A 57,671-nucleotide genomic window follows, 5' to 3' on the forward strand; every position below is an offset into this window, starting at 1 on the left:
AACTTAGACCACATTATTGATAATGGCATGCAAATCTATGACCTGGAATCACTAAGAAGACACTACCAGAAGACTACGGAAACATGGGACAAAAACTTCAATGCGCACCGAAAAGAAATTGAAAATATGTTTGACGAACGTTTCTGCCGCATGTGGGACTTGTACCTTCAAGCCTGTGCCGCTTCATTTAAGGTTGGAAATATCGATGTCATGCAGTACCTCATTTCAAAGGGACCGGCTGGTGCATCACTTCCAATGACTCGTGACTACATGTACAAATAACTTAATATAATAGATAGTAAAAGACGTAACTTCATCAATTAAAGTTACGTCTTTTTGTTATCAAATATTCATTAAAGGACAAACGTTAACAGAAACACCGCCGCTAGTCCTGCCATCACTGAAACTAGCATAGACCGGGTCCAGTAGGCAATCCCAATTACTAACACAGCAGCGATTAACTCTGGTCCCTGACCACTAATCGAAAAGGCATATGACTGATTAATAAAAATATCCTTTACTACCAGTGAAGTAAACAGACAAATTGGTACAAATTCCATCCATTCGGTAAACCACTTTGGAATTTTGCGCTTTCTAAAAAATGCTAATGGTATAAATCTTGGAGCTAAAGCAACCAAAAAACACAGCAATATTAACAGAAAGTGTTGCATCGCATCCCATTTCATAACAATTCTCCCAACTTATTCCTTCGGTGTCCCCGCAGGGTTTTTAAACGTCTTAAGAAAAATACTTTTCTTGTTGGTCTTCCGTTTTCGACTCCGAAAGTATTTATCAAGCAAGAAACCGATGAACGATGCAACTAACGTCGCCGCAACTAATCCAAGTGTTGATTTAGTTAACACTAAGAAGAAGATCGCAAGTCCAGCAGCAAAAAGTGCAATAAACACTTTTAGCAAATCCTTTAACTGCATCACAATCATATACAAGAAGAGCGCTGTGAGTGCGAAATGCACCACGGTTAGATCAATTGTAAGAGCTGACCCAATTAAACTCCCAACTAAGTTACTAATGGTCCAGAAAAATAACGTAAAATGTTCTACTTGCAACGCATCCTTCGGGGTCCATTTCTTGTCAGTTGAAAACTTTAAATAGTTCACAGCGTAATTTTCGTCATTTAAAGAACAGGCAAAAAAGAACGTAAAGAGCGTGTTCTGCCCGTGAAGATACTTAGAAAGACTCGATCCTAATAATGCGTATCTCAGCTCTAGGAAAAACAGCATCAACACAATCGTTAGAAGTGGTGAATTAATGGTTAACATGGATGCGATCAAAAATTGGGCACCACCGGAAAAAACCAGTAGTGATACCAAAATCGTGTTAAACGTGTTAAATCCCGCGGCGTGTAGCAAAATCCCACACGCCAAACCAATTGGAATGTAACTCAAGTCTAAGGGAAACGAGACCTTGAAATTGGCTTTCCAAGTAGGTTCATTAGGATTCGGTACTAATTTTGTCAATTGAAATCCTCCACTTGATTTCTTGAATAAATAACCTAAAAAAATTAATTAACTTTTTGCGTACATTGTTCATTATAAGAAAAAATGGCAAAATAACAAACCATAATTTTGTTCTAATGGTAATTATCAGAAAAATTCCACAATTTCACGGAACAATTTCGAAAAGAAGCCAACCTTATCAACGCTTTGGCAGGTAACGATTGGTGCTTTTCCACCATCATGATTTAAAAATTCCACCTTCTGATTTTTAAATCCAACCTGATTCGTTCCAACTTCCTGATTTTTAAGCACAGGAGCTGATACCGCGTTATCTTTAGCATGCTTTGAATCAAGTATAATTTGGTCGCTAAATTCATTTGGTTGAGAAACCTTGCCCCACAGGGTAACTGGTTTGCTCATCTTGACTTTAACCGTCCGTTTTTTCCCGTTAATCACCCTTAGATGATTCTCGGTAAATTGATCGTTATCATACTCCATGGGGCGATAATTCTTGATTACGTGTTCCATTAAGTTCTTGGTAACGAGAAACCGTTGATTAGGCTTAGCACCCATAACTACCGTGATAATGCGGTGACCATGGTGATTATCTAAAGTCCCCGCAAAGTTTTCGCCAGCTTTCTTAGAAGTTCCCGTTTTTAGACCATCAACGTTTAAGGCTGGATCGTAATATCGTTGTCCCTTCAACATTTCGTTAGAGGTCTTGACAACTTCTTTCGGTTTTTGGTCGGTATCACCAAAGGTATACTGCGTTTTCTTAGTGGTTTTTAAAACATCAGGATACTGCGAAATAATTTTGGAAGAGATGATTGCCGTGTCTTTTGCTGACATCTCATTTTCAGAATCACCAGTCACCCTTGGCAAATTCATCGGTGCAACCTGTTTGTTAGTCAGACCACAGGCATTATAGAATTTGGCGTCTTTAATTCCCAATTCTTTGGCAGTTATTCGCATGGTTTTGGCAAAATTCTCACTGTTACCAGAGATTTTATCACCAAGCGCCATCGCACTCGCGTTAGCTGAACCAATCAGGGCCGTTGAATAGAGCGCCCTTACCGTGTATTTCTTATGGGCCTCTAATTTAACGTTGGTAAACCCTTTTTTGGTACTTAATTTGGCAACTGCAGGTGAAATATCCACCTTAGTGTCCCATTTCAATTGATGATCATGAACTCGTTTTTGAACTATGTATGCGGTGAGTAACTTACTCATCGAGGCTGCCGGTAGGTTTCTAGCAGCGTTTTTTTGATAAATAATCTGTCCTGATTTAGCGTCCACTGCAATGGCAGCTTTACTATCGATTTCGTTCGAGTTAGCCTTTGCCAAGGTCTCTGGAATCATTAAAACGAGCGCTAACGTCATGATTAAAAATGAAACGAGAAATTGATGACCACTATGATTACTTTTCTTGGTTTGCATTTTTCTCTCCTATCACATGTTTATCTTTCCGTAATGGATGCTTAACATCTAACGGAAGGTAAATCTTAAACGCGGTTAATTTTTTCGTTGAAGAAACGTTAATATAACCTCCCTGATTGGTGACAATCTCACGAACAATGGCAAGTCCTAGGCCAGTTCCGCCAGTTTTGGTATTTCGTGACTCCTCAACCCGGTAAAAACGATCAAAGATGTGATCTAGTGACCCCTTAGGGATCTGTTCGCCATCGTTTGAAACGATAATTTCAACTCCTTCACTACTAAATGGCTTAGCAGAAAGATAGATGTGACGTCCACCCTTTCCATACTTAAAAGCATTCGAAATCAGATTATTAAATACCCGACCTAACGACTCCGCATTGGCTTTGATCGAAATATCGTGCTTGAGTGGCTTCATTTCAATCGTCATCTTGTGCTTAGATGCATCAAGTTTAAATGAGGTCTGAAGCTGCTCTAATAGCGCATTCACATCAATGTTATCAATTTTTTGCGAAGGCTTAGACTTGTCGCCCGCCTTAGCATACTCAAAAAGCCGATCCACTAATTGTTTCATTTGTTGCGCCTTTAAATAAGCAATATGTGAATACTTTAAAATGTCGTCTTCATTTTGATACTGACCGTCTTCAATGAGACCAAGGTATCCCAGAATTGAAGTTAGTGGCGTTCTTAAATCATGGCTAACGCTAGTGACCAATTTGTCCTTTGAAGCTTCCACCTCTCGCTCATCATTCATGGATTCAATGACACTATCAACAAGCGCGTTGATACTTTGAATGACTCGCTCGGTATCTCCCTTTAATTCAAAGGGAATTCGATGGTCAAAATGCCCGTTCGCAATGTAATGCAATTCCGAAATAATGTGACGGAGTTGCATTTGATGATAGCGCCGAATCAACCGCCAGTAAATAATAATGACATCGATTACGCCCATAGCAATGATGAAGAGATTCTCCCAGCTAAGTAGTCGAAAATGCATCGGGCCAAAGGTCACCGACTGCTTAATGATGAAGATTCCGTCCCTTAGACCCGGGTTACTCTCGATTGATTCAGTGATAATCACGGTAATCGCCAAGTTTAAAAGGAGTAATAATATTAAAGTAACTACTCCTTCAACAAATAATTCAGTTTTTTCTTTCGTCGTTAATTTCAAACTCAAGATTCCTCTTATTATTTATGCTTCCACTTTGTAGCCGACGCCCCAAACGGTTTGAATCACTTTTTCACCGCCAGTGGCTTCTTCAATCTTGTCACGTAAATGACTGACGTGGACCATGACGGTTTTAGCTGAAATGATACTTTCTTGTTTCCAAACGCGCTCAAAAATCTCATCAGCGGAAAAGACCCGGTTAGGATGGCTAGCAAGAAGGTACAAAATACCAAACTCCAGAGCGGTTAACTGGATTTCTTTGCCGTCTTCCGTCTTAACTTCGTGTGAATCCTTATTGATAGTCAGTGGACCCACGTTTAAAATGTCAGGCTTGTCCTTAGTGACATCGTTTTGACTTCTTCTAAGCAGGGAACGAACCCGTGCCATGATTTCCAATGGGTTAAATGGCTTGGTGACGTAATCATCAGCTCCAGAAACCAATCCCTGAATTTTATCCATATCAGCCGTTTTAGCGGACAACACAATGATCGGAATCTGGGAGTCTTTTCGGATTTCTTTAATAACATCAATCCCACTCATTTCCGGCATCATGATGTCTAAAATTACCAAGCCGATGTCTGGTTCAGTACGTAAAAGTGAGAGGGCATCACTACCATTATAGGCTGAGATTGGTTCGTATCCTTCGTTTTTAATGTAGATTTCTAATAATTGTGCGATTTCTTTATCGTCATCAACAACTAAAATTTTCATTTTAATTACCTCGAATTCACTGTTTTCTTTCAGTTTATCAGATTGAAAACAGAGATTAACCAAAATTGTTTTAATATTATAAACATTTAAACTTTCACATCAAAAAAATCGTAGACCAGTTGATCCACGATTCATTAATTAATTTCGGTTCCCGGTAAATAGTCCATTGGTAATTGGGAAACGATGACGCATGTACAAAATTCCCGCAATTCCAATTACACCAATCACTGCATCAACAATCGGACTGGTAATCGGGTTAATCACTCTCGGAATATACGTTCCACCAAAGAAGACTAGCATCCAAATTGCGAACAATAGAACCATCATCAAAGCTCGAATGATGCCATTATATTTATGTTTTACTCCCGGAGCAAACAAGTTAGTCATAAGTGGCATCCCTGCACCAGCAACAATCGAGGAAACGAAGATGCCAGTGATCCCCATTACACCACCCTTTGATGCTTGCGAGGAATTAATGAAGAACATGGCTGCGTACAAGAAACAGAACAGGACCAAAAACCACAAAAAGTTGTACGTGGCATCAATCACGTAGGTGATGGGTGTCATTTTTTGGGGTTTCTTTGGTGGATGAACCGTGACTTGCACTTTTTGAGCAACCGTTCCATACAGATTCTTTGCAGTCACCCCACTCTTTTGGGCCTTTTTTAGTTCGTTCACCATCGTACTGATTTGAGCAGCTTGCTTTTCTGGTTCCAATTTGGTTTCCGAAAGTTCCTGCTTAAATTTATACATGTATTCAGCATTTCTCTTGGTCAAACCAACGTGATCAAATTGTTCTCGTTCAGCAATCTTAGTGTTTGAGTGATGTTGATGCTGTTTTGCTTTAGCATTTCGTTTTCGATTATCTTCCTCGCTCATAATTTCCTCCTAGACGTTGAACCTAAATTCTGCAATGTCTCCATCATGCATGACGTAATCCTTACCTTCAACCCGCAATTTCCCGGCCTCTTTAACGGCATTTTCACTTCCGTATTTATCTAGGTCTTCAAAGGACATAATCTCAGCTCGAATAAAGCCCCGTTCAAAATCAGAATGGATAATTCCAGCGGCTTGAGGTGCCTTAGTGCCCTTCTTGAAGGTCCAGGCTTTGGTCTCTTTGCCACCTGCAGTAAAGAAGGTTTCCAGTCCAAGCAATTTGTATGAAGCACGAATCAACTTATTTAGACCAGGCTCACTAACCCCCTCAGCCTCAAGAAAGTCAGCTTTATCATCATCACCTAGTTCAGCGATTTCCTGCTCGGTTTCGGCAGCAATTCCAATTGCCTGCGCACCGTGTTTTTGAGCATAGTCTTTAACCATTTTAAAGTACTTGTCACTTTCTGGATCCGCCATCGATTCTTCGCTGATGTTAGCGACATACAAGACGGGTTTAGAAGTCAAAAGAAACAATCCCTTAACGATCTTCTGCTCATCTTCATCAAAATCAATATCGCGGACAGCTCCGCCATCTTCAAGTACTGGTTTAATCTTGTTTAAAACATCTAGTTCTTCCTTGGCTTCATCTGAACCCTTTGCTGCTCTTTGAACTTTTCCAATTCGTTTATCAACGGCATCTAAATCAGCAATTCCAAGTTCGACGTTGATCGTTTCAATATCGCCAATGGGGTCAACGGTTCCCGTAACTGAAGTAATATTGTCATCATCAAAAGCCCGAACAACGTGGACAATGGCGTCCACTTGACGAATGTTTTCAAGAAACTTGTTTCCAAGCCCTTCACCTTTACTAGCACCCTTTACAATCCCCGCAATATCGGTAAATTCAAAAGTAGTTGGTACCACCTTTTTAGCCGGGATTAACTCCTGAATCCGGTCCAGCCGTTTATCTGGCACTTCTACCATTCCTACGTTTGGATCAATCGTTGCGAAAGGATAGTTAGCCATTTCAGCACCAGCTTTTGTAATGGCATTAAAAAGTGTTGACTTACCAACGTTCGGCAACCCAACGATTCCCGCTGTTAAAGACATCCTGCTTACCTCTTTTAATTAATTTCTTCGTGTTTTTCTAGTATTTTCTTCAAACGTTTCTCAAATTGTCGTCGACTGATCATCACAATGTGACCACATCCCATGCACTGAACCTTAATGTCAGCTCCCATTCGAATGATTTCCCATCGATTGGTGCCACAGGGATGCTGTTTCTTCATTTCAACGATATCATGCATTCCATACATAAAAATATCCTCCCTAGTCGAGATGAATATCCAATAGGTCTAAAATTCGGTTCAAATCTTCATTTGACATATAATCAATCTGGATTTGTCCCTTACCAAGCTTAGAATTGGTCTCATTAATCAAAACTTTAGTTCCAAATTTATCTTGAAGCTGGCCCTCGCTCTCTTTAATGTAGGGAGACTTGGACTTTTTCACTGGTCGTTTACTCTTGGTTGAGTGAGCCTTATTAGCCTTGGCAATTAACTTTTCTAACTGTCTAACCGTGAGGGTTTCATCCTTAGCCTTAGCAGCTAAATTCAAAAGTTGTGATTTTTCTTTGACTGATAAAAGGGCCCGGGCCTGCCCCATTGAAAGTTGCTTTTTTTGCAGCATATCCTTAACGGATTGTGGCAACCCCAACAAACGAAGATAATTGGCAATGTAAGGGCGGCTCTTACCTAAACGCTCTGAAACTTGTGCTTGCGTTAAATTCAGTTTCGTCATTAAAGTATCGTACGCTTGAGCTTCTTCTAGCGGATTAAGGTCCTCACGCTGTAAGTTTTCCATTACAGCGATTTCCATCATCTGCTCTTCGGTGGCATCACGAATGATTGCTGGAATTTTAGTTTTCCCAGCAGCTTTAGATGCCCGAAATCGACGTTCACCAGCAATAATCTGGTAATTATGATTATCGACATCGTGGCGCACAATAATTGGCTGAAAAACTCCTGATTCTTTAATGGACTGGGTTAAATCGTCAAGAGCCTTCTGATCAAATTTCTTTCTTGGTTGATAAGGATTAGGCGAAATTTCGGTTAGGTCAAGATCAACAACTGCTTCGTCATTACTATTAACGTCATTGTCCTTAAACAATGCTTCAATTCCACGTCCTAATCCCTTACTATTTTTGTTGGTCATGGGCAGCTAACACTTCCTTTGTCAATTCCATGTATACTTTGGCGCCTTTTGATTTGGCATCATAGTCAATGATCGGCAGTCCATGACTGGGAGCTTCCGATAAACGAACGTTTCTGGGGATGACGGTGGTGTACACCTTATCCTTAAAAAACTTTCTAACCTCACCATTGACTTGTGCTCCAAGATTAGTACGGGAATCAAACATAGTCAATAACACTCCCTCAATCTTGAGGTTGGGATTAAAGTGTTTCTGTACCAAACCAATGGTATTAAGTAATTGGCTCAGTCCCTCTAAGGCGTAATACTCAGACTGAACCGGGATCAAAATCGAATCACTGGCAGTAAAAGCGTTAATCGTGATTAATCCTAAAGAAGGTGGGCAATCAATTAAAATGTAATCGTACTTGTCAGAGACACTCTCAAGTGCCGTTTTCAATCGAGTCTCACGCGCCATCATGGGGGTCAACTCAATCTCTGCTCCAGATAATTGAATGGTAGCAGGGACAATATCGAGATTTTGATGAGCTGAATGTAGAATAACGTCTTCGATCGGCTCTTCATTAACTAAAACATCATAAATATCTTTATTAATTTTTTGCTTACTAAGACCAACGCCACTAGTGGCATTTCCCTGGGCATCGGCATCAACCAGCAGGACTTTCTTGCCCTTTGTGGCTAGGTCAGCCCCCAGATTAACAGCAGTCGTGGTCTTACCAACGCCACCCTTTTGATTTGCAAGCGATATAACGGTTCCCATGTTGTTCCCTCCTTCTTACTTGATCGGATCCTTATTTGGAGTTCCAGCTTTTCTTGGATACTTCTTTGGTGTCTTGGTGATTTTATCAATGACAATTATATTTCTTACTTCATCGTTTTCCGGTAATTTAAACTCAAAGTCACTTTCGACTTTACCACCTAAAGTTGTAATTGCCTTCTGAGCTACCTTTAACTCTTCTGGGGCTTTAGCAGCCTTTAGGGCAATTAATTTGCCACCAATCTTAACTAATGGAAGGCATAATTCAGACATCACACTCAACCGCGCTAGTGCTCGTGCCGTTGCAAAATCAAACTGTTCGCGATCCTTCGACCGCTTTCCACCAAATTCCTCGGCACGAGCATGAACAAGGCGCACGTCAGTCAATCCCAGTTCACTAACTAGTTGTTTCAAAAAAACAATCCGCTTATTAAGTGAGTCCACGATGGTGACCTCTAAATCGGGATTAATAATCTTAAGTGGGATTGACGGAAACCCTGCCCCCGCACCAACGTCTACAATTGACCTTGGCTTTTTAAGCTCTGGTATGTAAAAAACGGGAGTAAGTGAATCGTAAAAGTGCTTTAAATACACGTCGTCACGTTCAACGATGGTCGTCAAATTCACCTTTTGATTATAGGACACTAAGAGTTCGTAGTACTTTTTAAACTGTTCTACTTGAAAGTCCGATAGTGAGACATTGTGTTTTAACAATGCCGCTTTAAATTGTTCTGGATTCATTTACTTCTCCTATGTAAAACAAACAATTGGAAACTAATTAAAGTTAAACCAATTTAAATTAGACCCTTTATTCATTATAACGAAAATTTAAAGATTTCGTTACCAAAAAAAGGAAAAAAGTCACCGAGAAATTTACCCCGTTCCGTTTAATCTGGCATCTTTTGAACTTCAGACTTAAACCAGTCATTAAACGCTTGGGCGTCAATGTCAACGGCAACCTTAGCATTGGTTTGACCATGATGATAAGCACCACGAATATCACCAACGGTGGCGCCATTGGCGGGTCCACTAGTTTGAATATCAATCCACATCTCTTCAGTAGTAAGTAATTCTGGGTGTAACAGGTAGAAAATCGTATTAACATCGTGCATGGCCACGCCTGCATTACTTTGATCCCCATCACTAGTGATAATGGCAGAGAGCATCTCTCCCGCTCGATTCATTTCCTTAATTTCAGCTAAAGTTTCGTTAGTAAGAAGAGCCTTCTTGGTCACATCAAGTCCAATCATCACAATTGAAACACCACTTTGATACATTATTTTGGCCGCATCAGGGTCAGTAAAGACATTAAATTCAGCGGCACTGGTCATGTTACCACATCCAAGTGCTCCGCCCATGGCAACAATCCGCACTAACTTGGCTTTTACTTCTGGATATTCAGACAGTAGGAGGGCAACGTTGGTATAAGATCCCGTTGCGACCAACGTAACTGGTTCTTCACTGTTCATAATGTGATCATGAAGGGCTTTCACCGCGGTCATTTTCAATGGTTTTGGCAGTTTACCCGTAAAATCATAACCGCGCATCCCAGATTCACCATGAATCCGAGCTGCATCTTCAAACGGCTTTATTAAGGGATTTACGGCCCCACTAGCGACTTTGACCCGCTCACCATCATGAAAAAAATTAATAATTTTAAGGGCATTAATCGTCGTTTTATCAACCGTTACGTTTCCAGCGACGGTGGTCACCAAGTCCACATCCAGTTTTGGCTCATTGAGTGCCACTGACAAAGCTGCTGCATCATCAATTCCTGGGTCCATGTCCATAATAATTTTTTGCATAATATCCCTCCGTTTTAAATCCGTCGTTATTAGTCAAGTTTACCACACGCATAATTGAATTAGCTGCTTCAGCTTAAAAGCAATCAAAAAAGAGACGGCCTAAGCTGTCTCTTTTTTTAAGTATGGAAGTAAACTTATTGATGGTCGTTTTACTCGATCAAGGATTCCTAATCCATCTAGAACCGTTCCGCCAATCACACTTACTTTATTAACATCTTCAATGTGGCGATCAGTTGATTGGTTATCATACAACATTACTGGTAAAATCTTGTAAGTCGATAATCCATCCTGGGTTTGTGAATCACCAACTCGACTTGAGGTAACAATCAACAAGTCATCATCCTCTAAAGAATCCATCAACTCTGATAACATGACATCAACTTTCTTCAGTTCCGATGAGAATTGATCCAAATCACCCTCCATAGCGGAGGTCTGAAGATCTGGAACTTGAACGTAAATAAAACCGCTCCGAACCTTTTCCAGCTGATGATTTAATTCAACAAAAGCAGAGGTATTATCGGGTACCTGAATCCGTCTGGAAAAGTCCTGAACCTGAAGATATTCCACAAACCGGGAAATGATCACGGAACTCTTTTCCGCTTTATAAACCTCTTCAAAGACGCTTGACACACGTGAATTAACGGCACAATCAAACATTTCTCGCAGTCCGGATGCGGGTCGATTAACAACGGAATTAGTTCGAACTAATCCGTAAGCGCCCTCGGGATTGACTTCATCTGATGAAGAACGCTCCCCATCAAAAAAGATGTTAAAAAGGCCCAAACGCCGAAGCGATGGTAAATCTGACTTTGAGGATTGATTCAAAACGTGTGAAAGGATGTTATCGCTTGAAGCGTTAAGTTGTTCTGCTTCATTGTCCGAGCGTAATCCGAGTGATGCTAAATCCACAACAATTACCCTTTTATAACTCACGTTTTCATCTCCCATGCGACTTAATAAAATTTAATTATATTCTATAATGCAATAATAAAATGCCCATGTCAATTGACTTAGCAGTAAAATGATAGTATCACAATTCACAACCGAGGTTTAAAAAATGAAATCAATTAATGAAGACAACATCATATTATTAGGTGACTCGTTAACTCGTGGTTTTGACGGAGAAAAAGATTTAGTGCACAATTGGCCCTATTATTTAGGTCAAATTTTACCATTTAACTTCATCAAAAACGCGGGCCAAAATGCCGGGACCATTACCGGAAATTGTGAGCTGGACTTAACCTATCAGGTTAACCACAACAATTTTGGTGACTACGACATCGCCACGATCTTTTATGGTACCAACGATTTTGCCCACCGCTACGATACTTTAGAAGTCGTTAAAAGGATGTTAAATGAAAACATCCAGCAAATCAAGATCGAAAATCCGTCCATTCAAATTCTGGGAATCCTTCCATTGAACCGCTTCGATGGTGGCACCGATAACTACAACATTGAGGGACTTGCCCACTACACGTTTGGGCAGCTCCTTTGCGGCTTAACCACCGTCTACCGCCAAAATAACATTCCGTATCTGAACTGGCGTAAGGTGGCACCGACCATTGTCGACGACGATAATTATAGAACAAGACTACATGACCATCGTCTTCACCCTAATTCGACTACTTACAAAATGATGGCCGAAATCATTGCCAAATTTATTAAAGCAAACGTCAACTAAAAGGAGCCATAATTGGTTTCCTTTTTTATTTAACCTCATCCAGACCCTTAAGTTTGAGTTGATTATTAACATCTTGCTTAACATCAGCCCGATAATTGGTCGTTTTTGACGCTTTTTGGCCCTGATCGTTAGTTGAATCAGTTTGAACCGCAAAGTCAACGGTGGCTTTCCCCTCACCAGTACTTGTAACCTTTTTAACGTTTACCTTAATTTGAAGATCTTTAACATCTGGTTCATGATCCTTTTTCGCAATCGTAATCATCTGATTATAGGCTGGGTTACTTTTTCCTCCAACAAAGTTTTGGTCGTAGTGAACTTGATCAGCTGACTTTTCGTCAAAAACGTCATGGTTCAGTGGCTCCCACACGGCTTTAAGCAGACCAGTTGCTGCCTTTTTATCAACGAGCTTTTTAAACGGGAGTTTGATCTCAGAGTGATTATTCTTCATCCCGAGGTACTGAACATCACTTTTCATTGGTTTGCCGTCAACACTCAGAGTGGCCCAGATTGATGAATCATCACCAATGGGTAAATTATTGACCTTCGCCTTGCCGTTTTCACCAATTTGAGCAACCGGATGATTGTCAACGTAGACGATGGCGTTTGGGACACTTTGAAGCCCAAACGAAACCACGTTAAACGTCAGGTGCGCCGTATCAGATGACTTCATCAGACTAAACTGACCGGAAGTCTTAAGCTGTTTACCACCAGCCGTGGCAGTCGCCTCAATCTGATGAACTCCCGGGATGAGTGACTTCACGTTCAGTTCTCCATTACCATCCGTTTTACCTGCCTTGTTTCCATCAATTGTCACGTTGGCTTCTGAAAGATTGGTCTTAATTTTAGGATCAATTGGTTTAACTACCAGTTGATAACGTGGAAATACCAGGAAATTCTTCCCCGTTTGTTTATAAACCAAGTTGTTTTCAGCCACTTTCTTACCGTTAATCTGCATCTTGAGCCGATTAACTGCTTCGGAATTTTGATCGAAATCGTTAACAAGGGGTTGAAGGGCATCTTCACTTGGAGTACCCGTTTGCCCGTCAATTTTGATTCCAGCAATCACCTGCTTTTGTTCGTGATTACGCAGAGCATTCACCAAGCGGTCACCACTGGCTTTTTTTGAGTAATACTTTGTCCCGGAAACTCCGATCACAATCACGATGATAATTTCCAACACGAGTAAAAAGGCCAGGAATTTATGTGATTTACGTTTTTCTGCCAATCTAATTTCCATCCTTTTATAATATTGAGGAAATCATAACATACACCAAACAAAAAGAAACGTAGCACAGAATGCTCGTTTCTTTTCTAAATTACTATTAATCGTTATCGGTACTATCCGATACTTTCTTAACTGACTGGTTACTCTTGATGATAAACGGAAGATCATCAGAATCATCACTGCCAGGATTTTTGACCAAGATGGCATTGTATTCAAACGTCTGGTGACGAACCGAACTATTGCCATCATCGTCATTGTTATCGAAAGTATAATCAACCTGATAGGTGACTTGCGTCTCCCCACTATCATAAGGTGCGACCGATTCGGTCCTTTCACTAGTTTCAAATGACTCAATTTTATCGTTGTCATTATAACTTTTGACCATCTTAAGCATATCCTGACAAGCAGGACTACCATTTCCACCGTCAAAGAAATGGGAAATATCAACGTCGTTACCGGCACCACTCACCTGAGTCCAGAGCGGATTCAAGACCTGATCAGCCTGATCTTTCGTGGCAATCCCATCAAACTTCGGTTCAATCGTGTTGTTATTATCACTGTCTTTTAAATTATAGGGTTTACTCTGAATTAATTTACCGGACTTGCCCTTCATCTGAACTTGAACGTTCATGTTCGTACTAAATGGGTAGTCAGAAAGCTTAAAGCTCCCATTGTCACCAATCGTTCCAACCTTCTTGTTTTGAATCAACACGTCTGATCCTGGTTGCCCCTTCACTGTAAAGGTGATAATTCGAAGTGGTAAGGACGCTGAACTGGCACCATCAATCCAGTCGAATTGACCATTATTGTGCAATTCACGGCCATTGACTTTTCCGGCAGTGGTAATGTTATAAAGGCCTGGTGCAAGTGGCCCAATCTTCTTAGCCTTTTGACTGCCCATGTTGCTGGTAATTTGCTTGCCGTTCACACTCAACGAGACGCCATTCAGGTTAGTGGAAATACTAGAATAAACGGGTTTGACCATCAGTTTATACTTAGGGAAAACTAACCAGGTGTTACCCTCCTGCTTAAATTGCAGGTTGTCGGTCACCGGATTATCGTTATCGCGCATGAACTGACTCCTAAGCTTTGATAACTGGTCCTTATTACTAGCATAATAATTAATGGTTGGCTTCATCGCTTTCCCACTAATCTTAAAGTTCGGGTCGTTTGTTTCCGACACATTGGCTAAATTCTTTTCCTGATCATTCTTAATTGCTGAGATGACTCGGTCGACTTGATTAGCTTTTGAATAGTAATTCTTTCCAAAGAAGTAACCACCGATAAGTACCACTACCAAGACCACCACAATTACCCAAATCACTTTAGTAAGTGGTTTCATCTTCTTTTGCTTTCGCGGACGATTAACGTTACTTGTCTGACGCAGGGGTCGACTCCCTGATGTCTTGCGACTTGGTCCTGCTTGACCTTTTGGTGATCCATTAGGAGTTAGTTTATACCCACAATTGGGGCAGAACTCATCATTTGCATTAATTCGGTGTCCACAATTGGGACAAAAAGACGCTTCTTCACTCATTTTGACTCCTCCTAGTATCCCTGCCCAAAGTTAGCAGCAAAGTTGTTAATGATCTCTTGAGTCAGCGTTTGAAGTTGAGAGCCCAGGCTATTACCCAAAATAGCTACTAGGACAGCGGAAATGATTGCCACGATAACCGTTACAATCAATAAAACATAGAAACTATCAATCGACCCAAAATTCTTAGAAAAGAGCATTTCATAAATTAACGCCCAACCCGAAATGGTGATGGCCAAGTCGACCACGTAGAGACCAATTAAAAATAAAATCCCAGCGGGCATCACTGCGGATAGGAGCAGGCCCACTAACAGTAAAATAATTCCAACGTTTAAAAATTTACCGTACTCATTCGTATAATCACTGAGGCTCATATTGTTGTTCATAATGAAGTGAACACCGACATAGCCTAAAATCCAAGCTAACAGACCGATTACGGCAATAATCAGTCCTAGTCCCATAACGCTCGTGTTAATGACGCCATCCATCTTATGAATAAGTGAGTATGGAACTGATTCAGAGGCCAGTCCGCTCTTCATTCTCATTGCTAAAATAAACGAAACTAACCAGGTCAAAACGGCGAAGATTCCAAGTGAGATATATCCCAGATACTTCTCACTAGCAGCCTCATATTTGACTGGATGTTTAATCGATTCAATGAAATAATTAAACACGCTGGTTAACCCGTTAGAAACGTCAGCCTGTGAATTACGGGGCTGTTGCTGCTTTTTTGTTTCATTATGTACCTTATTACTGCTTGTTTGACTGTTGCCAGTCAACTTAGTTCCACACTTGACACAAAACTTTGCGCCTGGCTTGTTATTAAAATGACAATTAGGACATTCATTCATATTAGTTCCTCCAATTAAATAAATATTAAGATTTTCTTACGTTTACATTATCACATACTGATTAGCTCAATCAAAGGGCTAAGGCACATAAATAAAAAAATCAATTAATTAAGGCATCGGATATTGGTCATTCAGGCATTCTCGTTTATCAAGTTCCCTCAGTGTTTGTGAATCTTGATAAACTACAATCCCACCATTTGATTATTTAACTTATTTAATTATAATTATTATAAGATAATAAAGGAGGCGTGCTTATGATTCATTGTACTGGAAACGATGTTTTTATAAATGACCAAAAATTATACAATACCGTGCAAATGGAGATGCAGGATTCCCATAACTTTTACGAATTTGCCGTCCACATTGCTTATGCCCTAGAAGGTAAAATGGCTGTTAATGACATTGCCAAAATCGTGGAGGCCGCTAGTAACAACCACTTAAAGGTCACCGAAACCATTAACGTTTGTCCTAAAGCTCTTCAAGAAGCACTCAAAAAATCACAGTACCTATAAGAAATTCCTTAGCTTGGATGGGCTAAGGAATTTTTTTGGTTTCAGGTGATGTTATCTAAAACTCATTTGAAGTAATATGATTAGTATCACTGATTAAACTTCAAACTACTATTAATGGAGAAAAAATGAAAAACAAACGCAACGTTCTACGAAACATTAACGATCTCATCTGTGGCATTGCCCTGGTCATTGCCATCATGTTCGCCCACTTCAATATTTTACTAATCACGGTCTTAATCGTTTTTATTGATGAACTCTTATGGGGCATGTTCGGCAAAAACAAGAAGACTACGTGGTATTTAATTGCCGCGATTATTGGTTTAATTGGTGCCATCGGTTACAACTTCATCTAAAATAAAAAAATACTAGGACAATGTCCTAGTATTTTTGAACTAATTTAAATTAGCATTTTTTCATTTCAGTTTGGCTGACCCACTGATGGTTAACGTATTCTTTGCCACCATTAGTTGGTTTGAAGGTTACAGCATAGGCAGGACCGTCACAAACTTTAACAATCTTCCCCTTAGCGCCCTTCATGCCGGGCATGTGATCAGCTTCAACGGTGACTTTTTCGCCCTTTTTCAAGGTAGCACCTTGTTTATCAGCCTTAAGTTGGTCTTTAGTAACAAACTCATGATTTTTAACTTCAGCCTTACCATCGGTTGGCTTGTAATCGATGACATAAAGTGGTGAATCATATGCTCCGGTAACTTTAGCCTTAGCACCTTTCATTCCTTTCATGTGGTTAGCTGATAGTTTAACTTCAGAACCAACCTTAAACTTAGGATTTTTAGCGGCAGCTAAGTCAGTTGGTAGGTTCATCTTATGCTTCATTTGCATATTCATGTCCATTGACTTATCGCCCTTGGTTTCCTTCATGTCTTTTTTACTCATTGTTTTTTCGCTACTGCTACTCGACATATTTGATGACGAACTGGACTTAGAACTACTCTTGCTTTCTCCACAACCAGTAAGTACCAATCCCACACTAGCTACGGCAGCTAACGTAAATAATGTTTTCTTCATTTTCATCTTTGAAGAGCTCCCTTGATATTTTTATGATGTTTCAACTGCTAAGATAGCACCGTCGACACCAAAAAGTTACTAAAATGACTTACCGTAAGTATATTTTAAGATTCTTATAGATTCCTTCAAAATTAAGTAATATGTTTGCACATTTAACCCTAAAAGTTCATGCTAAATATATATAATCTTATGTTTGTGAGGTGAAAATTAATGGGTACAGAAAGTTTAATCATTTCAATTGTTGCATTAGTTGTGATTTTGATCATTCTAATCGCTCTAGCATGGTTGTTCTACAAGTTCCTCGGTGGTAGAGACAAGGCAGCCTGGAAATCATCAATGCAAATGGCATTCACAATTGCCTTTGGAATCATCGTTGCATTCATCGTAATGGGATTGTTCAAGATGATCGTCGCAGCCATTGCGGCCATGATCGGTATGCAAGGCGGAATGATGTAATTTACTAAAATAATGCCAAATGGCATTATTTTTTTATTATCACGGTCAATTCAAGAGGAACAACAATAATGAGAGTAAGCATTTTGCAACACACTTCTGATGAGGGACCCGGAGCAATCTCCGACTGGATTCATCACAACCATTACCAGATGTTCGTTTATTATCCTTCTCAGTTTAAGGTGCTACCAGACGCTGGTACAACCGACATGTTAGTAATCTTAGGCGGCCCAATGAGCGTCAATGATGACACAAACTGGATCAAGTCCGAACGAGAACTAATCAAACGGATGATTAGCCAAAGAAAACCAGTCTTTGGCGCCTGCTTTGGTGCCCAACAAATGGCCAAAGTTCTAGGAGCTTCCGTCTTTGACTCGCACACTAAGGAAGTTGGGTTTGCTCCCGTCTACTTAAAAACAAAACTCATCTCCGGATTATCCAACCAACTAGAAGTGCTCCACTGGCATGAGGAAACGTTTCAGATTCCAGATGGTGCCTCGTTATTGTACTCAAGTGATCAACTCGTTAATCAGGGATTTGTAAAGGATAACCTCGTTGGCCTCCAGTTTCACCTTGAACCCAACCACGATAACGTCACCGAAATGGCAATTAACGACTACCCTTACCTTACCGGGTCCGTTTTAAGTCAGTCTAAAAACACCATCATTAACCACCCAATTTCAAAACAGAACCATCTCGATTTATTCAAGATTTTGGATTACATTGCAAACAAATAGCACCCACCTAGAAAAAGTGGATGCTTTTTTGATTTTATTTAAAAGCAAAGTACTTAGAAACAAAGTAATTAATCACAATGGCCATGATTTGTGTTCCAACCACACAGATAAAACTGTTAAACAACGTGGGACTCCCAATCAACCCGTGAACAACGGGAAGTTGGAATAGCCAAGCCGAATAGTTTAAGTGATCTAAAAATAAAATCTTAATGAAAAATTGCGGAAACTTATCGATCATTACGTAAGTCATCAAAAAGTCAAGGACTAAAACAAACAATCGTCCCGAAACAAAGTTAACGATCTGAGCCTGAAGTGTCTTGGACTGCGTTCCACTGTTAAAAACAAAGTATTTGTTCACCACAAAAGCAAACGCAATCGACAGAACTTGGGCAATTAAGACGGGAGTAAAATCACTGGTAAAAATCTTCATCGAAACGAATCGACTGACAAAGTAAACCAGGGTGGTCATGGCTCCCCAAAACAAGTATTCAATTTTTTCATCAAAAACTAATCTTTTTACGATATCTAAGTAGTTAGTAGTATTAGCGTCGTTTGTATCATTCATGATATGCATCAAACCCCTTCTTAGTCATTTTATCACAATCAATTAAGTTATAAATTTGTGATTTCCTTAAAACTTAATCTTTTCGGTCGTGTTAAAATAAAACCAATCATTAACGAAGGGAATGGACGTCATGGATTTAAGCACGTTTATCTGGCTCGTCATAATGATGGTGGTCGTTTTCGTAGTAGTAACCATCATTACCGTCTTAGTGAGTCTTCATCGCGCCAAAAAACGACAGGAAAAAGAGAACCGACATTCTGATTCCAAGTAGCTTAGTTACGTGAAAACGTTAAAGTTACGATTATCAGCCATAAAACTGTATAATGAGTGAAGAAAGAGAAGCGTGATTTTTAATCGGGATGGTGCCATGAATCACATTGTTTTAGTGACTGAAAAATTATCATTAGCACTTAGTTTCAACCAAACCTTTAATGACAATGGGTACTTTGTCGACGATTTATACGATGTTTCAAGCCTACTATCATCCATTCAAAAGTACGAAGAACAGGCCATTATTTGGGACCTAAGTACCGTTGCAGCTCAAAAGTTGATCGAGCTTATCCCTAAAATCCGCCAAAAGGCCTCACTTCCAATTCTCGCTCTGGGAGAAAAAAAGGACGAGGGCATCGTTGATCAATTATTTAAAGTTGGCATCGACGACTACATCATCCAACCATACAACGCTGACGAAGTCATGCTCCGGATGAAGCATCGTGCGCGCTTCTACCAAGACGAAAATAATAGTCTAAAGCAGGAAAAAAATAAGAAGGTCAAACCACGATTTCACTTTTCTGACATCGACGTTGATTTAGATCAGAAGGTTGCCACCAAAAACGGTACTTCGCTCCGACTAACGCCTAAAGAATTCAAGCTTTTAGAGTACTTTCTGACTCACCCTAAACGGATCCTGAGTCGTGAACAAATCCTAAACGGCGTTTGGAACGATCTTTACATTGACCAGTCCTCGCGGATGCTTGAAATGCACATCAGTCATCTAAGGGACAAGATTGAACCTAATCCCAAAGAGCCCGTCTTAATCAAAACGATCCGTGGCTTTGGTTATGAATTTGAAGCGAAATTAAATAAACAATAATAAATGACATCTAAACCATTAACGGGCTTGGATGTCATTTTATTTGTTTTTCATTTCATTATTTTGAATTTTGACCACCTGCTGATAGGCATTATCCATCCACTCCAAGTAGTTTTTATCTTCAGGAATCGTTTCGGTCAATTTTACAACCGGCACATCATGATCCTTAGCTAACTTGACGAGGTTCTTGACCATTTTACTGTCAGCCTGCGTGTTATCAACAAAGAAAGCAATCCGATGGTGAGTGATATCATCCCTGATGTTTTGAATACTCTTAGGTGACGGGTCAATCTCCTTCTCGGTCGCATTGGCAAAATCAGGGTCATTTGCCTTGTATCCCATGTACTGGAGGGCATCATCGAAAACCGGTTCACTGACGTCGACCTTGCGATTTAACTGGTAATCGTTCAGATTATCTCGTGCCTTTTCCGCCTGCTGCTTAACTGGTTCATATTCTTTTAAATACCGCTTGGCATTATCATGAAAATAACGTTTGTGATTCGGTTGTTTTTCACTATAGACGTCTGCCAGTCGGTAGACGAGCTTACTAACGGTGTCAGGATCATACCAAATGTGCTCGTTATCTCCATCTTTTCGGTTCATCACCTTTGAAACGTTGACAACCGACGTCTGATCACTTCCATTCTTTACCAGCTTTTTCATCCAATCGTCGTATCCAATGCCATTTTCAACAACCACGTCTGCTCTTGCAACTTGATTCGCATCACTCGTTGAAGGATCAAAATCGTGTGGGTCACCGCTTCCCTTAATAATCGGCTGAACGCTCCCCTGATTTCCCAAAACATTTTTCGCAATTTGACCATAAAAATTAGTTGAGGTAACCACTCTCAGCTTATGGTTGGCCCGTTCATCTCCTGATTTTTTGCCACAACCAACTAGCACGATGACACAAAATAAGATTAAAATTGCTGTTATACTTAACTTAAACTTTTTTATCATTGTTTTTCTCCTTTGAAACATCATCCGAAGTTAAGTTGACCATCATTAAACAAATAATACTCACTTAATATAACACTGTTATCTTAAATTGAGCAATCAATCCACTGGAGGAATTTTCATGGCAAACGTTCGTAACCAGGATAAAACCCATTCCCTATTACTAGAGGCCGGGTTTAAGGCCTTTCTAAAAAACGGGTTTGATAAGACAAAGATTCGTGAAATTTGCCGAAACGCTAACCGGACAACCGGTTCCTTTTACAAACACTTTGAATCAAAGGATGCGATTCTAGATGAAATTCTTAATCCCTTTATCAAGCAATTAAAAGACGAATATGAGAATCAGTTTAATCAGGGAATGGCTAAAATCAGTCCAGCCAGCGTTCAAACGGTGTGGAAACAAAACATTTTGAATATGAATCCAATCATCCACACCCTTTACGCTAATCCGAAGTATAAGGAATTAATTCTTTTTAAATCAGAGGGGTCGAAGTACGACAATCTAGCCGAAATGCTAACGAAATACTTTACCCAAAAAATTGCTAACGCCATTGGGATCATGCAAGAACGTAACATCATCACTGTTAGCTTTAAGTTTAACTACCAGGAACTGCATTTTCACGTGTTCTCGTTTTATGCTACTTTTTGTGACATTTTGAAACATCGGTATAACGAACAAGAGGCCATCATGCTGTGTAACAACCTCTACGACTTCTTCTATCCGGGATGGATGGCATGGCTGTCCATTTAGTTTGTTTTTAATAACACCGTTATTTAAGACCCCCCTTCAAGTACTATTGAAGGGGATCTTTTTGGCTTTACCAAACATTTACATAAAAAGACCGTAAAATTTACTTAACATTTACATTCACCTTATATACTTGGTTCGTAAACAAAATAATGTCCATTTAAACCAAAGGAGATTTCGTCCATGTCATTAGGCAAAAAGAAAAAGGTTGCATTGATATTAACGTGTGGACTGCTGGCGCTGGGACTCGCCGCGTGCAGATCATCATCTTCTTCCACCAAGGCCAAAAACGGTAATAAGATTACCGCCGTTGGCTCCACGGCACTTCAACCACTGGTCGAGCAAGCGAGTCGGGAGTATCAGGTTAGTAACCCGAAAGTTAACATTAACGTCCAGGGTGGTGGATCTGGAACTGGTCTAAGCCAAATCCAACAGGGAGCCGTTAATGTTGGTAATTCAGATGTCTTTGCTTCCCAACAACCAGGTGTTACTGCTAAAGATTTAGTTGATCATAAGGTTGCCGTTGTTGGAATTGCCCCGGTTGCCAATAAAAAAGTGGGAGTGAAAAATCTCTCAATGAAACAACTTGAACAAATCTTCACTGGTAAAGTTACCAACTGGAAACAGGTTGGCGGAAATAACGTCAAAATCGTGGTGATTAACCGAGTCGAAGGAAGTGGGACAAGGATGACCTTTGAACAATCCGTTTTAAAGGGCAAAAAAGCCGTCAACGCTCAGCAACAAGACTCAAACGGAACGGTGCAACAGATTGTCTCATCGACTCCCGGTGCGGTTAGTTACCTCTCGTTTCCATATTTAAACAATAAAACGCAAAGTATTTCCATCGATAAGGTGCAACCAACTGACCCCAACGTGGAACATAACAATTGGAAAATCTGGTCGTATGAACACATGTATACCAAGGGCAAGCCCACTGGAACCACCAAAAAATTTATTGATTACATGCTTTCAGATCATGTTCAACAGAAATTAGTCAAGCAGATCGGATACATTCAAGTTAAAAACATGAAATTTGAAAAGAATGCTGAAGGTCAAGTTCAAGCGGTTAAATAATTATGAAAGTGGTTTTTATATGAATGACATTAAAGAAAAATTACTGAAACCATCAAAAGAAACTCATCAAGATAAGGTTGGTCATTTTATTAGTCTCATATGTATTGGCCTGATCGGCATCCTCGTCATTACCATCCTCTTCTTCATCACCACCAAGGGACTGGCGACCTTTACTTCCGATCACGTCAGTATCATCGATTTCTTCACTAAGGGGGACTGGAATCCCAGTCAAACGGGACCAAATGGAAAACCAGAAGTTGGAGCACTTCCAATGATCGTCACCTCATTTGCGGTCACCCTACTATCTGCCATTCTTGCCACCCCATTTGCGATTGCCATGGCTCTTTTCATGACCGAAATTGCTCCCAAACGAGGGCAAAAGATTCTGCAACCAGTAATCGAATTACTCGTTGGAATTCCATCCGTTGTCTATGGGTTTATCGGCCTAATGGTCTTGATTCCCATCGTTAGAACGATGTTTGGAGGGACCGGTTCTGGGATTTTACCAGCTACCATCGTTTTGTTCGTCATGGTTCTTCCGACCATCACCTCAATGTCAGTCGATGCTTTAAAGGCCGTCCCACGAGACTACCGGAGTGCTGCTCTTTCACTCGGAGCCACTAAATGGCAAATGATGTACAAAGTGGTCTTACGGGCTGCCACTCCGGGAATCCTTACCGCGATGATCTTCGGAATGGCGCGCACCTTTGGTGAAGCACTAGCCGTTCAGATGGTCATCGGAAATGCAGTCCTCATGCCAACCAGCTTGACAAGTCCAACTGCAACTTTAACCAGTCAACTGACGACCCAAATGGGTAATACCATCATGGGAACGTTGCCTAACAACGCCTTATGGACATTGGCCTTAGTTTTACTAGTAATGTCACTAGTATTCAACGTCATCGTAAAACTAATTGGAAAGAGGAGTGCATTTAAAAAATGAAAATAAATGCCAAAAAAATTAATAAGTTCGCCATTGGGACCATCTGGGCTTTAGTCGTAGTCGTAGTTCTGATCTTAATCTTCCTACTCGGTTACATCCTCATCACCGGTCTACCCGATATCTCGTGGAAGTTTTTAACCACCACGTCCAGTTCGATCAGTGCCGGCGGTGGAATTAGAGATCAGCTCTTTAATTCCGTCTACCTGCTAATACTGACGATCATCATCTCGCTGCCAATTAGTCTTGGGGCCGGAATTTACCTGGCAGAGTACGCCAAGGACAACTGGCTCACAACGCTCGTTAAAACGGCCATTGAGGTTCTAAGTTCATTGCCTTCCATTGTCGTTGGTCTGTTTGGATACTTGGTGCTAGTAATCAAGTTTCAACTTGATTACTCCATTCTGTCAGGAGCGATTGCTTTAACCATCTTCAACCTGCCACTCCTTACCAGAAGTGTCGAAGATTCCATCGAAGAGGTGCCAAAGTTACAAAGAGAAGCCGGGTTATCGCTTGGACTCTCCAAGTTTAAAACCATTACTGGAGTTGTACTACCTCTCGCGATCCCGGGTATCATTACCGGTGTCATCCTTAGTTCTGGTCGAATCTTTGGAGAAGCCGCCGCCTTGATTTATACTGCTGGTCAAAGTGCGCCAATCGTAAGTTACACCAACTGGAATCCTTTCAGTCCCAGCAGTTTCCTAAATCCCATGCGTCCAGCTGAGACCCTTGCAGTTCATATCTGGAAACTAAATACCGAGGGAATTGTTCCAGACGCACACGTTGTTTCAAGTGGCGCTTCAGCGGTTCTTATCATTGTTATTTTAGTCTTTAACCTGTCGTCTCGGTTCTTAGGTAACTGGGCTTACCGCAAGATGACTGGGACTTCTAGAAAAAAGCGAGGTTAAAACATGGCTCAACAAAATTACGATTTAGACCACCATCAAATTATTACACCACCAGGAGAAATGGCCCTTGAGACCAAGGACATTAACGTTTTCTACGGTAAAAAGCAAGCTACCTTTGATGCTTCACTGGCGTTTTCAAGGTTCAAAATCACGGCTCTCATTGGAGCCTCTGGATCTGGCAAATCAACCTTTCTTCGCTGTCTTAATCGAATGAACGATGGTGTGGCGAACGTTACCGGTAAAATCATGTACAGAGACGTAGACATTAACCAAAAAAAATTAAACGTCTACGTCCTTCGAAAAAACATTGGCATGGTCTTCCAACACCCCAACCCCTTTGCCAAAACCATTCGTGAGAACATTAAATTTGCGCTTAGAAAACATGGCGTAAAAGATCCACAGGAACTTGATCAACGAGTAGAACAAAGTCTAAAAGCCGCTGCACTATGGGACGAAGTCAAAGACAAGCTGGATACAAGCGCCCTTGAATTATCTGGTGGACAGGCTCAAAGGCTCTGTATGGCTCGTTCAATCGCCATGCAACCTGACATCTTGTTGTTAGACGAACCAGCGAGTGCTCTTGATCCCATTTCAACCTCTAAGATTGAAGAAACGCTTCTAGAGTTAAAGAAAAAATATACGATTATCATCGTGACCCATAACATGCAACAAGCCGCCAGAGTCAGTGACTATACCGCCTTCTTCCATCTTGGACACGTCATGGAGTACGCTAAAACAGCTGACATTTTCACCAGACCACAGGTCAAAGCCACTGAGGATTACATTTCCGGCAACTTCGGTTAAGGAGAAGTAAATGACAACTAAAACGGAACCAAAAGAGATTATCAAAACTGAAAACGTCAATTTGTACTATGGAAAGCGAAAAGCGTTGCACGACATTAATTTAAACTTCAAACAAAATGAGATTACCGCCCTAATTGGACCATCTGGATGCGGAAAGTCGACATACCTCCGTTGTTTAAACCGAATGAATGATCTTATTCCAAACATTACCATCACGGGAAGCTTCACGCTCAATGGTCACAATATTTATGGTCCAAAAGAAGACATCGTGGAACTCCGAAAAGAAGTCGGAATGGTTTTCCAGCAACCCAATCCCTTCCCCTTTTCCGTGTACGATAATGTCACCTTTGGCTTAAAATTAGCTGGCGTTAAGGATAAGCAATTATTGGACGAACGCGTTGAAGAATCTCTAAAGCAGGCGGCTATCTGGGATGAAGTTAAGGACAAACTTCATAAAAGTGCGCTTTCATTTTCTGGAGGACAACAACAACGAATCTGCATTGCTAGACTCTTGGCCATTCAACCAGACGTGATTTTACTGGATGAACCAACGAGCGCGCTCGACCCTATTTCGAGTCAGATGATTGAGGACACCCTCCTAAACATCAAGGACAAGTATACGATCATCATCGTGACTCATAACATGTCGCAAGCTTCTCGAATCTCAGACAAAACGGCGTTCATGCTGAACGGTCGACTAGTGGAAGTAGGCAAAACCAAAAAAATGTTTATGAATCCTGATAAGCAAGAAACAAGTGACTATCTCAACGGAAAATTTGGATAAGGAGAATGACTATGGGAGCATTATTTGATGATGAATTAAAGAAACTTAAAGGACACTTCATGGAAATGGGATTTGACAGTAGTGAACAAATCTATCAAGCCACCAAATCTTTCATTGATCATGATAAGGACCTCGCACGCAAAATCATTGCGGAAGACCCCAAGATTAACAACGAAGAAATGGATTTAGAGAAACAGTCCTTACAACTGATCGCACTCCAGCAACCCGTTGCCAGTGATTTTCGTCAAATTATCAGCATCCTAAAGGCCAGTACCGACATTGAACGAATCGGCGATCACGCCAATACGATTGCCAGAGAAACCATTAACGCCAAGGGCCATGAACGAATCCCGGCGGTCGAAAAAGTCATCAGTGAAATGACTGAACAAGTCCGTTCAATGTTAGAACAGGTACTAGAGGCCTTCTTTGAGGGCAATGCCTCGGAAGCAAAGGAAATTGCTGACCAAGATGAATCAATTGACAAGTATTATCATTCCACCAGAAAGTTAGTAACTGAATCCCTGAAAAAGAACAGTAAGACTGCACAAGCTGCCCTAAGTTACCTAATGGTCATCCGATTGCTAGAGCGGATCGGTGACCACGTCGTGAACCTCGCCGAATGGTTAGTTTACAATCAAACCGGCAAGATGGTCGAACTAAGTCACAGCACCAATCACGATGAAGAATACTTTGAAAACAACAAGTAACAAAGAAACCACCCTGATATTTCTATCAAGGTGGTTTTCGCTATTTATTGATTACTGGTTCGCTCAAAGAAGTCCAAAAACAACTGTTCCTCTTTTGGATCGTTTTGCCACAATAATTCTGGGTGCCACTGGATTCCCATGATACTAGCATCATCATTTTCAACCGCTTCGATGACACCGTCAGGAGATTTGGCCGTGACGGTCAAACTATTTCCGACCTTTTTTAGGCCCTGATGATGAATTGAGTTCACCACCGGATGGTTTCCAACGGAATGGACCAACTGGCTTTTGGCTTTCACTTGCACCTCATGAAAATTATGCTTTGGATCGTCGTGTTTCACGTGTTGCACGTTAGACTTGGGTAAATCAGTGGCAATGTCTTGATAAAGACTACCACCAAAAGCTACGTTTAATACTTGAAGCCCCCGACAGATCCCTAAAAGTGGTTTTCTCCGGTGCACCATTTCTTTAATCAGTCCCATTTCCCACTCATCATGGGGTCGATAGTGCGCATCGTCTGGTTCGACTGATTTTTCGTGGAATAATTCCGGTTGAACATCTTGACCACCAGGAATAATTAGGCCGTCAACTAAGTCAACGTATTCGGAAATCATATCAAGCTCAGCCATGGGAATAATAACAGGCAGAATGCCGTGTTTTTGCAGTAAATCAATAAAAACTTGAGCAGTATAATTGGCGTAATCAAGGTTATAGTTAGGCGTCTTAATCCGGTTAACGTTTGCCGCAATTCCAATTCTCAAAATGAACCCCTCCATTACAATTTAGTAATTCCTAATGAATAAGAGCCATCCCGAATTAACGGGATAGCTCTTATTTGGTTTAGAAGTTAGTTTGGTCCAACTTTCCTATAATTGCAATAGCTTAATTAATTTTTTAATCTTTATTCGGAACTCAGACTCACAATTGGATCTAATTTAGCGGCCTTGGCTGCTGGAGCAAGTGCTGCTAGTAAACAAATAATAACAAAGACTAGTGCCCCAATAATGGAATTGGCCGGTGAAATTTGAACAATTGCGTACTTAATCGCTCCATTAGAAATCGTATCCGCTCCCCATTCGGCCAGGTAGGCGATGATAACCGCAAAGATGGACGAGAAGACTCCCAGAATAAAGGCTTCGGAGAAGAATAGGTTTCGAATGTTGCCCTTGGTAAAACCAAGTGCCCTTAGAATCCCAATCTCCTTGGTTCGTTCGGCAACACTAATGTAGAGCACCACGATAATCATAATTGCTGACACAAGGAGCGAAATTGCCGCAATTCCTGCTAGAACCCAAACAGCGACGTTAATGTAAGTGTTCAGTGTTGATACAATCGCACCCGCACCAGTAATTTGGTACTTGGCTTGTTGATTGGGTCCCTTCAACGACTTAATCTTATCTTGAACGGGTTGAACGTTGGGAACTCCACCAGCGATGTTCACCGCGGCAAAGTTCGGTTCGTACTTCATTTTAGCCTCACTAAACATTGACTTCATCGTGTTGGAACTAACAAGTGCCATTGGGTTCACGTCACTAGTCACCCCACTCACAGTAACCTCTTTTGATAGGACGTGGGGCTGCCCGTTATCATCGGGAGCATTCGCAAACAACTTAATTTTTTGGCCCGTCATGTCGTACGGCTTCTTCTTATTAAAGCTTTGGGCCGTCTTCTTATTAATCAACACCTGATTATCTTTAGTGGGGACTGCTCCGGATTTAATGTTCTTCTTTAAGACCGCTCCTTGATAGTATGTTTGAATGTACTGAACGGAAGCGGTTTTATCGGCCGCCTTAAACTGACCGCCAGCTAAAAACTTACCTAACGTTGAACTTTTGACATTCTTTAGGTCCTGCAACTGTTGGTTATCCTGGTTGGTCAGAAGTTCATTTTTAGGGTTTTGTTCCTCTCCCTGTTTCTGTTTTCGACTAACCTGAATGGTAGTGGGATTAACCTCTGAATAAATTTCATGATTAATGTATCCCTTGACCCCATTGCCGAGACCTAACATGAAAATGACCGAAAAGATGCCGATGGCCGCCCCAAAAATAATTAACAGGTTGCGCTTCAGGTTATAACGAAAGTGTTCGAAGGCCATCGTAAAGATGGAAGCAAGTTTGGCCGGACGCGCCTGAAAGTCCGCCTGCGTTTTATTAACCGGGTAAGCAGGTTTTAAAATCCTATCTTCATCAATCTTCCCGTTGGCTAAATGAACGATCCTCGTTCCATAATTGGCAACCACCTGAGAGTGGGTGACGGCAATTACCAGTTTTCCGTCTTCTGCAATTTCGTTCATTAGTTCCAAGATGTCATCAGTATTTTGAGCGTCCAAGGCACCAGTTGGCTCATCAGCAATGATGATATCTGGGTCAGAAGCAAGTGCTCGAGCAATTGAAACCCGCTGCATTTGTCCACCTGAGAGTTGATTGGGGTACTTGTTACGGTGGTCATACAAACCAACCTTTTTTAAAAGTTCAGTGGCCCGTGCTTCTTGTTTTTTATGCGTTAAAGTTGTCATTTCTAAAGAGACCATCACGTTCTCTTTAATTGTCAGATGATTCACAAGGTTAAAGTTTTGAAAGATAAAACCAATTGTGTTGCGCCGATACTCATCAAGTTGTTTACTGATATCTTTTTTTAACGATTTCCCGTCAATTAAAACGTCACCGGAATAATCACTGTCTAGTCCAGCGATAATATTCATAAGGGTCGTCTTTCCACCACCAGATTCTCCCAGGATGGAAACAAATTCCCCACGATCGAAGTTGAGACTGATCCCGTTTAAAACATGAAAATCCTGATTATCCACATAATAGGACTTTTTGATGTTTCTTAGTTCTAAATAAGCCATTTGGTTCTCTCCTTCTTTTTTAGTAGTGTCCATTTTAAACTAATTTAACCAAAAGTAAATTTTAACCTGAAAGTAAGAACGGCCTTAACGGAAAATTAAAAAAATAATTTTGTGAAATATTTTCGTAATTTTTTCATAACAATAATTAAAATTAATTGCTTAATTCCCACTCTAATGCCGTTATCTATTTCACTTATCAAATTTCTTCTTTGTTCAATTTTTATTGGATCTATTTCAGAAGCTGGAATGCCCTTGCAAACAGTTTTCAAACGGTTTACATTATTACTTGGAAACAAATCTGATATTCCTGAAAGAAATCTTTCCATTTTTTTCGATCAGTTATGTTCAGATTGTAACGATATTAATTCATCAACTTTTCGAAAGGAAGTTATCTTATGTCAAAAATGAAAGCTTTAGTTATGACAGCTAAGCAACACATGGAGATTGAAGACAGAGATGTCCCAACCCCTAAGGACGACGAAGTCTTAGTTGAAACTGCCTACGCTGGTATCTGTGGTACCGACCACGCCTTATACAATGGTCTCCCAGGTTCAGCTGATGCTACTCCTCCAATCGTGTTAGGTCACGAAAACTCTGGAGTTGTTTCCGCAGTTGGAAAGAACGTTAAGGACTTCAAGAAGGGTGACCGTGTTGTTGTTGACCCTAACATTTACTGTGACAAATGTTTCTACTGTCACACTGGCCGCTACGAATTGTGTGAAAACCTATCGGCCGTTGGTGTAACTAGAGATGGTGGTCTTGAAGACTACTTCACTGCCCCAGAAAGGGTTGTTTACCACATTCCTGATGAACTATCACTTCAAACTGCATGCTCAATGGAACCACTTTCATGTGCCGTTCACACGATGAAGATCACCGAAAACATTACCCCTTACCAACACGCTTTAATCATTGGTGATGGATACATGGCTAAGTTGTTTGCTCAACTACTTAGAATCTACGGAATCCAGAACATTGACATGACTGGTAGACATGATGAAAACCTTGCTTGGGAAAAGAAAGAACTTAACTTAAACAAGGTTATCAACACGACTAAGGAAAAAATCACTGACAAGTACGACATGGTAATCGAATGTGTTGGAAAGCCTGAAACCCAAGAACAAGCTGTTGAAGCAACTAATCCTGGCGCTCAAGTTATGATGTTTGGTGTTGGTGCACCAGGTCAAACATTTAACATGAACACTTACGAAATCTTCAAGAAGCAATTAACCATCAAGGGTTCAATGATTAACCCCCACAGTTTCGAAGATTCAATTGCTTTACTTTCAGATGGTTCCGTTAAGGTTACACCTTTCCAACACAACATCCTTACTTTAGAACAAGTACCTGGTGTATTAGCTGGTACTGACAAGGTTCAAGGCAAGTCAATTGTTAAAGTTAATGGTAATCTTAAATAATTGAACCAAAATCTGATCGTGGAGGGAAACTATGGCGAAGAAAACCGCTAATAGAAAAGCCAAACGTACCATTTCCATGACAGCTTCAATTATGTTCTTTATCCTTTCATTAATAATTAACTCTGCTGGAAATGTTTTGACTCTAGTAACAACTGCTAAGATTCATCCATCTTTTCTAGGTTCAGCTTACTGGACCGCAGCCGAAACCAACCTTGGAAATGCATTTCACTGGAACTTATTCTGGGCATTTCTAATCTTGGGAGTTGCCATTACCATTTTGAACGCCTTTTTAGTGGGTCACTGGGATTGGGGACGTGCCATTGGAAACGTCATCTTCATGGTTCCGTTCTCAGCACTCATCCAGGTCTTTGATGACTTCTTCATGGATGGTTCACTGCCAGTAATTGGAAAAGTATCATTTTTTGCTGGATTCCCTGAAGCCAAGGGTTGGATGATGGTCGCTTTCTATGTCCTCTTAAATTTCTTCGGGGTAGCATTGATTGCAACCGCCATCTCAATCTACCAACGAGTCAACTTAGTCTTGCATCCCGCTGATGATTTGATGCAGATCCTGCGATTTAAGTACTTCAATGGTGCTGCTGGGAAAGCCATGTGGGCTTCCTACATCCCACCGACTGTCATGGCAGTGGTTGCCTTTGCAATTACTCGTCAATTTACTAACTTAGGAGTTGGAACGATCTTTGCGTTCCTATTCCAAGGTGGAATCACTGGACTTGCTGATAAATACATCTTCCCTCACCTAAAGCATCAAGCGTTAGATGTTGGTGATGAATCAACGGTTGCCGTTGATATTGACGAAGACGAAAAGACAAAGAAAAAATAAGCAAAAGAAATAACCGATCTCAACCGAGATCGGTTATTTTTATTTAAACCACTATTTCAAACTTTTTAAAATCTCGCTCAATGCTGGTTGACCATAAACGTTATAACGTTTCTTGTACGCATCAATCGTTTTTTGGTCAAAGTTTTCTGGGTCAAGTGGGACAAAACTAGTATCAATTGGATCAAACGCCTTAATCTTAGCGTCAATCACAATCGGTTTCGTGTTACCTTCAGCCTGCATTCGGTCAATCTCAACCATGACACTATCAAGTTCATCTTGACCCAAAACCTTAAAACCATGAGCACCCATGCCTTCAGCAACCTGGGCAAAATCCGCTTGATAGAGGTCAACACCATAATCACTAATGCCAGATTGAACGTCTTCGTGTTCAATGTAACCAAAGCGTTCGTTTGACAAAACGACATTGATAATCGGCAAGTTGTACTTGGCCTGCGTAATCACATCCTGCATGACCATTGCGAATCCCCCATCACCTGAAATCGACCAAACTTGACGATCAGGATATGAGAGTTTAGCAGCAATGGAAGCTGGTAGACCAAAGCCCATTGTTCCAAACCACGGTGACATGGCAAACTGCTGCTGCTGATTAAACGGAAGTTGACGAATGGAATGCATGGTATTGTTTCCAACGTCAAGTCCATAAACCGCATTCGATTTAGAATGGTCAGCGATTGCTTTCAAAACAGTCTCAGCTCTAAGACCCTCGTCATAGTCAGTCGCAATGCTATCAAGCCACTTCAACCAATTCTCGCGATCAATTCGAGCGGCTTTTAAGAAATCACTTTGAGGGAGATTAACTCCTGAATTAATTAACATTTCCAAGAATTCCTTGGCATCACCGTGAATCGTGAGGTTGGCCTGATACTGACGACCCAAATCAGCTAGATTGTTATTAACCTGAATGATTTTCTTATCTTTAGGCATGAAGCGAGCAAACGGAAAGTCGTTTCCAAGCATAATAATCAGATCGGCAGCCTGCGAAACTTCAAATCCGGGTTTCGTTCCCAGTCTACCACGAGCACCCATGTAGCTCAGATTGTCGTTTGGCATAATCCCAGTTGCAGGAGCCGTGGACAAAACCGGCATGCTAAACTGATCGGAAACTTTCACGATCTCATCTCGGGCACCCTTAGCACCTCTTCCGTACCAAAGAACCGGATGTTTGGCTTTCTTAATCATCTCAATGGCTTCATCAACGTCAGCTTGTTTAGGGTGAACCGTTTTAATGCTACTTGAAACGTTGGCTGTCTTAGTTGGTTCATAGTCAATCTCAGTTCCAAGTAAATCATTCGGTAAGATGACGACTGCTGGACCTTTCTTTTGATAGGCCGTCCTGATGGCTTCATCAATAATCTTCGGTATCTGATCGGCAGTTGACGCCTGGCGGTTGTAAACCGAAACGTCAGCAAACATTGGCAGTTCATCCATTTCCTGAAAGAACCGGGTGTTCATCATTGGTTGGGGAACTTGTCCAACGAGGGCTAACATTGGCGTATTGTCTTCCTTCGCGTCGTATAAACCATTAAACATGTGAGTCGCACCAGGACCAGCCGAACCAAAGGCGACCCCAATCTTACCAGTATACTTATGGTCAGCGGAAGCGGCCAAAGAACCGACCTCTTCATGTCTAACCTGAATATATTTAATGTTCTTTTTTTCCTCATCTAGCGCATTCAATAAGTTATTCAAAGAGCCAGCTGTGATGCCATACAAATGGTCGACATCCCAACTCTCAAGCACTTTCACCAGTGCTCTACTTGCTGTCATTTTACTCATAGAATCCCTCTTTTCGTTTTTCCAATTTAACTGTTGACCCAATTGAATTATAAACCACTCCATCAATTTATCCTATCAGAAGCAATAAAAAAGACTCCTAATCAGAGCCTTTACTTATTAATTCATATTTCTAAGCTGGTCATTTTTAGTGTAAAAACTATGATAACCCATGTAACATGCGATGATTGAACTAACGGCCGTAATCCCAAGCAACATGAAAGTTACCATGATCTGGTACTTAATGGCCTTAACCGGATCAACACCAGCAAAGATTAAACCAGCCATCATCCCGGGTAAACTAACCAGTCCAACGGTCATCGCAGTATCAATCGTGGGCTGCATCCCGGTCTTAATGCTGTCACGCACAATGTCAGAACAGGATGTCTTCACGTCGGCTCCCAGAGCTAATTTTTCAATAATCTGCTGTCTCCGGTCTTTAAACATGGAATTCATACTTCGATAACAAAGTCCCAAGGCAACCATTGAGTTACTGGCAACCATTCCGGTAATTGGTACCACTTGAGACGGGATAAACTTAATTGCTCCCGCAAAGACTAATACCGCAAGTACGACAATCGTGCTACTTCCTAACGCAATGATGGAAATGGGCAATGCGTGTTCCATACCGTCACTACGTCCTTTGGCGTTATAAGCGGCGTTAAACAAAATAATTAAGATTAAAATCAGGGTTAAAAAAACGTTATTGATCCGAAAAACGAATCGTAAAACGTACCCAACTATAAATAACTGAACCACACAACGGATGGTGGCAATGATAATTGACTTATCAATGCCCAACTTTTCTTTCCATCCGACAAATAACGCGATTAAGACCAGGAGTCCAGTTAATGCGAGCGCTTGATTTGAAACAATTAAATTAGGCATCTTTATCTCCTTTAACTAGTCGTCCGTTAACAATTGTGACTAACTCGGTGGCATGGTCAATCTCACCTTGATCATGAGTAATCATGATGACCGTGGTGTGATATTTTTGATTAATGTAGTTAATCATCTTGTGTACACTTTCCTTGGTGTTCTCATCAAGGCCAGTGGTAACCTCATCTAAAATAAGCACATCGGGCACAAACATGATGTTGCGAATTAATGCGACCCGTTGGCGTTCCCCACCAGAAAGATTATCGACCGTCCGATCCAAATCACCATCACCTAGATCGACGGTTTGAAGTGCTTTTAACGCATGTTCTTTATCAAACGGTTTATTTCGAATCTGATATGGGAACTCAAGATTATCCTTGACCGTATTGCCAAACAAGGTGGGTTGCTGAACGGCGTATGATACTTTTCTCCGATACTCAATTGGATTTAAATCAGCGACGTTTTGGCCTTCAAAAATTACTTCACCAGAACTGGGAGTCAAAAGATCCGCTAAAAGTCTCACAAAAGTCGTCTTCCCACTCCCTGATGGACCAGTGATCGTAACGATCTCTCCGGCATCAACGCTCCAGCTGATATCCTTGATAATTTCACGTCCATCAGCGTCGTAGCATAGGTTTTTAGTTTCTAGTACTGCCATTTTGATACCTCTCTTTTCTTTTTAACAAATTAACAGTATGATTATACAACACTTTTGTATCATATATGAGTCTGCTATAATGACGTAGACGTTGTTATGAAGAAAAAAGGAGTTCTAATGAGTTATAAAAGAGTTAGAAACGGTTCAAAAAGATCGTCAAATGTTTCGGTAGAACTCCACCAACGAGTTACGGTCACCATCAAGCGTCTCGGAATTAATGGTGAGGGAATTGGTTATTTTCACCGCAAATTAATTTTTATTCCTGGTGCGCTAGTTGGTGAATTAGTTCAAGCTGATGTAACCGAGATTAAACCTAAATACCTACGCGGAAAATTAGTTCAAATTGATAAGGAAAGTCCCTTTCGGGTTAAACCGCGTGATCCATATGCTGGAGAAGTTGGTGGTTTTGAACTCGAAGACCTCGCATACCCTAAGCAACTGGAATTCAAACGTGATTTAGTTAAACAATCGCTTAGAAGATATCATCCGAGGGCTTATGATCATTATGATGTCAGGGAAACGATCGGGATGGATAATCCCTATGAATACCGTAATAAGGCCCAGTTTCAAGTTCGAACTGAAGCAAACGGAAGAGTCATCGCCGGATTATATAAAGAAGGAACTCACGAAGTGGTCGACATGGAGACCTGCTCCGTTCAGTATCCGCTTACCATGAAGGTCATGCACGCTTTAGTCGAAATGGTTCAGGAACTAAACATCCCAACGTTCGTTGAATCCAATCACTCTGGCATTTTAAAAACCTTGGTAGTTCGAGCAGCTCTCAATACCAACGACGTGCAGGTGGTTTTCATCACTAACACGCCCAAGTTGATTAAGAAAAATCAACTCTTAGAAATGATTTCCGATCGCCTTCCAGAAGTCACTTCCGTCATGCAAAACATCAATCCTGGTGACTCACCTTTGATCTGGGGAGAAAAGACGGTTCATTTAGCTGGAAATGATAGTATTACCGAAAAAATTAATGGTTTATCATTTGAGTTGTCACCAAGAGCTTTCCTCCAACTCAACAGCATCATGACACCAAAACTCTACGATTTAGCTGGAACAGCCCTCAATCTTGATTCTGATGATCGTTTGATTGATGCATATTCTGGGGTAGGAACCATCGGTCTTTCATTAGCAAACCAAGTTTCTGAAGTTAGAGGAATGGATACCATTAAGGAAGCCATCACCGACGCCAATCATAATGCAGCAATCAATCATATTGATAACGCCACCTACTACTTTGGCAGTGCCGAGGATTTGATGCCGCAGTGGATAACCGAGGGTTTTAAACCCACGGCACTAGTGGTTGACCCACCACGCGTTGGCCTTGACCAACACTTAATTGATGCCATTTTAACCGCTAAACCACAAAAATTTGTATATGTTTCATGTAATCCATCAACGCTAGCTCAGAATCTGGTCCAACTAACGAAGTCTTATAACGTGGACTACCTGCAACCAGTTGATATGATGCCACAGACTCCGCACGTCGAAGTCGTCGTCAAATTTACTTTAAAGTCTTAGAAAGGTCCAATTGTCAATGAATCCATTCGATAACGGCAATAATAGTGGGAATAATGGCATGAACAACATGTTCTTGCCACCTAACTACGCCGTCGTGCAAAATAAAGAAACCCAAGAAGTCAAAGTCCAAAAGGTGGGCTTCTCATTCACTACGCTAGTTTTTGGAATCTGGCCTTCTATTTTTCGTGGTGATTTCTATAATACCCTTTGTATGCTAGGGGTGGATTTTATCCTAGCAATGGCACTTACCGTCTTAACTGGATTAAACATCGCATCCTCTGCCTATGAGATTTTTGCAATCATGCCATTAGCATGGAGTTTTGTATACAATATGATGTTTTTCCGGCATTTGCAAAATAAGGGATTTGTTCCCATCAATAAACGTTCAGCTGAACTTTTAAAACGAAGTCATTATTATAAATAATTAGGAACACAAAAAACACTTCACATAATGTGAAGTGTTTTTTTGTTTGAGATTAATGATTTTATAGCATAACGGTAACGGCAGCAGCAACGATGATCAAAGCTAAACCGATCAAAGTAGCAACCATTTCCTTTGGAGTCTTCTTCTGGTGTAAGAAGTAAACACCGGTCAAGGTAGCAACAACTACTGATACCTGTGATAGAACGAATCCAGTTGAAAGACCTAACATGTTTGGTTGTGCAGCAATCAAGTATGAGAATGCGGCAATTGCAAAGAAGAAACCAGCAATAATCTGTTTGTATGAAACACCCTCAGCAAACACATTTTCACTCTTCATGTTCATCAAACCGTAGATAATAGCCATCAAGACCATTCCCATTGCCTGTGGCAAGAATGCTTCCATTGGGGTCATTACTGAAGTGGACTGTGGCAAAATTCCCTTAGCCCAAGTCAAGTTATTAACCTGTGGAGCGGCTGAGTATAACCAGTAACCAATAACACCAATTAACTGTAAGATAACGGCTTTTTCAAGCGCACCTTTATTAACGTTTTCTTTGTTTTGGCTCCAAGTGGTAAGAGTGGCACCGATAATGATAACGATCAAAGCAAGGATTCCAATGATCTTGTGACCAATACCAGGCCAACTACTTAACGCAAATGCACCCCACAAAGCAGTTACAATCAACTGAAATGCGGTCGTGATTGGCATAACTCTTGAAGAACCAATCAAAGAATAACCTTTAAAGGCCATGATTTGACCGAAGCCCCAACCCATACCAGACAAGATTCCGTAGACTAAGTTCCAGCCCATTGGGAAGCCAGCTTGTGTGAATAATAAGACAACAATCGCAAAAATCAATGTACCAACTGTGGCACCAAAGATTTGGTTCGTTGGTTTACCACCAATTTTTGATGAAATAGTTGGAAATAGCCCCCAACCAATCACTGGAATTAATCCAATTAATATTGCTTCAAAACTCATATCCCATACCTTCTTTTCAAAATACTTTTGTAACCCTTATTTACGAAATTAATTATAACACGTCAAAAATAAAAAGAAAACGTTTTCATTAAGAAAAATTTAAAAACTTGCAAAGCAAGTCTTAATTAATGGGTTTAAAAGCCTGCGTGGCCTTAACCGCTCGCTTCCATCCCTGATACAATTTATCTCGTTCAGCTGCTTTCATTGAAGGAGTGAAAATCTTTCCCTCTTCATAAATGGACTGAACTTCATCTAAATCTTTCCAGAACCCGGTTGCTAGTCCACTCAAGATGGCAGCCCCAAATCCGGTCGTTTCTTCATCGCTGGCTCGTTGAACCGGAATATTCAAAATGTCAGACTGAAACTGCATTAAGTAACTATTGCGACTAGCTCCCCCATCAGCTCGAATCTGTGGAATATCGAGATCGGTATCGGACTCCATTGTGTTAACGATATCCTTAGTTCCGTACGCAATTGACTGAAGCGTGGCCTTTACAAAATCATCACTGTTAGTTCCTCGGGTAATCCCAAAAACGGCTCCTCTGACATTTTGGTCCCAGTATGGGGCCCCTAATCCATTAAAAGCAGGAACAACGTAGATTTCATTGTGGTCGGTCGATCGTTTAGCCGCCTGTCTGGACTCAGGAACACTGGTGATAATCTTCATTTGGTCTCGAAGCCACGTCAACGCACTTCCAGCCACGAAGATTGAACCCTCAAGTGCATACGTAATTTTTCCGTTAATTCCATACGCAATGGTCGTCAACAAATTCTCGTCTGAGTACTGCGGCTGGTGTCCCGTATTCATCATGATGAAAGCACCATCACCATAGGTGTTTTCAACCATTCCCTTTGAAAAGCCCATTTGTCCGATCAACGCCGCCTGCTGATCGCCAGCAATTCCAGCAATTGGGACACTAACACCATAAAATTGGTAGTTTTCAGTCGTTCCATAAACTCCATCAGAAGCATGAACGGTCGGAAGCATGATCTTTGGAATGTTTAAAATCTTCAAGATTTCGTCGTCCCACTTTAAGTCATTAATGTTAAACATCATCGTTCGACTGGCGTTCGTATAATCAGTAATGTGATATTTCCCACCAGACAATTTCCAGACGAGCCACGTATCAATGGTCCCAAATAACAATTCACCATCAGAAGCGCGCTTCTGTGAACCATTAACATGGTCTAAAATCCACCTGACCTTGGTAGCGGAGAAATACGAGTCAATAACTAGGCCCGTTTTTTTATGAATTAGGTCCTCGTACCCTCTGTTTTTTAAGTCTTCAGCAATTGAATTAGTTTGTTTTGAAAGCCAACCAATGGCATTGTAAATGGGTTTGCCGGTCACTTTGTCCCACACTACCGTGGTCTCACGCTGATTGGTAATCCCCACTGAGGCAATGTTTTCGGGGTGAATGGAGGCGTCAATCAAGGCACTCGCAATAGCGGAAAGCACGGAGTTCCAAATCTCGTTTGGATCCTGTTCAACCCATCCGTCACTATTGATAATTTGAGGAACTTCCTTGTAACTTTCAATGACTTTTCTACCACTATGATCATAAATAATCGCTCTCGTACTAGTCGATCCTTGATCAATCGCTAGGACGTAATCTTTATTGTCAGACAACTGGTTCATCTCCGTTTCATCGTATTTTTGATACTCATATTAGCACGATTCAATTCATCTCACTACTTGAAAATAAAAGAGAAAGTAGATTAAAATCTACTTTCTCTTTTATGGCATCATTAATTAACGCTTAACTTCAACCCGAATGTCAGCATCAATATCTTTTGGCTCAACCTGTTCGTCATAAGAAAAATCAGCATCTTTAAAGTATTCCTTGATTTCAGCATTAATCTCGTTTAAATCACGAACATCATTATCCTGACGTTTAATCAACAACGTGTACTGCTTGTTATCTTCATCAACGTTTTCAAAATCATAACCAACGTCAACCGTGTTTAAGATTTCTTGAATCATTTGTCTTTCAGTCATTGCCATAATTCATACTCTCCTTAATAATCTTCATACGCTAAGCTTATTCTATTTTCTAATATTTGTAAAATCATATCTCAAAAATTCATGTGGAACACGGGCTTCATGATATAATTATATTACACTGACATTGAAAGGTGGGTTACATGGAAAACATGGAAAATAAAAGAGTTCTAGCCATTCCAACTGGTGAAAATTTTCGTGAGTTAGGTGGATACCAAACTGTTGATGGTAAAACCACTAAGTGGCACAAGTTACTACGTGCGGGACACTTAGGTGAGCTCAGTGAAAATGATCTAAAAACCCTTGAGCATTACGGGGTTCGCTTTGACGTTGATCTCAGAAGTCAACCTGAAGTCGACATGCTGGCCGATCAAGTGGAAACTTCTGCCGTCGACTACATTTTTGATCCGATCTTTAAAGAAGACGCAACTGACAATTCGAAAAGTCCAGCTGAAATGAAGAAAGTCCTGTGCAATCACCCTAATTATGGTCATGATCATATGGAACACGTCTATAAAAGCATGATTAAAACGAAACACTGTCGTTTGGCTTTTAAAAAATTATTTGAAGTTCTACTCGATAACAGGCAAGATGACGAGTCCGTCCTATTTCACTGTACAGCTGGAAAAGACCGAACCGGAATGTCTGCGACCATGATCCTCTCTGCCCTAGGGGTCGATCGTAAAACCATCGAAGAAGATTACCTGTTAACCAATCAGGTGGCAAAACCAGTGATTGATGCTCGATTAGAGCAAGCCAAAGAAGAAGGATATAATGATGCAGCCCTAAAGAGTCTAAGATCCCTTTATAGTGTCTCATTAGACTTTTTCAATGCCGCAATGGATGAAATCAATCAATTATACGGCGGAATGAACCAATTTCTCCATGAAGGTATTGGATTGACCAATGCCGACATTCATCAGTTACGTCAAATTTACCTTGAATAATTTGCATATTGTTAATTCGGCTAGGTAATGATACGATGAGTTTATCAAAAGTAGTCTAATATTTAAGTGATAAGAGAAGTGGCGGTTGGTGCAAGCCACACAGGATATTAGATGAACTACCTAAAATTACACATCAAAATAAGTGCAGGTACTTTTGTATCTGAACGTGGGTGGTACCGCGCACAAGCGTCCCAGTAGTCAATTACTACTAGGACGCTTTTTATTTATCAACAACAGGAGGAAAACAACAATGAATATCATTGAAGATTTAAAATGGCGAGGTGCCATTAACCAAACAACCGACGAAGACGGACTAGAAAAATTAACCAACGAGAAAAAGATTGCCCTATACTGTGGGGTCGATCCAACTGGTGATAGTATGCACATTGGTCACCTAATTCCGTTTATGATCATGGAACGTTTTTCACGGGCTGGTTTTCACCCTTACATCCTAATCGGCGGGGCTACCGGTTCCATCGGTGATCCAAGTGGGAGAAACACCGAACGTCCCCTTCAGACCAAACAGATGGTCAAACACAACGTTAACGCCTTAACAAAGCAAATGAAGCACCTCTTTGGCAGTGACAGTAACATTCACATCGTGAATAACTACGACTGGACGTCTAACGTGTCACTGCTTGATTTTCTTCGTGACTACGGAAAACTCTTTAACGTCAACACCATGTTATCAAAAGAAGTGGTGGCCAGTCGCCTGGAAAAGGGCATTTCCTTCACAGAATTCACCTACCAAATCCTACAAGCATTGGACTTTCTCACTCTTTATCGTGACCATGACGTTCAACTTCAGATTGGTGGTGGAGACCAATGGGGAAACATCACGGCCGGAATTGACCTCATTCATCGCGTTGAAGGTCAAGACGCCGAGGTATACGGATTAACCATCCCATTAATGCTTAAATCAGACGGAACTAAGTTTGGAAAAACCGCTGGTGGTGCTGTTTGGCTTGATCCAGAAAAGACCTCACCGTATGAATTTTACCAGTTCTGGTTAAACCAAAACGACGCTGACGTTATCAAATACCTCAAATACTTCACCTTTTTGCCTAAGGATCAAATTGATGAACTGGCCCAAAAAGTTAAAGATGAGCCTTGGAAACGAGAAGCCCAGAAGACATTAGCACGTGAGGTCACGAAATTTGTGCACGGTGAAGACGCCGTTAAGCAGGCCGAAAATATCTCAAAAATTCTTTTTAAAGGCAACGTTCAAGACCTATCAGTAAAGGAAGTTAGTCAGGCATTTAACAGTGTCTCTACGTCTTCGATTAGTTCTGATCCCGTAAACGTAGTCGATTTAATCATTGCAGTTGGAGTTGATAAATCCAAACGGCAGGCTAGAGAAGACGTTAATAATGGCGCTATTACCATCAATGGTGCAAAGGTTACCGACGTCAATACTGAAATTAACCCCAAAGCTCAATTTGACGGGAAGTTTATCATCATACGACGCGGCAAGAAACGTTACTTCTTAGCTAAGGTTAAGTAAATAAATCCCGGTATCATAAATATGGTACTGGGATTTTTTGGATCCAAAAAAGGGGCGAAGAATTATTCTTCGTCCCTTTTGCATCTTGTTTTTCGTTTGAGTAATCGTTAACTTGAAATTAAATCTTACCAGTAGTTATGTGATGCTCGAAATTGAGCAGCGGCAGCGATTGAACCATAACGTGAAACTGCGTATTGACGAGCCACACGTTCTTGGTTAGCTGGAGAGTAATCACCATTTAAATATGATGAAGACAATTGGTATTTACCAATGTACTGACCATTTCGAGCACTGTATGAGTTACCAGATTCAACTTGTGCAATTGATGCTAAACCAGAGTTATCACCGGCACTGTTTGCATTATTGTTACTGCTTGCAGCAGGTTGAGTAGTGGTTGTAGTTGTTGCTTGTTGTTGTGTTTGAGCAGGTTGTGCGTTTTGCTGTGGTGCAGCAGTGTATTGTGCATTGCTACTTACCTGAGCAGATGGTTGTGTTTGAGTATTGTTACTTTGGTAAGTCATGTTGCTTGCGTTAGTAGGTAATGTTAACTTTTCTCCGACATGAATCAGGTTGACATTCTTAAGGTGGTTAGCCTTAACAATGCTGCTGATGCTAGTATTGTGTTGCTTTGCGATTTTTGAGACTGTGTCACCGCTCTTAACGGTAACTTGATTAGTGTTAGTGGCAGCGTTGGCGTTGAAGCCTGCAGTCATTAACACACCGGCTACTGTGAAAATAGATGCTAAAAGCACCTTTACGTTTCTAGATTTTAATAAAATGATAAATCACTCCTATAAATTTTTGTTACTTCCGTTTTCTTAAAACTGAAATATACTCAAACAACAATTTCACATTCTAAATACTGTTATTTACATGGCAAAAACAGCAATGTTAAAAAAACCGATTATTTTGTCACGTTGTAACATCAATGTAACAAAACTCGTAAGAATGCCCGTTTTCAAGGATTGATCAACAATTCACAACACCAATTTTTAGCAAAAGAAAAAGCCTTCTGCCATAAAAAAAGTTATTAAAAGCATAAGACTTTACTTAATTTCATCATTTTTCAGCTAATTTTCGATTAAAATAGTGCTCTAATTTACTCTTAGGATACACTCCGGTGACCTTCTCAACGCCCTTTCCGTTACGAAATAATACTAGTGTTGGAATACTCATGACCCGGTATTTTCTGGCAATCTCCTGATTATCATCGACATTAAGCCTTAAAAACTTGATTCGACCTTTGTACTCACGTTCCAGTTCTAAAATCAACGGATCCATCATTTTACATGGACCACACCATGGTGCCCAGAAGTCAACCACGGTCATTGGTCCCGTAATTTCTGAGTCAAAATTATTCTGGTTTAGATCCACTGCCATAGTCTTTCCCCCTCTTCACGTTAATCACATGGATAACTAAGGTAGCCACTAGTGTGACAATTACCAAAATTCCAAACCATCCCGCTGGAATCTCAATGTCAATCATTGGAATCGATAAGAAAAGTTTCAACGCAATGATAATGATCAAGAAGTACGCCATCGGCTGTAGTTCAGGAATCTTTTTCATCAACATCATTATGACTTCAGCTACTCCACGCATCGCTAAAATTCCAATCATCCCACCAATTAAGACGATCACTGGATTAGGTGAAATGGCTAACGACGCTAGCACCGAATCAATTGAAAAGATAATGTCCATGAATTCAATCTGAACTACCACCCACCAAAAGTACTTGCGGGTGTGGTTTTTCTTATTTGGTTTGACCTGATGAGTTCGGCTCTTTTTGTGCTTATTCTTGTACATATTATAGAAAAAACTAAACGCAAGATAAAACAAATAAGCTGCACCTAAGACCTTAATGATCCAGAACCTAATTAGGTACACTCCGACTCCGATGATCAAAAAGCGAAAAATGTATGCTCCCCACATTCCGTAAAACAAAGATTCTTCCTGCCACTTTTTGGTAGGAAGAACTTGAGTCTGGGCCGCAAGGACAACTGCATTATCAACGGATAAAAGACATTCAATCACTACCAATGAGAAAATAATCAACCAGTCATTTCCAGACGTTATGACGGTTTCCCAGTTATGTAGATCAAAAAAAGGACCATATAATTTAGCGAGTAGGTCGAACAATCAAAGACTCCTCCATTAGTTAGTTGTAATTAGTAATTGTTAATTGCTTTAACGTCGTATTTCATTAATTGATGGTTCACGATGACACCAATCAGCTTATTAGCGTAATCGGGATCGGTAGCGTAGCCATTTTTTTGCAACAAGTTGGCTTCTTGCCTAAAGCTCGTAATGCCCGTTTTCTTTAAAAACTTGGTATTTAAAGTTTCATTATGATCCTCGATGGCATCAGCAACCGATGGATATTTTCTAAACTGACCCACTTCGGTCGTTTTCTTGTTATTAACGTACTCGGTCGTATCGTACGAGATTGACTGACCATTGTACGTTCCCTTGATTCCAAACGGATTATTGGCTTTCTTATAGAGTTCGGATTGCCCCCAATTCGATTCGAGAATAGCCTGTCCGATCACGATACTTGGTAAAACCTGTTGTTTTTTCTCGTAAATCTTAACGGCTGGGTCACCAATTTTTTGAATAAACTCTTTGTGCTGAGTTTCGATCTCTTTATCACGTTTCTTGGTTGCGTTATTCATTTGCTCTTGTCGAACTTGATATGAATGATTAATCAACATGTGTCTAATCTTAAATGCAGCGAACACAAGTAGTAAGACGACGACTACTCCAATCACAACTGCAATCCACACGTTTTTCTTTTTACTGTGTTTCACGGACAACATCTCCCTATGTGGTTATTATACCTTAGCCAACCATTTTTTGTTGAGTATTTATGATTACTTAAAAAAGTTTCTTACTCATTTCCAATTACGCATTATAATAGAAGAAACACCCACTAAAATCGACTAACTTAGCCATTTAGTGTAGTATGAAGATATCTGACAATATAGTAACGGGAGTAGTTTTGCATTGATTAAAATTGAAAAAATCAACCAAAATATTAACTGGATTAAAACCATCGATTGCCGTCCAGCTGATAAGGAAATTTTAAAAACAGAATACCATTTAAATAACGAAATGCTCTATTATGCACTTGACCGTCACGAACGACCTCGGGTTGAATATTACGATGAAGAAGGAGTCCTCCTTTTCATTTTTGATGTGGCCGAACCGACTCGTTTTAACGGGGATGTTTCTGCTGAACCAATTGGAATCATAACCCATGACAACATGTTATTTACGTTCACGGCCGATAAAACTAACTTCGTTAACGAACTCATTTCTTCCATTATAAAAAAAGCCGGTTCAAAACAACTCGCAGAATTACAACCAATTGACGTAATTAATAAAACGTTGTACCAACTATCCGTCCAATACTTTGATTATATTAACCAAATCAACAGTGTCAGAACTAACATTCAACGTAACTTACGTGGCAAGGCCAATAAAAGTGCCATCAACCACCTGCTTAATCTACAGACCGACTTAGTATATTTCCTAACGTCACTCGGATCAAACAACGATATGATTAATGACTTCAAGCGGCGTTTTACAAGGGACCTCACTGAGGATCAAAAAGCTGCCGTTGAAGATATCAGTATCGAACTCCAACAGGGACTTTCAATGGCAGAGATGGCGAACGCCGCGACCCAGCAAGTAGCAAGCGCTTATTCCAACCTCCTTGATAGTGACTTGAACAACACGATTAAGTTTTTAACCGTTTTTTCGTTAATTCTAAGTGTTCCAAACATCGTATTTGGGTTCTATGGTGAAAACGTAAAACTTCCATTTATGGATAAACCATCAGCGTGGATTATAACCATTATCATCACGATCATTTTTATCATCATTGTGTTGCTGTTTTTACGCGCAAACCATTTCTTTAAGAACTAATTTAATATAAAATGAGCATGAGGGGGTAGTGAAATAAAATGAAAGGAATTTTCTTCGATGAAACATTTTATAAGGACGTTACACGAAAATAGGATTTTCTCTTTAATTATTTGGCTAGTTGTCATTTTTATGGCAATTGTCAGTCTCCCCAACCTAAGTCAGGTTGTGATGCAGGCTGGCAACCCGGAAATGAACTCAAAGTCCCAGATGTATAAAGCACAGAACTTACAGAACCAATGGGGCGAAGGCTTAGATGGAACCACAAGTATGAACATCGTTTACCACGCCAACAAGGGTAAAATTACCAGTTCTGAGCAAAAGGACATTTACAATCGGGTTGGTAAGATTCAGAAAAGTAACGGGGACAACGGCATTAGTCGGATCACCACCGCTCACACGAGCCCGAATGGTGCCTCAAAGTTTATCTCCAACGATCAATCAACCGAGATTGTGAATATTCATGTTCCAAAAAGCAATGCCACAAGCGCAAGTTTTGCTAACACGCTTCAAAAGCAATTCAACGTTGATAATGGACTGAAGACGTACGTCACCGGTCCGCAATTAATTAATCAAGACAACAATGAGAAGATTTTAAGCGTCACTAACATTGTGACCATTGCAATTTTCATTCTTTCTTTAGTCTTTATTGCCATTGCATTTAGATCACTATTAGCACCGGTTTTTACCTTTATCACCCTGATCATCACTTACCTGGTTTCATTAAGTGCAACAGCTTTAATGTCAACTCAACTTAGTCTCCCGTATTCGCCATACATTCCTTTAGTAACTGGCTTGGTAGTAACTTTATTTGGTACCCTTGCTAGTTTCTTTTTGTATCGACGTTTTGAATTGGCACTTAAAAACGAAAGCGTTGACCCCAGTAAAACAGCCACTAAAAGTCTTACATATCCACTTGGGGCAACCGCAATAATTACGTCATTAGCATTTGGATCACTTTACCTGCTCAAGTTTAGTTCGGTTCGGGCCATTGGTAGCGTCGCAATTGTCGTACTAATAACTCTATTCGCCGTGATGACCGTGACCCCAATGTTCATGCAACTCCTTGGACCAACCTTTTTCTGGCCAAAGAAGAAGACTTTAAAACTCGCAAACGAGGGCTTCTGGGGTAAACTTGCCCATGTCTCGTTTTTAAAACCTCTCCTAGGACTACTAATTGCATTAGTGATTACGGTCCCACTAGTTTTATTCTATCGTCCTAATGTAACCTACCTTACTAACAACAATTTAATTGCTAATGATCAGGCTGAAGTCGGTAGACACATCCTTCAAAATCACTTTAATAAGGGAAAACCAACTCCAGTCACTATTTACATCAAAAATAACCGACCCTTTAATAATGACAACACCATTAGTGCCATTGACCAGGTTACAACGAAGCTTCAGTCCCAAAAAAACGTTGCGCAGGTGTACTCTGTGACTCAACCAGGTGGGGATGAAATTGATAAATACTATTTACGAAATCAATTGAATAAGACCACTTCAACGCTTAATGGCATTAGTAATTCCCTTAAGGGCTCACAAAGAACCCTTAAGGGTGCAAACAAGACACTTCAACAGAAAAACATTAAGAATCAAACTAAATCAGTCGATTCACTGATTAGACAACTTGATCGGATTAGCGATACGAGTGAACAAGCTGACACCAACAATTTCAGCACATTCACTCCACTTGAAACGGCTCAGTCATCTAATCAAGCCCAGAAGTCCAAAAAACTTCGCCAAAATCTCTCACAAGTGTCTGATCAGTTGAGTACCACCAGTCAAAGCTTGACCCAGTTAAGCAACCAAATCTCTGACGCCCAAAATTCTGGACTGGAAGCGCAAGAAGCGGTCCAGCAATACAACGAACAAGCGTCTAAAGTTCGTGGTGAAATTGCGTCCGTTAACCGAACTTTAAAGGAAAGTAAAGATAAGTTAACGCCCGTCACTGGTTACTTAAATGGTGTCAAGAAGTCAAGTGCTGGGAATACCTTCTACATCTCACCGCAACAGATTAATGACACCGATTTTTATCAAACTAAGTATAATTTTGCAAGCGAGAACCAAAAAGTAACCAAGCTCGAAGTAGAATTTAATAATGAGCCCACCGGCAACACGAACTTAAATAACGTTCACAACATGCAAAATACGGTTAGAAACCAGTTACAAAACACCAGCCTGGAAAACGCTGAGGTCGCTTATACCGGACAACCAATTGAAAACGCCAACGTTCAAACTAACTTTGACCACGACTTTATTATTGGAATGATGATGATCTTCTTAATCGTTTTCGCCTCCATCATCATCGTTAGTCGTTCCATTCTCCAACCATTTTGGTGGTTGGTCACATACGTGATGAGTGTCTTTTCCGCACTGAAGGCTACCCAACTTATCATGTACTATGCCGCAAGTGACGGTCAATTAAACTGGCAGGCATCCGTTTCCATGCTGGTTCCCCTTTCCATAATCGGGATATTTGAATTAACCTTTTTGGCCATTTCCTACCGAAAACAAAATCCGGACTTACTAGGATGGTTGACCGGTGGGACAAGTGCATTTACAAAAACAGTTAGTTACGTGATGTTTGCTACCATTATCATTACATTCGGCCTTTTCGTTAGTCTGCTTCACTCGCTTGACTTCATCGGGCTGACCGTCATCATCACGATTATTATTTTTAATGTCATCCTGCCACTTGTCACGACTGGACTTGGCAAACTAGCAATCACGTTACCTCGTTCCGATTTGCATCATTGGCCCCTTTATAAAAACAGACGAGCCAAAAATAAATAATCAAAAAGCCATCAGTTTAACTGATGGCTTTTATTATGCCCTAAAAATTCATTTTACGAATTGATTTAAAGTAAAGAAACAAGATGACCAAAGAACCAGACATTGCCGTAACACCAAATAATACAAAAATCACCTGAATGTTAATAACTTTTGAAAAGGCACTGATAAACAATGACTCAAGCGCCATCAAAAGAGCCGTAATTAGATTGCAAAAAGACATCAACGTAACTCGGAGTCGTTTCACCACTGTATCCTGCAGTTCAGCGTTTAGTGTCGTATCCCACACTTCAAAAAGTGAACTAAAAATTACAAATGCAATTAAAGCAACGATGAAATTCGAAATCCCTAAGAGCAGTGACATCAATAAGCCAATTGCCATGCTTAAAGAAATCACCCTCATTCGGCCATATTTAGCAACTACTTTAAAGACGTTTGCCGAAAAAACAGCTCCAATGATATCAACAATCGCTAGGATCATCGCAATGTTACCGGTGCTAAATCTTGTAATGTGGGATAGATACAACGACCCGTATTGATACATAATCGAAGCCGTAGCCTGTGAAATCGCCACTACTAGGATTAACTTCTGGTAATTTTTATTACTGACCAAGAAAGTCCTCAATTGCTTTAAGACACTTGGAGCATCGGGCTCATTAACCACCGGTCGAGGTTTGATCACTAATACCGTCATGATTGAAAGAACGTGGGCCATAATTGAGGCGGTAAAGACCAGTGGCCACGAAATGTCTGCCAAATACCCACCAACCATATTACTGAAAGCAACCGTACAAATCATGATGGCGTTGTATCGTCCCCAAAATTTCTGGTAGTGTTGTTTTTCATCCGCCTCATAAATGATGGCCTCATCGGTTCCCGAAATTAGCGAAAGTCCAATTCCAAACAAAACGAACCCACCAAATACTAGCAAGTGGTTACGTGCGACAAAAAAAGTTGCCACGTATAATACACACATTATCTGACCCAAAATCAAAGTGGTTTTGTAGCCAATTTTGTCAGCAATGATTCCGGATGGTAGTTCACAAATAACCTGAGTTGCGTTAATCACAAGTTGTAATAATGCAATTTGGCCAACTGACCATCCCATATGTTTCAAATAAAGCATCCAAATTACTAATTCAAAGGTTAAGTTAGAAAAGAATGCGTACGTATACATTTTCCTGATATTTTTCATAATTTCCCTCATTTCAGTTTAACGATTACTAATGAAGTTGAGGAAATTCAATGATTGATTCAGGATGAATGTTTCACCCAAATAATCGAATGAAATTATGATTCAACTTCATTTCACAACTATTTGGGAAACAGTCTGTCTTTGAATAAATACCGTTACATGACGTGCTGAAAACTTACTGCCAATTTCTTGAAATTCGCTTTCCATCGTTCACACCTCCGACATAATTAATGATTATTCAAAAGTATATACTTTTAGTCCCTAAAAACAAGGCTCCTAACAAAAAGGGAATCGGCACCTCTGCCGATTCCCCACTGGGTTAAATTCTAAAATACTAACAAAACAGCAACTAGTATCAAAATTGATACCAATCCCAGCATTGTCAAAATGACTTTTTCAAGCAATGCCATTATCAAATGACCCTTCCTAGCACTCTACTTTTTCTACTGCCAATAAACATGCTACCGTACATGAGTCATTCCGTCAAAAAACGCCAAAACTAATTATCAGCTTTGGTGTCTTTTCGAGTAATTTTAGTTATCTTTTACGAGGTACTTAACTTCCCCGTCGTCATCAAGGTAGCCATACAAACGCTTCGTGTGCGCATCATCAAAGTATCCCATGTCTGCCATTCGTTTTCCATTCACTTCGTCACAACCATGATCCACTCGCTTAAAAAAGGAATACAAAAAAGCAATTCGTGATTTAAACTGCGTCGCCTTTTGATAAGCAGACGTCAGGGTGTAACCGTCATCTAGATATTCTTTCATTAACTTAATCAGTACAAAATTTGAAAAATTGAAAACTCGTGACGCTAATTTTTCAACTCGAGTACTTCTCACGTATCCCTTTTTCTCCCAGTATCGGAGTTGTCTTGGTGATACCCCCGTCATCTTACTAACTTCACCAATTCGAAAAATAAAGTCCTGCATGTTAAAGGAATTGATGATCTTGTCATTAGCTTCATGCATTTGTCGCCTCGCCTCCACTACTTATTGTATTCAGTGACCTTGATTTGATTACCATCAACACTCATCTTAGTAATACTGCCATTTTCGGGACGTTTTGTCATATCATACTGTCCGTCAGAAAAACGTTCTACTAAACTAAGCAGGGTATTTCCGTGACTAATCAAGAGGACGTTGTCGCCATCTTGAACCTTAGCATCGTGAGTAATCATATCTAACCCCTTATCAAGTCGTTTCCAGTAATCAGCTGCATTTTCAGCCATATGGAAAGGATCAGCCTCTTTCATATAGTCCTTAGCCGTATTGATATCATATTTATTTACAATGTCTTTAAAAGTTGGTACTCCATGAGGTGCTCCGGCCTCGTACCACGCTTCATCCATGTTTAATCCTTCAAAATAACCATAAAATTGTTCACGAAAATTGGGAGATACGACAGGCTCATTAATATCTGAAACTAAATTATCGTTTAGAATAATCTTGGCGGTATCTTCAGCACGAGTAGTATCACTGCAGTAAGCTTGAACAAATTTGATGTTAGATAAACGTTTAGCGGTCTTTTTGGCACCAGTAATTCCCTTGTCGGTTAGTGGTGAATTACTCCAGCCTTGTAATTTGTTAAAAATATTGAAATAAGTTTGTCCGTGTCGGACAACGTATAGGGTAAATTTTGCCATTGTATCTCCTCCATTCACACTCTAAGTATATCACTTGTGGGCTTTAACTTTTCTCTAAGATTCTCCCTCAATCCTACCCAAATTTAATAAATCTGATAAGATAGGGGTTGGACTTAAAAAGGGGACTTTATACCTTGAAAACGATCAAGAAAATTCTGTCTAAATGCAATACTAGAATCGGGTTTTTCGTCTTACTAGTAGTGCTTTTTTGGGCTAAAACAATTTACGCATATTTCACTGACTTTAATTTGGGTGTCGACAGTATCTTTCAACTGTTTTTGCTCCTAATTAATCCAATCGCAACCACCGTTATTATGTTAGGGCTGGCACTTTATTTAAAGCCAGCTAAACTTTTTTATCCAGCAATTTTATTTCTGGACTTTCTAAACACGGTTCTTTTATACTTAAACGTAATTTACTTTCGTGAATTCACCGACTTTATGACGGTGTCGACCATGACCGGTTATTCCAAGGTCAACCAGGGACTAAGTGGAAGCTCATTAGCACTAACTTCGCCCCACGACGTTTTTTACTGGATTGACATCGTGATCGTCATCCTCTTACTTTTGTTTAAAGTGATTAAGATTGACAAACGACCACTACAGGCCCGAGTCGGATTCGCGGTTTTCTCACTTGGAGCCCTCATGTTAGTTGGTAACATTACTTTGGCCGACATGGATCGGCCCCAATTATTGACCAGAACCTTTGACCGCACTTACATCGTTAAATACCTGGGGTTGGATTCTTTTACCGTCTATGACGGAATTAAGTCCCAACAAACCAACAACATGCGAGCCAATGCCAATAAGTCTGACTTAACGGGGGTTCTTAAATTCAAAAAAGAACACTACGCCGCTCCTAACAAGAAAATGTATGGCATTGCTAAGGGTAAAAATGTCATTATCATTCATCTGGAAAGCTTCCAACAGTTCGTGATTGATAAAAAGATCAATGGCCAGGAAGTCACTCCATTTTTAAATAAGTTGTATCACAGTAAATCAACTTATTCCTTTGATAACTTCTTCCATCAGGTCGGCCAAGGTAAGACGTCCGATGCAGAAAACATGCTTGAGACTAGTACTTATGGTCTCCCACAGGGATCCTTATTTGCTCAACTTGGCAGTGACAACACCTTCCAGGGTGCTCCTGCCATCCTTGGTCAAAAGGGATACACGTCCGCCGTCTTTCACGGAAACGTTGCTAGCTTCTGGAACCGAAACAACACTTACAAAAACCTAGGATATGACTACTTCTTTGACGCCAGTTACTACGATACCTCGGGTGATAAGTCAACCGGATACGGACTGAAGGATAAGCTCTTATTTAAAGATTCAACCAACTATCTTCAGCACCTCCAGCAACCGTTCTATGCTAAATACATCACCGTTACCAATCACTTCCCGTATCAACTAGACGCTGAGGATCAGAAGGATTCTGATTTCAAGGCCCCTGATACTAATGATGAAGCCGTTAACAACTACTTTGTAACGGCCCACTATCTCGACCAATCCGTTCAGGAACTCTATGAGTACCTTGACAAAGCCGGTTTACTAAAGAACTCCGTGATTGTCCTATATGGGGATCACTATGGCTTATCGAACTCTGAAAACACCAGCTTAGCACCGCTACTTGGAAAAGACCCCAACGACTGGAATGACTTTGATAACGCCCAATTGCAACGAGTACCATTCATGATTAACATGCAGGGCATTAAGAATGGTCACGTGGATCACACCTATGGTGGTGAAATTGACGTACTTCCAACCTTGATGCACCTTCTTGGAATCAGTTCCAAGAAGTACATCCAATTTGGGACGGACCTCTTCTCCAAGCATCATGATCAAGTGGTGGCCTTCAGAAATCGGGATTGGGTTTCTCCTGAGTACACTTCGGTTAATGGAACGGTCTACGATAACAAGACCCAAAAAGTAATCCATCCGGATAAAAAGTTGAAAGAGAAGTTAGAAAAGACGCAGGATAAAGTCAATCTAGAACTCTCGTTATCCGATACGCTGAATGAACAAAACCTACTTCGTTTCTATCATCCTAAGGGATTTAAACCAGTTAACCCGCAGAAGTACAATTATGCTAACGGATTGGACCATGAAGAAAACATTGAAAAGAAGCTTGGAAAAGCCTCAACCAGTCTCTACTCAGAACGACATGATAAGAGTACGAATAGTTTATACCATACCGATGCTCCTGAGCTTTACCATAGTTCAACTAACTCTAATCGAATTCAAATTACCAACCCTGATTCAAACAAAGAATAACTATAAAGAACCCACATCAGTTGATGTGGGTTCTTTTGTATGACTGTACTAGTTTTTACCTGTGCTATAATACGGGTAAATCTAGGGATGGAAGGTTACAAATTATGACTAAATATACAGTTACAAAAAGAGCCAAGCAGTATAAACAGCCCCGTGGTGGTTTCATTCCCGTCTCATCCCTTCACATCAAGCAGTTTACGCCAGACGAATTTCTGCCGATTGCTAGTGAAAACATCACGCCCAGCTTTATGGGACTGGTCGTCGACTATCTAACACGGTTTGAAGTCACCGGAGACGTCGTGGCAGCATTCAGTATTCCTGAAATTGGTGCCCATAACGTTGACCTACTAGCGGCCGAAAAGACTGGGCACCATTACGATGGTAATATGGACCGTTTTAAACAATTAACCAGTGAAATCAATTCCGGACTTGATGATGACAGCATTCAGTGCGCCATTCAACTCGTTAATTATGACATTGCCTACCGGATGGGACCTAGTTACTACGTTCCTCGTCCCAAGTACCAAGCGAATGAGGTTACCATTGAGCACATTAAACAAATGGTTAACCGGGGCGTTCAGTTCTTGAAGCAAGCATCAGAAGATGGTCCCATTACAATTGACTTTGATTTTCCCGGTGCGTACACCGACACCGTCGTAAACGGCGATGGTGACTACCTGACCAAGGATGGGCTGTGGGATTTCAAGGTATCAAAGGCTAAACCAACCAATAAATTCACCCTCCAGATCCTGATGTACTACATCATGGGGCTCCATTCAGCAAATAAGTCTTATTTTGAAATGGTTAAGCAGTTAGGCTTGTTTTATCCACGCCAAAATTGCCTGTATTGGATTAACGTAGCCGACATCAAAACCAAGACGCTAGAAACGGTGGCAGAGGATGTCATTGGATACTAAAATACCACTATCATTGAGGTAGTGGTATTTTTGTCATATTTTAGTTTGCGGTTGTCTGAATAATTCGGAGGTCTCCCTTTAACTGATACGTTTTGGCTTGAACTGGCAAGACATAGGTACTTCCCTTTTCAAGCGAATACGATTTGCCATCGACAATTAGTGTCCCTGTTCCATCAATAACAACGTTCACTGAATAAGTCTGCATGTCTTTAATCTCGGCTTGACCGTGAACCACAATTTGATAAACGTTAAAGTACTTTGATTTCAATAGACGTGTCCGGGCTGGATTATTTGAATCGACAACCAGTTGGGTTTGCTCGGGGTCTGGTAGAACGTTCGGAGTATTGGTTACTTTAATGGCATCTTCTACCTGGAGTGGTCGTTTCTTCCCCGTCTTTTGATCCACCCGGTCGAAATCATAAAACCGGAGCGTGTTGTCAGAATTTTGTTCCACCTCAAGAGCGACAATGCCTGCTCCCAAAGAATGAAGCGTCCCCGCTGGTACATAAACCATCTCACCTGGTTGAACGGTTTTCGTTTCTAAAATCTGGTCTAACTGGTGGTTTTTAATGGCCTGCCGAATTTCATCCTTACTTTTGGCGGAATGACCGTAATATACCTTTGAATCTGGTTTGGTGTCTAAAATGTACCAGCACTCAGTTTTTCCATTCTTTTCATTAAAGTACTTTTGCGCGTTCTCATCACTTGGATGAACCTGGATTGACAAGTTTTCCTTGGCATCCAAAATTTTAACCAATAGTGGAAAGGAGGCGTTAGCCGGATGCCCACCAAATAGTGCTGGATGTTTCTTCCAAACTTCTTTTAAAGTCTTTTCATCGTAGGGTCCGTTATAAACCACTGACAAGTCATCACCATAAGTCGAAGCAATCCACGCCTCTCCAACGTGATTACTATTTAACTGATAGTGATACCGCTTTAGTTCGGTTCCACCCCACATCTTATTCTGTAAAACGGGCTTTAAAAATAAGGGAAATACTTCATTTGTCATGAACATCATCCTCCAGTTAAGAAATTTCAACTAGTTTCATGATAGCATCATGTTAATGGTTTCACAACATTTATCCTTTCTTTAACCTACTTGCGGTGAAGCGAAGTACTGTGAACGGGTCCCCTTCGGTCGGGATAAATTTCTTTCATTAAAACGTTAATGGCGGTGGGAGCCTCACCAAATCCGGTTGCGATCAAGTCTTGTTTGCCGGGATAAGTAATCTGATCCCCAATCGCAAAGATCCCTGGCACACTGGTCTCAAAAGATTGATCAACCTCAAGTAAGCGATGATCAAGGGCTGGTTGGATCTGCCATTCCTTTAACTGGTGATTATTCGAAATAAACCCGTAGTTCACCACGAGATCATCCACCATCATTTCCATCTCGTCATCTTCAGTCTTAACCTTTTTACTGGTAACCCTTAAACGATTATCAATCTCATCCAGTCGTTTGATTAAGTATGGAGTAACCACTTCAACTGATGATTCTTTCAATCGGTCAACCATGTACTCAAGACCACGAAATTCGTCCCGCCGGTGCAATAAAAACACCTTACTTGCAACACGTTCAAGCATTAAAGCCATGTCAACGGCGGAATCGCCACCACCAGCAACCATAACGTCTCGCCCCTTGAACTGGTTTAAATCATTGATACTGTAAAAAAGACGTTTCCCAGTGAGCTCTTCGGCATTTTCAGCCCGTAGTTCACGCGGCTTAAAGGCACCGTTGCCAGTTGCAATGATGACGGCTTTACTCTTAGTGGTCCCCTTACTGGTTTCAATCTCAAAATAGTCATCTTTTTTAATCACATCGACTACCTTACTCTCGACCTTTTGGTCAACATCAACGGTGTCAAGTTGTTTTTGCAGCCGTGAAATCAGCTCGTCACCCGTGACGCCCGCAAAACCAGCCACGTCCAAAATGGTTTTTTCAGGATAAAGCGCTTTGACCTGGCCCCCAAGTTCAGGAAGGCTCTCAATGATCTGCGTTTTAGCATCCCGCAGGCCAGCGTAAAACCCCGCAAACATCCCAACGGGACCGCCGCCAATAATTGTTATATCGTACATAT

At 40.7% G+C, this 57,671-nt stretch carries 61 protein-coding genes (2 of these 61 cut by a window edge); 25 read left to right on the forward strand and 36 right to left on the reverse strand.

Translation table 11 applies throughout. The features are described from left to right. Positions 1-282, forward strand: the 3' portion of a protein-coding gene (locus AC6UDB_RS04165) for a class I SAM-dependent methyltransferase (RefSeq protein ID WP_500694017.1). The gene continues 897 nt to the left of window position 1, outside the view; the window shows 282 of its 1,179 coding nt (coding positions 898-1,179); its start codon lies off the left edge, out of view; it ends in the stop codon at positions 280-282. A gap of 71 nt (positions 283-353) precedes the next feature. Here AC6UDB_RS04165 and AC6UDB_RS04170 read toward each other — a convergent pair whose 3' ends face one another. The 13 genes from AC6UDB_RS04170 to AC6UDB_RS04230 all read right to left on the reverse strand — a co-directional run bounded on the left by AC6UDB_RS04170 (position 354) and on the right by AC6UDB_RS04230 (position 11,352). Beyond that, positions 354-686: an AzlD domain-containing protein gene (locus AC6UDB_RS04170; RefSeq protein ID WP_500694018.1), complete on the reverse strand. Its 333-nt coding sequence runs from the start codon at positions 684-686 to the stop codon at positions 354-356. A 15-nt stretch (positions 687-701) separates the two neighbouring features. Next, a complete protein-coding gene (locus tag AC6UDB_RS04175) occupies positions 702-1,478 on the reverse strand; it encodes an AzlC family ABC transporter permease (RefSeq protein WP_500696938.1) in 777 nt (258 codons plus the stop codon). A 126-nt stretch (positions 1,479-1,604) separates the two neighbouring features. Next, on the reverse strand, positions 1,605-2,894 hold the full coding sequence (locus tag AC6UDB_RS04180) for a D-alanyl-D-alanine carboxypeptidase family protein (protein WP_500709223.1): 1,290 nt from the start codon (positions 2,892-2,894) through the stop codon (positions 1,605-1,607). Further along, positions 2,875-4,062 (reverse strand): sensor histidine kinase, encoded by a 1,188-nt coding sequence (locus AC6UDB_RS04185; RefSeq protein WP_500709288.1) that lies wholly within the window; start codon positions 4,060-4,062, stop codon positions 2,875-2,877. Before AC6UDB_RS04185 ends, AC6UDB_RS04180 begins: the two co-directional genes overlap by 20 nt. Positions 4,063-4,083: 21 nt before the next feature. Then, positions 4,084-4,770: a response regulator transcription factor CroR gene (gene croR, locus AC6UDB_RS04190; RefSeq protein WP_500694021.1), complete on the reverse strand. Its 687-nt coding sequence runs from the start codon at positions 4,768-4,770 to the stop codon at positions 4,084-4,086. A gap of 138 nt (positions 4,771-4,908) precedes the next feature. Further along, positions 4,909-5,649, reverse strand: coding sequence for a DUF1129 family protein (locus tag AC6UDB_RS04195; protein ID WP_500695787.1), 741 nt, complete (start codon positions 5,647-5,649; stop codon positions 4,909-4,911). Positions 5,650-5,658: 9 nt separating this feature from the next. After that, positions 5,659-6,756: a redox-regulated ATPase YchF gene (gene ychF / locus AC6UDB_RS04200; RefSeq protein ID WP_500695788.1), complete on the reverse strand. Its 1,098-nt coding sequence runs from the start codon at positions 6,754-6,756 to the stop codon at positions 5,659-5,661. 14 nt (positions 6,757-6,770) lie between these two features. After that, positions 6,771-6,962: a DUF951 domain-containing protein gene (locus AC6UDB_RS04205; RefSeq protein WP_500694024.1), complete on the reverse strand. Its 192-nt coding sequence runs from the start codon at positions 6,960-6,962 to the stop codon at positions 6,771-6,773. A 13-nt stretch (positions 6,963-6,975) separates the two neighbouring features. Continuing rightward, on the reverse strand, positions 6,976-7,860 hold the full coding sequence (locus AC6UDB_RS04210; protein ID WP_500709224.1) for a ParB/RepB/Spo0J family partition protein: 885 nt from the start codon (positions 7,858-7,860) through the stop codon (positions 6,976-6,978). Beyond that, on the reverse strand, positions 7,844-8,617 hold the full coding sequence (locus AC6UDB_RS04215) for a ParA family protein (RefSeq protein ID WP_500694026.1): 774 nt from the start codon (positions 8,615-8,617) through the stop codon (positions 7,844-7,846). The genes AC6UDB_RS04210 and AC6UDB_RS04215 overlap by 17 nt, the downstream gene beginning before the upstream one ends. Positions 8,618-8,632: 15 nt before the next feature. Continuing rightward, positions 8,633-9,355 (reverse strand): 16S rRNA (guanine(527)-N(7))-methyltransferase RsmG, encoded by a 723-nt coding sequence (gene rsmG / locus AC6UDB_RS04220; protein WP_500709225.1) that lies wholly within the window; start codon positions 9,353-9,355, stop codon positions 8,633-8,635. A gap of 146 nt (positions 9,356-9,501) precedes the next feature. After that, positions 9,502-10,419: a ribonucleoside hydrolase RihC gene (gene rihC, locus AC6UDB_RS04225; RefSeq protein WP_500709226.1), complete on the reverse strand. Its 918-nt coding sequence runs from the start codon at positions 10,417-10,419 to the stop codon at positions 9,502-9,504. Between the two features lie 99 nt (positions 10,420-10,518). Further along, entirely contained in the window at positions 10,519-11,352 is an 834-nt protein-coding gene (locus AC6UDB_RS04230) for an alkaline phosphatase family protein (protein WP_500694029.1), read from the reverse strand. A 124-nt stretch (positions 11,353-11,476) separates the two neighbouring features. On the opposite strand from AC6UDB_RS04230, the gene AC6UDB_RS04235 reads away from it, so the two are divergent. Next, positions 11,477-12,100, forward strand: a complete 624-nt coding sequence (locus AC6UDB_RS04235) for an SGNH/GDSL hydrolase family protein (protein ID WP_500695793.1) — start codon at positions 11,477-11,479, stop codon at positions 12,098-12,100. Positions 12,101-12,125: 25 nt separating this feature from the next. On the opposite strand, the gene AC6UDB_RS04240 is transcribed toward AC6UDB_RS04235, so the two are convergent. From AC6UDB_RS04240 to AC6UDB_RS04250, 3 genes are all read right to left on the reverse strand, one after another. Next, complete coding sequence (locus AC6UDB_RS04240; RefSeq protein WP_500709227.1) at positions 12,126-13,325, reverse strand: zinc ribbon domain-containing protein; 1,200 nt, start codon at positions 13,323-13,325, stop codon at positions 12,126-12,128. A gap of 97 nt (positions 13,326-13,422) precedes the next feature. Further along, a complete protein-coding gene (locus AC6UDB_RS04245) occupies positions 13,423-14,862 on the reverse strand; it encodes a zinc ribbon domain-containing protein (RefSeq protein WP_500709228.1) in 1,440 nt (479 codons plus the stop codon). Between the two features lie 11 nt (positions 14,863-14,873). Further along, entirely contained in the window at positions 14,874-15,710 is an 837-nt protein-coding gene (locus AC6UDB_RS04250; RefSeq protein ID WP_500709229.1) for a DUF6574 domain-containing protein, read from the reverse strand. A 254-nt stretch (positions 15,711-15,964) separates the two neighbouring features. On the opposite strand from AC6UDB_RS04250, the gene AC6UDB_RS04255 reads away from it, so the two are divergent. Both AC6UDB_RS04255 and AC6UDB_RS04260 read left to right on the forward strand, forming a co-directional pair. Next, positions 15,965-16,222 carry a hypothetical protein gene (locus AC6UDB_RS04255; RefSeq protein ID WP_500694034.1) on the forward strand — a complete coding sequence of 86 codons (258 nt, stop codon included), beginning with the start codon at positions 15,965-15,967 and terminating at the stop codon, positions 16,220-16,222. A gap of 125 nt (positions 16,223-16,347) precedes the next feature. Then, positions 16,348-16,575 carry a hypothetical protein gene (locus tag AC6UDB_RS04260; RefSeq protein WP_500694035.1) on the forward strand — a complete coding sequence of 76 codons (228 nt, stop codon included), beginning with the start codon at positions 16,348-16,350 and terminating at the stop codon, positions 16,573-16,575. A gap of 49 nt (positions 16,576-16,624) precedes the next feature. On the opposite strand, the gene AC6UDB_RS04265 is transcribed toward AC6UDB_RS04260, so the two are convergent. Then, on the reverse strand, positions 16,625-17,254 hold the full coding sequence (locus AC6UDB_RS04265) for a YdhK family protein (RefSeq protein ID WP_500694036.1): 630 nt from the start codon (positions 17,252-17,254) through the stop codon (positions 16,625-16,627). Between the two features lie 204 nt (positions 17,255-17,458). Here AC6UDB_RS04265 and AC6UDB_RS04270 point away from each other — a divergent pair, with 204 nt between their 5' ends. Both AC6UDB_RS04270 and AC6UDB_RS04275 read left to right on the forward strand, forming a co-directional pair. Beyond that, positions 17,459-17,704, forward strand: a complete 246-nt coding sequence (locus tag AC6UDB_RS04270; protein ID WP_500694037.1) for a hypothetical protein — start codon at positions 17,459-17,461, stop codon at positions 17,702-17,704. A 68-nt stretch (positions 17,705-17,772) separates the two neighbouring features. Continuing rightward, entirely contained in the window at positions 17,773-18,438 is a 666-nt protein-coding gene (locus AC6UDB_RS04275) for a type 1 glutamine amidotransferase (RefSeq protein WP_500709230.1), read from the forward strand. Between the two features lie 34 nt (positions 18,439-18,472). Here the strand turns inward: AC6UDB_RS04275 and AC6UDB_RS04280 are convergent, their stop codons facing one another. After that, positions 18,473-19,012, reverse strand: a complete 540-nt coding sequence (locus tag AC6UDB_RS04280) for a GtrA family protein (protein WP_500694039.1) — start codon at positions 19,010-19,012, stop codon at positions 18,473-18,475. A gap of 121 nt (positions 19,013-19,133) precedes the next feature. On the opposite strand from AC6UDB_RS04280, the gene AC6UDB_RS04285 reads away from it, so the two are divergent. Further along, positions 19,134-19,274, forward strand: a complete 141-nt coding sequence (locus AC6UDB_RS04285) for a hypothetical protein (RefSeq protein ID WP_500695801.1) — start codon at positions 19,134-19,136, stop codon at positions 19,272-19,274. A gap of 96 nt (positions 19,275-19,370) precedes the next feature. Beyond that, on the forward strand, positions 19,371-20,096 hold the full coding sequence (locus tag AC6UDB_RS04290) for a winged helix-turn-helix domain-containing protein (protein WP_500709231.1): 726 nt from the start codon (positions 19,371-19,373) through the stop codon (positions 20,094-20,096). Between the two features lie 39 nt (positions 20,097-20,135). Here AC6UDB_RS04290 and AC6UDB_RS04295 read toward each other — a convergent pair whose 3' ends face one another. Further along, positions 20,136-21,056, reverse strand: coding sequence for a metal ABC transporter solute-binding protein, Zn/Mn family (locus AC6UDB_RS04295; protein ID WP_500709232.1), 921 nt, complete (start codon positions 21,054-21,056; stop codon positions 20,136-20,138). 118 nt (positions 21,057-21,174) lie between these two features. Here AC6UDB_RS04295 and AC6UDB_RS04300 point away from each other — a divergent pair, with 118 nt between their 5' ends. From AC6UDB_RS04300 to phoU, 7 genes are all read left to right on the forward strand, one after another. Then, entirely contained in the window at positions 21,175-21,804 is a 630-nt protein-coding gene (locus AC6UDB_RS04300) for a TetR/AcrR family transcriptional regulator (RefSeq protein ID WP_500709233.1), read from the forward strand. A 180-nt stretch (positions 21,805-21,984) separates the two neighbouring features. Further along, positions 21,985-22,875, forward strand: a complete 891-nt coding sequence (locus tag AC6UDB_RS04305) for a phosphate ABC transporter substrate-binding protein PstS family protein (RefSeq protein ID WP_500709234.1) — start codon at positions 21,985-21,987, stop codon at positions 22,873-22,875. A 19-nt stretch (positions 22,876-22,894) separates the two neighbouring features. Then, the gene (pstC, locus tag AC6UDB_RS04310) at positions 22,895-23,818 is read left to right on the forward strand and encodes a phosphate ABC transporter permease subunit PstC (RefSeq protein ID WP_500709235.1); all 924 of its coding nucleotides are present in this window, start codon (positions 22,895-22,897) and stop codon (positions 23,816-23,818) included. 2 nt (positions 23,819-23,820) lie between these two features. Next, entirely contained in the window at positions 23,821-24,723 is a 903-nt protein-coding gene (pstA, locus tag AC6UDB_RS04315) for a phosphate ABC transporter permease PstA (protein ID WP_500701305.1), read from the forward strand. Positions 24,724-24,726: 3 nt separating this feature from the next. Beyond that, complete coding sequence (pstB, locus tag AC6UDB_RS04320) at positions 24,727-25,527, forward strand: phosphate ABC transporter ATP-binding protein PstB (protein WP_500709236.1); 801 nt, start codon at positions 24,727-24,729, stop codon at positions 25,525-25,527. A 10-nt stretch (positions 25,528-25,537) separates the two neighbouring features. Next, on the forward strand, positions 25,538-26,311 hold the full coding sequence (gene pstB, locus AC6UDB_RS04325; RefSeq protein WP_500695808.1) for a phosphate ABC transporter ATP-binding protein PstB: 774 nt from the start codon (positions 25,538-25,540) through the stop codon (positions 26,309-26,311). A gap of 11 nt (positions 26,312-26,322) precedes the next feature. Continuing rightward, on the forward strand, positions 26,323-27,018 hold the full coding sequence (phoU, locus tag AC6UDB_RS04330) for a phosphate signaling complex protein PhoU (protein ID WP_500709237.1): 696 nt from the start codon (positions 26,323-26,325) through the stop codon (positions 27,016-27,018). Between the two features lie 44 nt (positions 27,019-27,062). Here the strand turns inward: phoU and AC6UDB_RS04335 are convergent, their stop codons facing one another. Further along, entirely contained in the window at positions 27,063-27,779 is a 717-nt protein-coding gene (locus AC6UDB_RS04335; RefSeq protein WP_500709238.1) for a gamma-glutamyl-gamma-aminobutyrate hydrolase family protein, read from the reverse strand. 140 nt (positions 27,780-27,919) lie between these two features. Continuing rightward, positions 27,920-29,866, reverse strand: coding sequence for an ABC transporter ATP-binding protein/permease (locus tag AC6UDB_RS04340; RefSeq protein ID WP_500709239.1), 1,947 nt, complete (start codon positions 29,864-29,866; stop codon positions 27,920-27,922). A 404-nt stretch (positions 29,867-30,270) separates the two neighbouring features. On the opposite strand from AC6UDB_RS04340, the gene AC6UDB_RS04345 reads away from it, so the two are divergent. Beyond that, positions 30,271-31,284 carry a zinc-dependent alcohol dehydrogenase family protein gene (locus AC6UDB_RS04345; protein ID WP_500709289.1) on the forward strand — a complete coding sequence of 338 codons (1,014 nt, stop codon included), beginning with the start codon at positions 30,271-30,273 and terminating at the stop codon, positions 31,282-31,284. Positions 31,285-31,315: 31 nt separating this feature from the next. Beyond that, positions 31,316-32,128, forward strand: coding sequence for a DUF6198 family protein (locus tag AC6UDB_RS04350; protein WP_500695811.1), 813 nt, complete (start codon positions 31,316-31,318; stop codon positions 32,126-32,128). 51 nt (positions 32,129-32,179) lie between these two features. Here the strand turns inward: AC6UDB_RS04350 and spxB are convergent, their stop codons facing one another. The 3 genes from spxB to AC6UDB_RS04365 all read right to left on the reverse strand — a co-directional run bounded on the left by spxB (position 32,180) and on the right by AC6UDB_RS04365 (position 35,459). After that, positions 32,180-33,925 (reverse strand): pyruvate oxidase, encoded by a 1,746-nt coding sequence (gene spxB, locus AC6UDB_RS04355; protein ID WP_500709240.1) that lies wholly within the window; start codon positions 33,923-33,925, stop codon positions 32,180-32,182. 117 nt (positions 33,926-34,042) lie between these two features. Continuing rightward, positions 34,043-34,810, reverse strand: coding sequence for an ABC transporter permease (locus AC6UDB_RS04360; RefSeq protein WP_500694054.1), 768 nt, complete (start codon positions 34,808-34,810; stop codon positions 34,043-34,045). Next, positions 34,803-35,459: an ABC transporter ATP-binding protein gene (locus tag AC6UDB_RS04365; protein ID WP_500709241.1), complete on the reverse strand. Its 657-nt coding sequence runs from the start codon at positions 35,457-35,459 to the stop codon at positions 34,803-34,805. Before AC6UDB_RS04365 ends, AC6UDB_RS04360 begins: the two co-directional genes overlap by 8 nt. A 117-nt stretch (positions 35,460-35,576) precedes the next feature. Between AC6UDB_RS04365 and rlmD the strand changes: the two genes are divergently transcribed. Together rlmD and AC6UDB_RS04375 are read left to right on the forward strand one after the other, a co-directional pair. Next, positions 35,577-36,989, forward strand: coding sequence for a 23S rRNA (uracil(1939)-C(5))-methyltransferase RlmD (gene rlmD, locus AC6UDB_RS04370; RefSeq protein ID WP_500695813.1), 1,413 nt, complete (start codon positions 35,577-35,579; stop codon positions 36,987-36,989). Between the two features lie 10 nt (positions 36,990-36,999). Continuing rightward, positions 37,000-37,413, forward strand: coding sequence for a hypothetical protein (locus tag AC6UDB_RS04375; RefSeq protein ID WP_500694057.1), 414 nt, complete (start codon positions 37,000-37,002; stop codon positions 37,411-37,413). Between the two features lie 61 nt (positions 37,414-37,474). On the opposite strand, the gene rbsU is transcribed toward AC6UDB_RS04375, so the two are convergent. The 3 genes from rbsU to AC6UDB_RS04390 all read right to left on the reverse strand — a co-directional run bounded on the left by rbsU (position 37,475) and on the right by AC6UDB_RS04390 (position 40,400). Beyond that, positions 37,475-38,395, reverse strand: a complete 921-nt coding sequence (gene rbsU / locus AC6UDB_RS04380; RefSeq protein ID WP_500694058.1) for a ribose/proton symporter RbsU — start codon at positions 38,393-38,395, stop codon at positions 37,475-37,477. 121 nt (positions 38,396-38,516) lie between these two features. After that, positions 38,517-40,034 carry a glycerol kinase GlpK gene (gene glpK, locus AC6UDB_RS04385; protein ID WP_500696961.1) on the reverse strand — a complete coding sequence of 506 codons (1,518 nt, stop codon included), beginning with the start codon at positions 40,032-40,034 and terminating at the stop codon, positions 38,517-38,519. A 114-nt stretch (positions 40,035-40,148) separates the two neighbouring features. Beyond that, on the reverse strand, positions 40,149-40,400 hold the full coding sequence (locus tag AC6UDB_RS04390; RefSeq protein ID WP_010022943.1) for a hypothetical protein: 252 nt from the start codon (positions 40,398-40,400) through the stop codon (positions 40,149-40,151). A 149-nt stretch (positions 40,401-40,549) separates the two neighbouring features. Between AC6UDB_RS04390 and AC6UDB_RS04395 the strand changes: the two genes are divergently transcribed. Together AC6UDB_RS04395 and tyrS are read left to right on the forward strand one after the other, a co-directional pair. Next, on the forward strand, positions 40,550-41,344 hold the full coding sequence (locus AC6UDB_RS04395) for a tyrosine-protein phosphatase (RefSeq protein WP_500699606.1): 795 nt from the start codon (positions 40,550-40,552) through the stop codon (positions 41,342-41,344). 250 nt (positions 41,345-41,594) lie between these two features. Beyond that, positions 41,595-42,848 (forward strand): tyrosine--tRNA ligase, encoded by a 1,254-nt coding sequence (gene tyrS / locus AC6UDB_RS04400; protein ID WP_500709242.1) that lies wholly within the window; start codon positions 41,595-41,597, stop codon positions 42,846-42,848. Between the two features lie 125 nt (positions 42,849-42,973). Here tyrS and apf read toward each other — a convergent pair whose 3' ends face one another. The 4 genes from apf to AC6UDB_RS04420 all read right to left on the reverse strand — a co-directional run bounded on the left by apf (position 42,974) and on the right by AC6UDB_RS04420 (position 45,653). Beyond that, entirely contained in the window at positions 42,974-43,600 is a 627-nt protein-coding gene (gene apf / locus AC6UDB_RS04405; protein WP_500709243.1) for an aggregation-promoting factor, read from the reverse strand. Between the two features lie 307 nt (positions 43,601-43,907). Further along, a complete protein-coding gene (gene trxA, locus AC6UDB_RS04410; protein ID WP_500694063.1) occupies positions 43,908-44,228 on the reverse strand; it encodes a thioredoxin in 321 nt (106 codons plus the stop codon). Further along, positions 44,203-44,985 carry a TerC family protein gene (locus AC6UDB_RS04415; protein ID WP_500709244.1) on the reverse strand — a complete coding sequence of 261 codons (783 nt, stop codon included), beginning with the start codon at positions 44,983-44,985 and terminating at the stop codon, positions 44,203-44,205. Before AC6UDB_RS04415 ends, trxA begins: the two co-directional genes overlap by 26 nt. A 29-nt stretch (positions 44,986-45,014) precedes the next feature. Continuing rightward, positions 45,015-45,653: a glycoside hydrolase family 73 protein gene (locus AC6UDB_RS04420; RefSeq protein ID WP_500696966.1), complete on the reverse strand. Its 639-nt coding sequence runs from the start codon at positions 45,651-45,653 to the stop codon at positions 45,015-45,017. A gap of 196 nt (positions 45,654-45,849) precedes the next feature. Here AC6UDB_RS04420 and AC6UDB_RS04425 point away from each other — a divergent pair, with 196 nt between their 5' ends. After that, positions 45,850-46,773 carry a magnesium transporter CorA family protein gene (locus AC6UDB_RS04425; protein WP_500694066.1) on the forward strand — a complete coding sequence of 308 codons (924 nt, stop codon included), beginning with the start codon at positions 45,850-45,852 and terminating at the stop codon, positions 46,771-46,773. A gap of 57 nt (positions 46,774-46,830) precedes the next feature. Continuing rightward, a complete protein-coding gene (locus AC6UDB_RS04430) occupies positions 46,831-49,566 on the forward strand; it encodes an MMPL family transporter (protein WP_500709245.1) in 2,736 nt (911 codons plus the stop codon). Between the two features lie 40 nt (positions 49,567-49,606). Here the strand turns inward: AC6UDB_RS04430 and AC6UDB_RS04435 are convergent, their stop codons facing one another. The 3 genes from AC6UDB_RS04435 to AC6UDB_RS04445 form a co-directional block, all read right to left on the reverse strand. Beyond that, a complete protein-coding gene (locus tag AC6UDB_RS04435) occupies positions 49,607-50,758 on the reverse strand; it encodes an MFS transporter (RefSeq protein WP_500695821.1) in 1,152 nt (383 codons plus the stop codon). A 533-nt stretch (positions 50,759-51,291) separates the two neighbouring features. Further along, positions 51,292-51,729: a MerR family transcriptional regulator gene (locus AC6UDB_RS04440; protein ID WP_500694070.1), complete on the reverse strand. Its 438-nt coding sequence runs from the start codon at positions 51,727-51,729 to the stop codon at positions 51,292-51,294. Between the two features lie 17 nt (positions 51,730-51,746). Then, positions 51,747-52,403, reverse strand: coding sequence for a histidine phosphatase family protein (locus tag AC6UDB_RS04445; RefSeq protein ID WP_500695822.1), 657 nt, complete (start codon positions 52,401-52,403; stop codon positions 51,747-51,749). A 134-nt stretch (positions 52,404-52,537) separates the two neighbouring features. Here AC6UDB_RS04445 and AC6UDB_RS04450 point away from each other — a divergent pair, with 134 nt between their 5' ends. Both AC6UDB_RS04450 and AC6UDB_RS04455 read left to right on the forward strand, forming a co-directional pair. Continuing rightward, positions 52,538-54,676 (forward strand): LTA synthase family protein, encoded by a 2,139-nt coding sequence (locus tag AC6UDB_RS04450; protein WP_500709246.1) that lies wholly within the window; start codon positions 52,538-52,540, stop codon positions 54,674-54,676. A gap of 104 nt (positions 54,677-54,780) precedes the next feature. Next, on the forward strand, positions 54,781-55,593 hold the full coding sequence (locus AC6UDB_RS04455; RefSeq protein WP_500696969.1) for a hypothetical protein: 813 nt from the start codon (positions 54,781-54,783) through the stop codon (positions 55,591-55,593). A gap of 40 nt (positions 55,594-55,633) precedes the next feature. Here AC6UDB_RS04455 and AC6UDB_RS04460 read toward each other — a convergent pair whose 3' ends face one another. Together AC6UDB_RS04460 and AC6UDB_RS04465 are read right to left on the reverse strand one after the other, a co-directional pair. After that, a complete protein-coding gene (locus AC6UDB_RS04460; RefSeq protein WP_500709247.1) occupies positions 55,634-56,602 on the reverse strand; it encodes a type I phosphomannose isomerase catalytic subunit in 969 nt (322 codons plus the stop codon). A gap of 86 nt (positions 56,603-56,688) precedes the next feature. Continuing rightward, positions 56,689-57,671, reverse strand: partial view of an NAD(P)/FAD-dependent oxidoreductase gene (locus AC6UDB_RS04465; protein ID WP_500709248.1) — the 3' portion only. Its footprint extends 7 nt past the window's final position; the window shows 983 of its 990 coding nt (coding positions 8-990); the start codon falls outside the window, past its right edge; the stop codon is at positions 56,689-56,691.

The organism is Fructilactobacillus sp. X3R2C1, assembly GCF_059901235.1.

Bases quoted from the DNA above. Each gene is read 5' to 3' on its own strand.
- AC6UDB_RS04170 (WP_500694018.1), bottom strand. From the start codon at position 686: ATGAAATGGGATGCGATGCAACACTTTCTGTTAATATTGCTGTGTTTT.
- AC6UDB_RS04180 (WP_500709223.1), bottom strand. From the start codon at position 2,894: ATGCAAACCAAGAAAAGTAATCATAGTGGTCATCAATTTCTCGTTTCA.
- croR (WP_500694021.1), bottom strand. From the start codon at position 4,770: ATGAAAATTTTAGTTGTTGATGACGATAAAGAAATCGCACAATTATTA.
- AC6UDB_RS04195 (WP_500695787.1), bottom strand. From the start codon at position 5,649: ATGAGCGAGGAAGATAATCGAAAACGAAATGCTAAAGCAAAACAGCAT.
- ychF (WP_500695788.1), bottom strand. From the start codon at position 6,756: ATGTCTTTAACAGCGGGAATCGTTGGGTTGCCGAACGTTGGTAAGTCA.
- AC6UDB_RS04205 (WP_500694024.1), bottom strand. From the start codon at position 6,962: ATGTATGGAATGCATGATATCGTTGAAATGAAGAAACAGCATCCCTGT.
- AC6UDB_RS04210 (WP_500709224.1), bottom strand. From the start codon at position 7,860: ATGACCAACAAAAATAGTAAGGGATTAGGACGTGGAATTGAAGCATTG.
- AC6UDB_RS04215 (WP_500694026.1), bottom strand. From the start codon at position 8,617: ATGGGAACCGTTATATCGCTTGCAAATCAAAAGGGTGGCGTTGGTAAG.
- rsmG (WP_500709225.1), bottom strand. From the start codon at position 9,355: ATGAATCCAGAACAATTTAAAGCGGCATTGTTAAAACACAATGTCTCA.
- rihC (WP_500709226.1), bottom strand. From the start codon at position 10,419: ATGCAAAAAATTATTATGGACATGGACCCAGGAATTGATGATGCAGCA.
- AC6UDB_RS04235 (WP_500695793.1), top strand. From the start codon at position 11,477: ATGAAATCAATTAATGAAGACAACATCATATTATTAGGTGACTCGTTA.
- AC6UDB_RS04245 (WP_500709228.1), bottom strand. From the start codon at position 14,862: ATGAGTGAAGAAGCGTCTTTTTGTCCCAATTGTGGACACCGAATTAAT.
- AC6UDB_RS04250 (WP_500709229.1), bottom strand. From the start codon at position 15,710: ATGAATGAATGTCCTAATTGTCATTTTAATAACAAGCCAGGCGCAAAG.
- AC6UDB_RS04255 (WP_500694034.1), top strand. From the start codon at position 15,965: ATGATTCATTGTACTGGAAACGATGTTTTTATAAATGACCAAAAATTA.
- AC6UDB_RS04260 (WP_500694035.1), top strand. From the start codon at position 16,348: ATGAAAAACAAACGCAACGTTCTACGAAACATTAACGATCTCATCTGT.
- AC6UDB_RS04265 (WP_500694036.1), bottom strand. From the start codon at position 17,254: ATGAAAATGAAGAAAACATTATTTACGTTAGCTGCCGTAGCTAGTGTG.
- AC6UDB_RS04270 (WP_500694037.1), top strand. From the start codon at position 17,459: ATGGGTACAGAAAGTTTAATCATTTCAATTGTTGCATTAGTTGTGATT.
- AC6UDB_RS04275 (WP_500709230.1), top strand. From the start codon at position 17,773: ATGAGAGTAAGCATTTTGCAACACACTTCTGATGAGGGACCCGGAGCA.
- AC6UDB_RS04280 (WP_500694039.1), bottom strand. From the start codon at position 19,012: ATGCATATCATGAATGATACAAACGACGCTAATACTACTAACTACTTA.
- AC6UDB_RS04285 (WP_500695801.1), top strand. From the start codon at position 19,134: ATGGATTTAAGCACGTTTATCTGGCTCGTCATAATGATGGTGGTCGTT.
- AC6UDB_RS04290 (WP_500709231.1), top strand. From the start codon at position 19,371: ATGAATCACATTGTTTTAGTGACTGAAAAATTATCATTAGCACTTAGT.
- AC6UDB_RS04295 (WP_500709232.1), bottom strand. From the start codon at position 21,056: ATGATAAAAAAGTTTAAGTTAAGTATAACAGCAATTTTAATCTTATTT.
- AC6UDB_RS04300 (WP_500709233.1), top strand. From the start codon at position 21,175: ATGGCAAACGTTCGTAACCAGGATAAAACCCATTCCCTATTACTAGAG.
- AC6UDB_RS04305 (WP_500709234.1), top strand. From the start codon at position 21,985: ATGTCATTAGGCAAAAAGAAAAAGGTTGCATTGATATTAACGTGTGGA.
- pstC (WP_500709235.1), top strand. From the start codon at position 22,895: ATGAATGACATTAAAGAAAAATTACTGAAACCATCAAAAGAAACTCAT.
- pstB (WP_500709236.1), top strand. From the start codon at position 24,727: ATGGCTCAACAAAATTACGATTTAGACCACCATCAAATTATTACACCA.
- pstB (WP_500695808.1), top strand. From the start codon at position 25,538: ATGACAACTAAAACGGAACCAAAAGAGATTATCAAAACTGAAAACGTC.
- phoU (WP_500709237.1), top strand. From the start codon at position 26,323: ATGGGAGCATTATTTGATGATGAATTAAAGAAACTTAAAGGACACTTC.
- AC6UDB_RS04340 (WP_500709239.1), bottom strand. From the start codon at position 29,866: ATGGCTTATTTAGAACTAAGAAACATCAAAAAGTCCTATTATGTGGAT.
- AC6UDB_RS04345 (WP_500709289.1), top strand. From the start codon at position 30,271: ATGAAAGCTTTAGTTATGACAGCTAAGCAACACATGGAGATTGAAGAC.
- AC6UDB_RS04350 (WP_500695811.1), top strand. From the start codon at position 31,316: ATGGCGAAGAAAACCGCTAATAGAAAAGCCAAACGTACCATTTCCATG.
- spxB (WP_500709240.1), bottom strand. From the start codon at position 33,925: ATGAGTAAAATGACAGCAAGTAGAGCACTGGTGAAAGTGCTTGAGAGT.
- AC6UDB_RS04360 (WP_500694054.1), bottom strand. From the start codon at position 34,810: ATGCCTAATTTAATTGTTTCAAATCAAGCGCTCGCATTAACTGGACTC.
- AC6UDB_RS04365 (WP_500709241.1), bottom strand. From the start codon at position 35,459: ATGGCAGTACTAGAAACTAAAAACCTATGCTACGACGCTGATGGACGT.
- rlmD (WP_500695813.1), top strand. From the start codon at position 35,577: ATGAGTTATAAAAGAGTTAGAAACGGTTCAAAAAGATCGTCAAATGTT.
- rbsU (WP_500694058.1), bottom strand. From the start codon at position 38,395: ATGAGTTTTGAAGCAATATTAATTGGATTAATTCCAGTGATTGGTTGG.
- glpK (WP_500696961.1), bottom strand. From the start codon at position 40,034: ATGAACCAGTTGTCTGACAATAAAGATTACGTCCTAGCGATTGATCAA.
- AC6UDB_RS04390 (WP_010022943.1), bottom strand. From the start codon at position 40,400: ATGGCAATGACTGAAAGACAAATGATTCAAGAAATCTTAAACACGGTT.
- AC6UDB_RS04395 (WP_500699606.1), top strand. From the start codon at position 40,550: ATGGAAAATAAAAGAGTTCTAGCCATTCCAACTGGTGAAAATTTTCGT.
- tyrS (WP_500709242.1), top strand. From the start codon at position 41,595: ATGAATATCATTGAAGATTTAAAATGGCGAGGTGCCATTAACCAAACA.
- trxA (WP_500694063.1), bottom strand. From the start codon at position 44,228: ATGGCAGTGGATCTAAACCAGAATAATTTTGACTCAGAAATTACGGGA.
- AC6UDB_RS04430 (WP_500709245.1), top strand. From the start codon at position 46,831: ATGAAACATTTTATAAGGACGTTACACGAAAATAGGATTTTCTCTTTA.
- AC6UDB_RS04435 (WP_500695821.1), bottom strand. From the start codon at position 50,758: ATGAAAAATATCAGGAAAATGTATACGTACGCATTCTTTTCTAACTTA.
- AC6UDB_RS04440 (WP_500694070.1), bottom strand. From the start codon at position 51,729: ATGCATGAAGCTAATGACAAGATCATCAATTCCTTTAACATGCAGGAC.
- AC6UDB_RS04445 (WP_500695822.1), bottom strand. From the start codon at position 52,403: ATGGCAAAATTTACCCTATACGTTGTCCGACACGGACAAACTTATTTC.
- AC6UDB_RS04455 (WP_500696969.1), top strand. From the start codon at position 54,781: ATGACTAAATATACAGTTACAAAAAGAGCCAAGCAGTATAAACAGCCC.
- AC6UDB_RS04460 (WP_500709247.1), bottom strand. From the start codon at position 56,602: ATGACAAATGAAGTATTTCCCTTATTTTTAAAGCCCGTTTTACAGAAT.